This window comes from Phyllobacterium sp. K27 (assembly GCF_054796155.1).
The window spans coordinates 515,798-573,468 of record NZ_JBTWND010000003.1 but is presented as its reverse complement, the minus strand read 5'-3'; the positions used below and the strand labels follow the sequence as shown (position 1 = coordinate 573,468).

General features: G+C 54.8%; 52 protein-coding genes and 4 pseudogenes (1 of these 56 cut by a window edge). 47 read left to right on the top strand and 9 right to left on the bottom strand.

Annotation, left to right across the window (positions count from 1 at the left end; genetic code table 11):
- The 3 genes in view from ACYJL1_RS20530 to ACYJL1_RS20520 are tightly spaced (each overlapping or abutting the next) and all read left to right on the top strand, a layout consistent with a single transcriptional unit that may run on beyond the window.
- A protein-coding gene (locus ACYJL1_RS20530; protein WP_460898909.1) for an ABC transporter ATP-binding protein crosses the window boundary here: on the top strand, positions 1-469 show its 3' portion. It extends 383 nt beyond the left edge of the window; only the last 469 of its 852 coding nucleotides appear in the window; its start codon lies off the left edge, out of view; its stop codon occupies positions 467-469.
- Entirely contained in the window at positions 466-1,374 is a 909-nt protein-coding gene (locus tag ACYJL1_RS20525; RefSeq protein ID WP_460898907.1) for an ABC transporter substrate-binding protein, read from the top strand. Before ACYJL1_RS20530 ends, ACYJL1_RS20525 begins: the two co-directional genes overlap by 4 nt.
- A complete protein-coding gene (locus tag ACYJL1_RS20520; protein WP_460898905.1) occupies positions 1,371-3,389 on the top strand; it encodes an iron ABC transporter permease in 2,019 nt (672 codons plus the stop codon). Before ACYJL1_RS20525 ends, ACYJL1_RS20520 begins: the two co-directional genes overlap by 4 nt.
- Positions 3,390-3,799: 410 nt before the next feature.
- Here the strand turns inward: ACYJL1_RS20520 and ACYJL1_RS20515 are convergent, their stop codons facing one another.
- Together ACYJL1_RS20515 and ACYJL1_RS20510 are read right to left on the bottom strand one after the other, a co-directional pair.
- A complete protein-coding gene (locus ACYJL1_RS20515; protein WP_460898903.1) occupies positions 3,800-4,513 on the bottom strand; it encodes a TetR/AcrR family transcriptional regulator in 714 nt (237 codons plus the stop codon).
- A 156-nt stretch (positions 4,514-4,669) separates the two neighbouring features.
- A complete protein-coding gene (locus ACYJL1_RS20510) occupies positions 4,670-5,719 on the bottom strand; it encodes an amidohydrolase family protein (RefSeq protein WP_460898901.1) in 1,050 nt (349 codons plus the stop codon).
- A 257-nt stretch (positions 5,720-5,976) separates the two neighbouring features.
- Between ACYJL1_RS20510 and ACYJL1_RS20505 the strand changes: the two genes are divergently transcribed.
- The 9 genes from ACYJL1_RS20505 (at position 5,977) to ACYJL1_RS20465 (ending at position 14,549) form a co-directional block, all read left to right on the top strand.
- Entirely contained in the window at positions 5,977-7,131 is a 1,155-nt protein-coding gene (locus ACYJL1_RS20505; RefSeq protein WP_460898899.1) for a Gfo/Idh/MocA family protein, read from the top strand.
- A 2-nt stretch (positions 7,132-7,133) separates the two neighbouring features.
- Positions 7,134-8,291, top strand: coding sequence for a dihydrodipicolinate synthase family protein (locus ACYJL1_RS20500; RefSeq protein ID WP_460898897.1), 1,158 nt, complete (start codon positions 7,134-7,136; stop codon positions 8,289-8,291).
- A 4-nt stretch (positions 8,292-8,295) separates the two neighbouring features.
- Positions 8,296-9,111: a sugar phosphate isomerase/epimerase family protein gene (locus ACYJL1_RS20495; RefSeq protein ID WP_460899184.1), complete on the top strand. Its 816-nt coding sequence runs from the start codon at positions 8,296-8,298 to the stop codon at positions 9,109-9,111.
- Positions 9,112-9,475: 364 nt separating this feature from the next.
- The gene (locus ACYJL1_RS20490; protein WP_460899183.1) at positions 9,476-10,255 is read left to right on the top strand and encodes an ABC transporter permease; all 780 of its coding nucleotides are present in this window, start codon (positions 9,476-9,478) and stop codon (positions 10,253-10,255) included.
- Between the two features lie 28 nt (positions 10,256-10,283).
- Positions 10,284-11,279, top strand: coding sequence for an ABC transporter substrate-binding protein (locus ACYJL1_RS20485; protein WP_460898895.1), 996 nt, complete (start codon positions 10,284-10,286; stop codon positions 11,277-11,279).
- 37 nt (positions 11,280-11,316) lie between these two features.
- Positions 11,317-12,111: an ABC transporter ATP-binding protein gene (locus ACYJL1_RS20480; RefSeq protein ID WP_460899182.1), complete on the top strand. Its 795-nt coding sequence runs from the start codon at positions 11,317-11,319 to the stop codon at positions 12,109-12,111.
- Between the two features lie 91 nt (positions 12,112-12,202).
- Positions 12,203-12,502: a hypothetical protein gene (locus ACYJL1_RS20475; protein WP_460898892.1), complete on the top strand. Its 300-nt coding sequence runs from the start codon at positions 12,203-12,205 to the stop codon at positions 12,500-12,502.
- 461 nt (positions 12,503-12,963) lie between these two features.
- Positions 12,964-13,869: a S1C family serine protease gene (locus ACYJL1_RS20470; RefSeq protein ID WP_460898890.1), complete on the top strand. Its 906-nt coding sequence runs from the start codon at positions 12,964-12,966 to the stop codon at positions 13,867-13,869.
- 5 nt (positions 13,870-13,874) lie between these two features.
- Complete coding sequence (locus ACYJL1_RS20465) at positions 13,875-14,549, top strand: alpha/beta hydrolase family protein (RefSeq protein WP_460898888.1); 675 nt, start codon at positions 13,875-13,877, stop codon at positions 14,547-14,549.
- 337 nt (positions 14,550-14,886) lie between these two features.
- Here the strand turns inward: ACYJL1_RS20465 and ACYJL1_RS20460 are convergent, their stop codons facing one another.
- The gene (locus ACYJL1_RS20460; RefSeq protein ID WP_460898886.1) at positions 14,887-15,780 is read right to left on the bottom strand and encodes a LysR family transcriptional regulator; all 894 of its coding nucleotides are present in this window, start codon (positions 15,778-15,780) and stop codon (positions 14,887-14,889) included.
- Positions 15,781-15,885: 105 nt separating this feature from the next.
- Here ACYJL1_RS20460 and ACYJL1_RS20455 point away from each other — a divergent pair, with 105 nt between their 5' ends.
- The 15 genes from ACYJL1_RS20455 (at position 15,886) to ACYJL1_RS20385 (ending at position 30,891) form a co-directional block, all read left to right on the top strand.
- A complete protein-coding gene (locus tag ACYJL1_RS20455; RefSeq protein ID WP_460898884.1) occupies positions 15,886-16,767 on the top strand; it encodes an NmrA family NAD(P)-binding protein in 882 nt (293 codons plus the stop codon).
- A gap of 18 nt (positions 16,768-16,785) precedes the next feature.
- The gene (locus ACYJL1_RS20450; RefSeq protein WP_460898882.1) at positions 16,786-17,034 is read left to right on the top strand and encodes a DUF2798 domain-containing protein; all 249 of its coding nucleotides are present in this window, start codon (positions 16,786-16,788) and stop codon (positions 17,032-17,034) included.
- A 367-nt stretch (positions 17,035-17,401) separates the two neighbouring features.
- Positions 17,402-18,931, top strand: coding sequence for an ABC transporter substrate-binding protein (locus tag ACYJL1_RS20445; RefSeq protein WP_460898879.1), 1,530 nt, complete (start codon positions 17,402-17,404; stop codon positions 18,929-18,931).
- A gap of 53 nt (positions 18,932-18,984) precedes the next feature.
- The gene (locus tag ACYJL1_RS20440) at positions 18,985-20,607 is read left to right on the top strand and encodes a serine hydrolase domain-containing protein (RefSeq protein WP_460898877.1); all 1,623 of its coding nucleotides are present in this window, start codon (positions 18,985-18,987) and stop codon (positions 20,605-20,607) included.
- Between the two features lie 338 nt (positions 20,608-20,945).
- On the top strand, positions 20,946-21,359 hold the full coding sequence (locus tag ACYJL1_RS20435; RefSeq protein WP_460898875.1) for an MbcA/ParS/Xre antitoxin family protein: 414 nt from the start codon (positions 20,946-20,948) through the stop codon (positions 21,357-21,359).
- Positions 21,353-22,051 carry an RES family NAD+ phosphorylase gene (locus tag ACYJL1_RS20430; protein WP_460898873.1) on the top strand — a complete coding sequence of 233 codons (699 nt, stop codon included), beginning with the start codon at positions 21,353-21,355 and terminating at the stop codon, positions 22,049-22,051. Before ACYJL1_RS20435 ends, ACYJL1_RS20430 begins: the two co-directional genes overlap by 7 nt.
- Before the next feature lie 265 nt (positions 22,052-22,316).
- Positions 22,317-22,526: a hypothetical protein gene (locus ACYJL1_RS20425; protein WP_460898871.1), complete on the top strand. Its 210-nt coding sequence runs from the start codon at positions 22,317-22,319 to the stop codon at positions 22,524-22,526.
- Positions 22,527-22,787: 261 nt separating this feature from the next.
- On the top strand, positions 22,788-23,519 hold the full coding sequence (locus ACYJL1_RS20420) for a FadR/GntR family transcriptional regulator (protein ID WP_460898869.1): 732 nt from the start codon (positions 22,788-22,790) through the stop codon (positions 23,517-23,519).
- Positions 23,516-25,096, top strand: a complete 1,581-nt coding sequence (locus tag ACYJL1_RS20415; RefSeq protein ID WP_460898867.1) for an ABC transporter substrate-binding protein — start codon at positions 23,516-23,518, stop codon at positions 25,094-25,096. Before ACYJL1_RS20420 ends, ACYJL1_RS20415 begins: the two co-directional genes overlap by 4 nt.
- A gap of 54 nt (positions 25,097-25,150) precedes the next feature.
- Positions 25,151-26,110 carry an ABC transporter permease gene (locus ACYJL1_RS20410; RefSeq protein WP_460898865.1) on the top strand — a complete coding sequence of 320 codons (960 nt, stop codon included), beginning with the start codon at positions 25,151-25,153 and terminating at the stop codon, positions 26,108-26,110.
- A 1-nt stretch (position 26,111) separates the two neighbouring features.
- Positions 26,112-26,987: an ABC transporter permease gene (locus tag ACYJL1_RS20405; RefSeq protein WP_460898863.1), complete on the top strand. Its 876-nt coding sequence runs from the start codon at positions 26,112-26,114 to the stop codon at positions 26,985-26,987.
- A gap of 18 nt (positions 26,988-27,005) precedes the next feature.
- Positions 27,006-27,923, top strand: coding sequence for a dihydrodipicolinate synthase family protein (locus tag ACYJL1_RS20400; protein ID WP_460898861.1), 918 nt, complete (start codon positions 27,006-27,008; stop codon positions 27,921-27,923).
- An 8-nt stretch (positions 27,924-27,931) separates the two neighbouring features.
- Complete coding sequence (locus ACYJL1_RS20395) at positions 27,932-28,954, top strand: ABC transporter ATP-binding protein (protein WP_460898859.1); 1,023 nt, start codon at positions 27,932-27,934, stop codon at positions 28,952-28,954.
- Positions 28,951-29,907 (top strand): ABC transporter ATP-binding protein, encoded by a 957-nt coding sequence (locus tag ACYJL1_RS20390; RefSeq protein WP_460898857.1) that lies wholly within the window; start codon positions 28,951-28,953, stop codon positions 29,905-29,907. The genes ACYJL1_RS20395 and ACYJL1_RS20390 overlap by 4 nt, the downstream gene beginning before the upstream one ends.
- Positions 29,908-29,919: 12 nt before the next feature.
- A complete protein-coding gene (locus ACYJL1_RS20385) occupies positions 29,920-30,891 on the top strand; it encodes a dihydrodipicolinate synthase family protein (protein ID WP_460898855.1) in 972 nt (323 codons plus the stop codon).
- 398 nt (positions 30,892-31,289) lie between these two features.
- On the opposite strand, the gene ACYJL1_RS20380 is transcribed toward ACYJL1_RS20385, so the two are convergent.
- Positions 31,290-32,099: a helix-turn-helix transcriptional regulator gene (locus ACYJL1_RS20380; RefSeq protein WP_460898852.1), complete on the bottom strand. Its 810-nt coding sequence runs from the start codon at positions 32,097-32,099 to the stop codon at positions 31,290-31,292.
- A 144-nt stretch (positions 32,100-32,243) separates the two neighbouring features.
- Between ACYJL1_RS20380 and ACYJL1_RS20375 the strand changes: the two genes are divergently transcribed.
- From ACYJL1_RS20375 to ACYJL1_RS20345, 7 genes are all read left to right on the top strand, one after another.
- Entirely contained in the window at positions 32,244-34,307 is a 2,064-nt protein-coding gene (locus tag ACYJL1_RS20375; protein ID WP_460898850.1) for a N,N-dimethylformamidase beta subunit family domain-containing protein, read from the top strand.
- 29 nt (positions 34,308-34,336) lie between these two features.
- On the top strand, positions 34,337-35,302 hold the full coding sequence (locus ACYJL1_RS20370; RefSeq protein ID WP_460898848.1) for an ABC transporter substrate-binding protein: 966 nt from the start codon (positions 34,337-34,339) through the stop codon (positions 35,300-35,302).
- 57 nt (positions 35,303-35,359) lie between these two features.
- Positions 35,360-36,193 (top strand): ABC transporter permease, encoded by an 834-nt coding sequence (locus ACYJL1_RS20365; RefSeq protein WP_460898846.1) that lies wholly within the window; start codon positions 35,360-35,362, stop codon positions 36,191-36,193.
- Complete coding sequence (locus ACYJL1_RS20360) at positions 36,190-37,005, top strand: ABC transporter ATP-binding protein (protein WP_460898843.1); 816 nt, start codon at positions 36,190-36,192, stop codon at positions 37,003-37,005. Before ACYJL1_RS20365 ends, ACYJL1_RS20360 begins: the two co-directional genes overlap by 4 nt.
- A 49-nt stretch (positions 37,006-37,054) precedes the next feature.
- Positions 37,055-38,374, top strand: coding sequence for a histidinol dehydrogenase (hisD, locus tag ACYJL1_RS20355; protein ID WP_460898841.1), 1,320 nt, complete (start codon positions 37,055-37,057; stop codon positions 38,372-38,374).
- Between the two features lie 601 nt (positions 38,375-38,975).
- Positions 38,976-39,890 (top strand): LysR substrate-binding domain-containing protein, encoded by a 915-nt coding sequence (locus ACYJL1_RS20350; RefSeq protein ID WP_460898839.1) that lies wholly within the window; start codon positions 38,976-38,978, stop codon positions 39,888-39,890.
- A gap of 115 nt (positions 39,891-40,005) precedes the next feature.
- Positions 40,006-41,202, top strand: coding sequence for an MFS transporter (locus ACYJL1_RS20345; RefSeq protein WP_460898837.1), 1,197 nt, complete (start codon positions 40,006-40,008; stop codon positions 41,200-41,202).
- A gap of 51 nt (positions 41,203-41,253) precedes the next feature.
- Here the strand turns inward: ACYJL1_RS20345 and ACYJL1_RS20340 are convergent, their stop codons facing one another.
- Together ACYJL1_RS20340 and ACYJL1_RS20335 are read right to left on the bottom strand one after the other, a co-directional pair.
- Complete coding sequence (locus tag ACYJL1_RS20340; protein ID WP_460898835.1) at positions 41,254-41,790, bottom strand: SIS domain-containing protein; 537 nt, start codon at positions 41,788-41,790, stop codon at positions 41,254-41,256.
- Positions 41,791-41,824: 34 nt separating this feature from the next.
- Entirely contained in the window at positions 41,825-42,598 is a 774-nt protein-coding gene (locus ACYJL1_RS20335; RefSeq protein WP_460898833.1) for a GntR family transcriptional regulator, read from the bottom strand.
- Positions 42,599-42,747: 149 nt separating this feature from the next.
- Here ACYJL1_RS20335 and ACYJL1_RS20330 point away from each other — a divergent pair, with 149 nt between their 5' ends.
- From ACYJL1_RS20330 to ACYJL1_RS20305, 6 genes are all read left to right on the top strand, one after another.
- On the top strand, positions 42,748-44,133 hold the full coding sequence (locus tag ACYJL1_RS20330) for a family 4 glycosyl hydrolase (protein ID WP_460898831.1): 1,386 nt from the start codon (positions 42,748-42,750) through the stop codon (positions 44,131-44,133).
- A complete protein-coding gene (locus ACYJL1_RS20325) occupies positions 44,130-45,056 on the top strand; it encodes a carbohydrate kinase family protein (RefSeq protein WP_460898829.1) in 927 nt (308 codons plus the stop codon). Before ACYJL1_RS20330 ends, ACYJL1_RS20325 begins: the two co-directional genes overlap by 4 nt.
- A 35-nt stretch (positions 45,057-45,091) precedes the next feature.
- Positions 45,092-46,354 carry an ABC transporter substrate-binding protein gene (locus tag ACYJL1_RS20320; RefSeq protein WP_460898826.1) on the top strand — a complete coding sequence of 421 codons (1,263 nt, stop codon included), beginning with the start codon at positions 45,092-45,094 and terminating at the stop codon, positions 46,352-46,354.
- 92 nt (positions 46,355-46,446) lie between these two features.
- Entirely contained in the window at positions 46,447-47,544 is a 1,098-nt protein-coding gene (locus ACYJL1_RS20315) for an ABC transporter ATP-binding protein (protein ID WP_460898824.1), read from the top strand.
- Between the two features lie 56 nt (positions 47,545-47,600).
- Positions 47,601-48,416 carry a carbohydrate ABC transporter permease gene (locus ACYJL1_RS20310; RefSeq protein WP_460899181.1) on the top strand — a complete coding sequence of 272 codons (816 nt, stop codon included), beginning with the start codon at positions 47,601-47,603 and terminating at the stop codon, positions 48,414-48,416.
- A gap of 3 nt (positions 48,417-48,419) precedes the next feature.
- The gene (locus ACYJL1_RS20305; protein WP_460898822.1) at positions 48,420-49,286 is read left to right on the top strand and encodes a carbohydrate ABC transporter permease; all 867 of its coding nucleotides are present in this window, start codon (positions 48,420-48,422) and stop codon (positions 49,284-49,286) included.
- A gap of 18 nt (positions 49,287-49,304) precedes the next feature.
- On the opposite strand, the pseudogene ACYJL1_RS20300 reads toward ACYJL1_RS20305, so the two are convergent.
- A pseudogene (locus ACYJL1_RS20300) lies at positions 49,305-49,652 on the bottom strand (hypothetical protein); the annotation flags it as partial.
- Between ACYJL1_RS20300 and ACYJL1_RS20295 the strand changes: the two are divergent.
- The 4 genes and pseudogenes from ACYJL1_RS20295 to ACYJL1_RS20280 form a co-directional block, all read left to right on the top strand.
- A pseudogene (locus tag ACYJL1_RS20295) lies at positions 49,646-50,224 on the top strand (tyrosine-type recombinase/integrase); the annotation flags it as partial. The pseudogenes ACYJL1_RS20300 and ACYJL1_RS20295 overlap by 7 nt on opposite strands.
- Positions 50,155-50,822: pseudogene (locus ACYJL1_RS20290) on the top strand (IS91 family transposase); the annotation flags it as partial. The pseudogenes ACYJL1_RS20295 and ACYJL1_RS20290, both read left to right, overlap by 70 nt.
- A 30-nt stretch (positions 50,823-50,852) precedes the next feature.
- Positions 50,853-51,215 (top strand): LysR substrate-binding domain-containing protein, encoded by a 363-nt coding sequence (locus ACYJL1_RS20285; protein WP_460899180.1) that lies wholly within the window; start codon positions 50,853-50,855, stop codon positions 51,213-51,215.
- A 141-nt stretch (positions 51,216-51,356) separates the two neighbouring features.
- A complete protein-coding gene (locus tag ACYJL1_RS20280; RefSeq protein WP_460898820.1) occupies positions 51,357-51,602 on the top strand; it encodes a hypothetical protein in 246 nt (81 codons plus the stop codon).
- A gap of 87 nt (positions 51,603-51,689) precedes the next feature.
- Here the strand turns inward: ACYJL1_RS20280 and ACYJL1_RS20275 are convergent, their stop codons facing one another.
- Positions 51,690-52,640, bottom strand: coding sequence for a LysR family transcriptional regulator (locus ACYJL1_RS20275; RefSeq protein WP_460898818.1), 951 nt, complete (start codon positions 52,638-52,640; stop codon positions 51,690-51,692).
- Positions 52,641-52,780: 140 nt separating this feature from the next.
- Here ACYJL1_RS20275 and ACYJL1_RS20270 point away from each other — a divergent pair, with 140 nt between their 5' ends.
- The 3 genes from ACYJL1_RS20270 to chrA all read left to right on the top strand — a co-directional run bounded on the left by ACYJL1_RS20270 (position 52,781) and on the right by chrA (position 56,755).
- On the top strand, positions 52,781-53,428 hold the full coding sequence (locus tag ACYJL1_RS20270) for an FMN-dependent NADH-azoreductase (RefSeq protein ID WP_460898816.1): 648 nt from the start codon (positions 52,781-52,783) through the stop codon (positions 53,426-53,428).
- 1,138 nt (positions 53,429-54,566) lie between these two features.
- Complete coding sequence (locus ACYJL1_RS20265; RefSeq protein WP_460898813.1) at positions 54,567-55,388, top strand: chromate resistance protein ChrB domain-containing protein; 822 nt, start codon at positions 54,567-54,569, stop codon at positions 55,386-55,388.
- Positions 55,388-56,755: a chromate efflux transporter gene (chrA, locus tag ACYJL1_RS20260; protein ID WP_460899179.1), complete on the top strand. Its 1,368-nt coding sequence runs from the start codon at positions 55,388-55,390 to the stop codon at positions 56,753-56,755. Before ACYJL1_RS20265 ends, chrA begins: the two co-directional genes overlap by 1 nt.
- Before the next feature lie 66 nt (positions 56,756-56,821).
- Here chrA and ACYJL1_RS20255 read toward each other — a convergent pair.
- Positions 56,822-56,905 (bottom strand): annotated as a pseudogene (locus ACYJL1_RS20255) (hypothetical protein); the annotation flags it as partial.
- Between the last annotated feature and the right edge of the window lie 766 nt (positions 56,906-57,671).

The following is a 57,671-nucleotide window of genomic DNA, read 5'->3' as shown; positions in this document are numbered from 1 at the left end:
GAGCGACAGGGCGGCGATTAACGAAGCTTTGTCTATCGCAGATCTGTCACATCTGGCCAACCGGCCAATGGGAGCGCTTTCAGGAGGAGAGCGGCAGCGGGCGTTGATTGCCATGGCTCTCGCGCAAGAAACTGAAATTCTGATGCTGGATGAGCCAACGACCTACCTTGACCTGCGTTATCAAATCCAGATTCTTGAACTTGTTCTCCGGTTGCATCGGGAACGCAACATGGCAGTCTGTTGGATTTTACATGATTTGAATGAAGCTGCAGCTTACAGCGACGACGTCATGGTTTTATCTCAGGGACGTTGTGTCGCCTATGGTGCTCCTGAAACTGTGCTCACCCCACACGTTGTCCATGATATTTTTGGCGTACAGGTGCTGAGCTTATCCCATCCAGAGGACGGTGGGCCGATCCTTGTTCCTTCTCGCGGCTTCAAACCGTTTCGATATCAGGATAAGCAATGACAATCATCGACCGTCGCCATTTTTTGCGTCTTTGTGCCGCGACGGCAACTTGGTCGGCATCGGGGGGAGCTTGGGCGGGCACCAAGGCGCCCCGCATAGTGGCGCTGGAATGGCGATATGCCGATCATGCCCGTTCGCTTGGCATAACCCCTGTTGGCATTGCCGATCTTGCCGAATACAAACGCCAGTTTTCAACCGATGAGATGGCTCTGGAGGCTCGAGGCACGCTCGATATGGGACGGCGGCAGGAGCCTTCTCTGGAAGCCATTATCGCGGCAAAACCGGACATCATCCTTGGCGTTAATTTTCGTCACGAGAGAATCCGGGCGCAGCTGTCCGAAATTGCCGAAACGGTACTCTATACATACACGCAGACCGGGGCCGGGAACAATGATCAGCTTGCACTGATGCTGGATGAGCTGCGTGAGCTCGCTCACAAGATCGCGCGCGATGCCGTAGCAACACGTGCGCAGTCTGAGCTTGATCAGTTTGTCGCGGAAAAAGCCGGAAAACTTGCAGCCAAAGGCATAACCGGCCCCATTGTATTTGCGCAGTTTCCAGCTGGCGTGAACAATGTCCGGCTGTTTACTCAAAACTCTTTGCCGGTGCGGTTGCTGGATGGGATAGGTCTCGTCAATGCCTGGCATGGCAAATCGGAGGGCTATGGCTTTACGACGATAGGACCTGAGGCACTCCTTGGCCTTGGTGATGTTACTTTTCTTGGAGTAGCCATAGGACCGGACAACAGCTACAGCAGACTTGCAAAAAACCCGTTATGGCAAAGTCTGCCTTTCGTTCGGGCAAATAAGTTCCATCCCCTTACTGACGTTGTATGGCCCTTTGGCGGAATACCGGCTGCCCAGGCATTTATTGGCCAAATCACCGAGACTTTGCTGCAATCATGAATTCTGCCGCTTCAGACAGGCCTACCGTTGGCTTGATGATAACTGCTGCGGGTGTTGCCGGGGTACTTCTGCTTATATACTGCCACATGCGGCTTGGCATTGATGCTTCGTTCTCAATAATCATTGGGAGCATTCTGGAGCCGTCGCACGACGATCCGGCTGGCATGTTGCTTCATTACCTGCGTCTGCCCAGAACATTGGCTGCTATTCTAACCGGCGCGTGCCTTGCAGTTGCAGGTACGCTTTTTCAAGCTGCCACGCGCAATCCTCTGGCTTCGCCGGGGATCCTTGGAGTAACCGCCGGTGCTCAGTTATTCGTTGCACTGGCTGCGGTTATTCCGGGAATTGCTCTCGTTCTACCACACACACTTGCAGCAACCGTGGGCGGCATTGCAGCAGGTTGCATTACGTGGATCGTTTCGCGGGGAAATGAAACGGGGCCGGTCAGGATTGCGTTGTCCGGTATGGCGGTGTCTCTCATGGCAGGTGCAGCTGCCGCCGCATTGGCTTTGCTGAACGAGACCGCTGGTGCCAGCCTTTACCTGTGGAGCGGCGGCAGTCTGGTTCAAACTGATTGGAATGTACCCATCAATGCTTTGATAGGGTTTGCGCCGGCTTTCCTCCTGTCACTGCTTTTTGCAAGACAGTTCGACATTCTTGCCCTGGGTGATGATACAGCCCGAATGCTCGGGCAAAATCTAGTCCTTGTGCGCGGTGCTGCTTTGACTATCGGCGTCTGGTTATCCGCCTTGGCCGTAACGCTTGCGGGTCCGGTGGTCTTTGTTGGATTGGTAGCGCCAAACCTCATGCGCATGGCTGGAATAACCCGGCACATGGTTCTTCTTCCCTCTGCCATGCTTGTTGGCATAGCTCTGACGATCGGAGCTGATCTTATCGTGTTACGGCTGTCTGCGAATGCTGGTGAATTATCAGTCGGTGTTCCCATTGCGATGATTGGAGCACCCGTGCTTGTTTTTCTGGCCTGGCGCCATGCGCGCGAGAACCATTCAGTTGTCGAGTTCGCAACACGGCGACGCTTAAGCTACGGCTTTCCGAAAGTTCCGAAGATTGCCACGCTTTTGGTTCTGTTTGTCGTCATCAGCACTCTTGGCCTCATGAGCGGAGGCCGGTTTTCCAATCCTCAGGAGCTATATGCATTCCTCACCGGTTCAGCCACGCCTGATATACAACAAATTCTGGAACTCCGTGCGCTTCGGATTGCAGGATCATCTCTGGGTGGTGCGCTTCTGGCGCTTTCGGGGCTTGTTCTTCAGGGGGTGATCCGAAACCCTCTGGCGAGTCCTGAGCTTGTCGGCGTGACACAAACCTCGGGTCTTTTCGCGGTCATCATGATCCTTGTTTTTCCGCAGTTTGGTTTTCTCGGAGTGCAGACAGGTGCAATAGTTGGCGGACTGGCCGCAGCTACTCTCATCGGTGTTCTGGGTTTGCGATTGCATCTTGCACCCTCGGCTCTGGCCCTGATCGGTCTTGGACTGGCTGCTTTTGCTGCTTCTGCTGCAACGGCGCTGGTAATCGGGGGTGGTTTTCAGGCCAGTCAAGCTGCTACCTGGCTGGCCGGTTCCACCTATGGCTTCAGCGCAGACGATCTCCTGGTTCTGACTGCCGGGTTACTGGTGATGGGGCCGCTTGCATATTTCCTGCTCGCTGTCACGGACATGCTGGGTTTTGGCCAACGGAAAGCGGCGAGCCTCGGCCTGAACGTGAAGATGACCCAATGGGCCCACCTTTTGATGGGGGCTCTGTGCGCCAGTTTGGTTGCAGCCGTCTTCGGGCCTGTTTCCTTCGTAGGCCTGATGGCACCCCATGTGGCAAGACTTCTTTCTCCTGGTCGCCACAGGAATCTGATGCCCGTGACATTGATCGTCGGGGCAATTTTGATGGTCACGGCTGATTGTCTTGGGCGCACAATATTTGCACCAGTAGAAATTCCCGTCGGCCTGATGACTGCCGTTATCGGTGCGCCCTTCATACTCCTTATCCTGCGCCGGGCCTAACAAGTTCCTGGAGCGGCACCTGGGCCGTGTCGACAATCGGGAATATATGCCGCGTCGACTTGTGCGGAAGGAGCAAGCCTCGCTGGGCACGATCCATAATCGTATCTGGATCAAAATTGATGCCCGCCCGCCAGCTGCCCAAGCGAACCTCTTGGTAGTCGAACTCCATGACGAGCACGAGCGTGAGCCCCAGGCGTAGCGCGGCCGCATGGCGATGATGTCCATCCAGAGCCACAAAGAGCGATCGACGTGATCAAACTGAGATGCGGGGTTTTGCAGAAGCTTCGCACTTTCAAGTATGCGAGGAAATTGGCGATGTAATCAAGACCTGCCACTGTTTTTATAATCGAGAGACGGCTTTTCGGGGAGAGTCGAGCGGTAGTTAAAAACATTCCTCTCCACGGTTAAGCTCACTCCAAGTGTTCAGCAGCTGCCGCGCTGGGCTCCGGGATTGTGACGTAGCTTAAGACAATCTGCTTTATATGCTCCAGTCGCTCCTTCCGCGCGTCTTCGCTAAGAAGGTTCCGTCCGAAGATCTCTGATAGCGTGTAGTTGTTTGAAAGGTAGAAGTACGACAACGCAGCTATCGAGATATAGAGCTGGACCGGATCAATCCCCTTCTTGAACGTACCTGCAGCCTCGCCGCGCTGGAGAATGGTTCCCAGCATGGAGACAAGAGGAGAGTTGAGGTTCTGGATGTTTGGAAGTGTCTGGATGTGTCTTGCTCTGTGCAGGTTCTCGCTGTTCAAGAACGTGATGAACTCCGGATTCTCGACATAATAGTTCCAAGTGAATTCAGCCAAGCGACAAATCGCTTCCGCAGGATCAAGTTCGGTTAGATGAAGGTCGGACTCTGCACTACGAATCTTGGCGTAGGCGTTGGCAATTACCTCTGTGTACAGCCCTTCCTTGTTTTTGAAGTAGTAGAAGATCAGTTTCTTGTCGAGGTTGGCCCGCTCGGCGATGCGGGCCATGCGGGCACCCCCGAGACCGTGCTCGGCGAACTCCTCTCCAGCAACATCCAGTATCAACTTCTTGGAGCGGTCGGCGTCGCGAAATTTCGTCAGGACATCTGTTGAGCTTTCGTCTTCAGACGCAGATGCGTTCAATTTACGTCGCGCCATTGGGCGTTAGCCTTTCGCATGAGATGATATCGGATCGATTTAATCTCCTCAGAGAATGGATCAATCTTAGAACTCGGGTTAACATTTTTGAGTATCTTTCCAAAGTCTAGTATGAATAAGGCCTTTGTCGAGCGCCAGATGCGGGCTCCATGGCACTCAGAACTGTGAATCGAAGGAAGACTTCGACAGAGCCTGGATGTTGTGGTGGCCGATTGTGGAGATTTCATCCTTCGACAGTCCAGCTGCGTTGAACGACCGAAGTGTTTCCCGGACGAGATATGAACCGCCCTCCGCGTCGAACGGGAAGTCAGTGGCGAAGACCACATGATCAAGGCCGAAGAAGTCCAGACCGCATTGAAGCGCCCCGGCGGCCCCGGACAGGGACGTGTCGCCATAGAACGCCTTGAAATATTTTGATACCGGATGTTTCAGACCACTGGGAAGCAGATGCGCATCGACAGGAGGTGTCCTTGATCCCATTTCGAAGCCCAGTCCCTGTTCGATGCGACCGGAGAAGAACGGGATCATCCCGCCCATGTGATGGGTGATGATCCTCAGATGCGGGTGGCGGTCAAACAATCCCGACAGTGCAAGCCGCGCCATAGACACGGTCGTTTCATATGGCCATCCGAAGCACCACCAGATCTCGAATTTAGATTTCTCTTCGGTGGGATAATCTGCCGTCGGTCCCCTGATTGGGTGAAGCCAGACCGGGCGGCCTGTCGCGGCGAGGGCATCCCAGATGCCGGAAAACCTCTTATGATCAAGAGCAACGCCCTGGACGTGAGTTGGCAACTGGAAACCGATGGCGCCAAGCTGGACTGCTCTTTCTATCTCCGAGATGGCCGCGCTTTCGTCTGTCATGGCAATCCCGGCCACGAAATAGGGAAACCGATCCGGAAAGCGTTGTGCAAGATTCGCTAACCCATCGTTCATGAGCCTCGCCAATGTTGCGGCTTCCTGTGTGTCAGCGATCTCGTCGAAGGCTGGCATGGATGGCGTCAGAACTTGCTGATACCCCTCAAATTTGGCCATCAGCCGAAAGCGTTCGCCAAGGTCGAACAGCGGTGTGAGGGTAACCCAGCGCTTTAGCGGTCCGGCAGCGGTTGAGAGGGACTTGATCTTCTCAAAGTACTCCTCGGGAAAGATATGAGTCCATCCATCAATCATGATCGGAACGTCGTTTGCGCCAGGTTCAAGGGCCATCGTCACTCTTCCTTAGGTACGGATTGCACGCTGATCGGCTTTATCATTTGGAGCTGACGACCGCACGGCGGTGGCAGGTGTTGGGGCTTCCGTTGGGACGCGACCTTCTGCACCGATAGTCTTAAATAATTCACCGTTTGATGAATTGTCAACTTGCCAAACGCGCTGATGTTTGTAATAAAGCGATTAATTCTCCAAATGGTGAATTGATCGGAAATATCGCAGGACAGGTAACTGTCAACACGGGAGGCCTAACAATGTCCAAGGACAGGAAGATTGGTATCGTAATGCACGGCGTGACGGGCCGGATGGGAATGAATCAGCATCTCATCCGGTCGGTGCTCGCAATCAGGGATCAGGGTGGCGTGGTTTTATCTGACGGCAGCCGCGTGGTGCCGGATCCAATCATCGTTGGTCGCGACAGCTCGAAGATCGAGCGTCTTGCCAAGACGCATAACGTCGAGCGCTGGACCACTGATTTCGACGCCGCACTGGCCGACTCTTACAACGAAATTTTCTTTGATGCAGCCTCGACGAAGCTTCGTCCAACCCTGCTGCGCAAGGCAATTGATGCCGGCAAGCATGTCTACTGCGAAAAACCGATCTCCGAAGGCCTTGAAGAAGCGGTAGAGATCGCGAAATACGCGAAGTCTAAAGGCGTGAAGAACGGCATTGTCCACGACAAGCTTGATCTCCCTGGCTTGATCAAGCTGAAGCGCCTGCGCGACAGCGGCTTCTTTGGCAAGATTCTCTCTGTGAAGGGGGAGTTCGGTTATTGGGTGTTCGAAGGCGATTATCTTCCCGCACAGCGGCCGAGCTGGAACTATCGCGCCGCAGATGGCGGCGGCATGGTCTCCGACATGCTTTGCCATTGGCGCTACGTACTTGACAACGTCATCGCCCCGGTCAAATCGGTTAGTTGCACGATTGCGACCCACATCGACAAGCGTTGGGATGAAGCGGGTAAGGAATACGCGGCCACCGCCGATGATGCTGCCTACGCGACGTTCATGCTGGAAGGCGGTGTCGTCGCACATATCAACTCGAGCTGGTGCACCCGCGTCCGCCGTGACGACCTGGTGACGTTCCAGATCGACGGAACCCACGGATCGGCTGTTGCCGGTCTTCACAAGTGCTACAGCCAGCATCGGGTCAATACGCCGAAGCCTGTTTGGAACCCGGACGTCGCTCAACCGCTCGATTTCTACGAATCGTGGGAGGAGGTTCCGGACAACGTACCGTTCGATAACGGCTTCAAGGTCCAGTGGGAGCAGTTTCTGCGCCATGTTCTTGAGGATTCTGAGTGGCGCTACACGCTCGCTGAGGGTGCGAAGGGCGTCCAACTCGCCGAAGCGGGATACAAAAGCGCCCGCGAACGCCGCTGGATCGATATTGAAGATCTGGAGTTATGACGATGGCATCGGTTATTCTTCCTACAAGAGATGGTGGACTCGAGAACTTCGAGATCGCGTCTGCGCCGACGGTTATCCAGGGAGCTGAGTGGAACCGGACGGCGTATGCGGCTGCCCATGTGGTCGTTGATCCCTTTGCCGATAATGATCCATGGCTCGACTGCGCCGTCGATTGGGACCGGACGCTTGCGTTCCGTGAACATCTTTGGTCCAAAGGTTTCGGCGTCGCCGAAGCCATGGACACAGCGCAGCGCGGCATGGGCATGGATTGGCCGACATCGCTTGAACTCATCAAGCGGAGCGTCTCTCTGGCAAGGGCTGGCGGACACCTGATCGCCTGCGGTGCCGGAACAGATCATCTCCCCGCCTCGGACACCGTGACAATTGAAGACGTTATCGCCGCGTATGAGCAGCAGTGCGAGGCGGTGGAGGCAGCCGGAGGACGCATCATACTCATGGCCTCGCGCGCGCTTGCGAAAGTCGCCAATTCTCCCGACGATTACCGAAAGGTCTACGGACGCATTCTGGGCTCTCTAAAGAAGCCTGCCATCCTTCATTGGCTCGGAGAGATGTTCGATCCGGCGCTCGAAGGTTACTGGGGCGACAAAGATCACATGGCGGCGATGGAGACGTGCCTCAGCGTGATCACCGAGAACGCCTCCAAGGTCGACGGTATCAAGATCTCGCTGCTGTCGGCGGAGAAAGAAATCGCTATGCGGCGTCGCCTGCCCGAAGGGGTGAGGATGTATACCGGCGACGATTTCAACTATCCGGAACTTATCGCGGGGGACGAGCACGGCTACAGCCATGCTCTGCTCGGCATCTTCGATCCGATCGCCACCGCCGCGGCTCAGGCGCTCGGCGCTTTGAACAAGGGAGACAAGGCGGCCTACCATGTCGCGTTCGATCCCACGGTTCCGCTATCGAGGCACATTTTCAAGGCTCCAACCCGTTTCTATAAGACGGGCGTGGTCTTCATGGCCTATTTGAACGGGCATCAGGATCACTTCACGATGCTCGGCGGACAGCAGAGCACGCGATCTGCCCAGCATCTTGCTGAGATCGTGCGTCTGGCAAGCAAGGCGGGTCTCTTCGACGACGCCGATCGTGTCGCCAAGCGCGCTGCACGGGTTCTGGCCACGTATGGAATCGGAGTGTGACATGCTGAGCGCACAACATCTGTCACTCAACACAGCGACCGTCAGGGCGCAGTGGAACCTTCGTCAAGCTATTGAGGGCTGCGCACGTCACGGTTTCGGCGGGATTTCCCCGTGGCGCGACAAGCTTGAGGAGCTCGGAGCAAATACAGCTGCCAGACTTATCAGTGATGCAGGCCTGTCCGTTTCGGGGTTGTGCCGTGGAGGTTGGTATACGATGGAAAACCCGCTGGACCAGAAGGCAATCGATGACAATAAGAGGGCCATAGACGACGCGGCGACGATCGGTGCGGAGTGCCTCGTCATGGTCGTCGGCGGCATCGTTCCCGGGTCCAGAGACATCGCCGGAGCCAGGCAGATCGTCGAGGAAGGGCTTGCTCAATCGCTGGAGTATGCCCGCACCTGTGGTGTCAATATCGCCATTGAGCCACTCCATCCGATGTACGCGGCAGACCGAGCTTGCATAAACACCATGCGACAAGCTCTCGATATCTGCGACAGGCTTGGTCCAGGCATAGGGGTGGCAGTGGACGTATATCACGTCTGGTGGGACCCGGAGGTCGAGGAGCAGATTGACAGGGCGGGACCGGAACGCCTGATGGCGTTCCATATTTGCGATTGGTTAGTGCCCACCACGGATCTGCTACTCGACCGCGGCATGATGGGCGACGGTATAATAGACATCCAGAAACTTAGATCACGGGTTGAGGTTAACGGCTTTAAAGGCCTCAACGAGGTGGAGATATTCTCCGCGAATAACTGGTGGAAACGAGACGCCGACGAAGTGATGCGCACAATCGTCGATAGAGCTGCCAACTGCTGACATGCCTGCAGGGAGAAATATGAGGATTGTGTCTGTAATCAGCGAGCGATCTGGCATGATCCTCATGCGAATTTCAATCGGATTCAACTGAAATCGAGGGGTGCCCTATTGACTTCCAACACGAAGTTGCACACTAATTCCCTAATTGGTGAATTAATGAATTATACGGGATGGTTGAGCCGTGGGAAGCTTGTAGAGGCGCGATCTGAGCGGGAGGAAAATCGCTACCCGGAGCGTTTCGAGGCCAGGATTCACCGGCCGCAGGTCCATAGATCTGCCTGGTTGGCCGACACCACAGAACTCTTAGAGGAGGAGATTACGTGATGAGTCATATCCAAAAAACGGAAGCGTGGAGGAAGTCCTGATGCGGATACTCAACTCCCCGCTCGTGAGGCCGGTGCTACTGGTCCTTTTCCTGATTGTCGTTTGGGACGTTTCCATTCGTCTGTTCGATATCCCTCCCTACCTCGTCCCAGCTCCTTTCGACGTCGCGGTACAGATGTATGCTCAATGGCCCATGCTGCTGTCGGAAACTGTTCCAACTTTGCAAGCAACAGTTGGCGGCTTTCTGCTTTCCGTACTGATCGGTGTGCCGTTGGCCATGCTCATTGCATATTCCAAGACGATAGAGAGTTATATCTATCCGCTGCTCGTGTTCTCGCAGAGCATTCCGAAAGTTGCCATCGCGCCTCTATTCGTTGTGTGGTTCGGTTTCGGTCTCTTCCCCAAGATCATCGTAGCGTTCCTGCTCGGCTTTTTCCCGATCGTGGTTTCCACCGTTCTCGGTTTTAAATCGCTTGAGTCGGACATGATCGACCTGGCGAAGTCCATGGGCAGTACCAGACTGAAGATGTTCTATAAGATCAGCCTGCCGAATGCCCTTCCGGCGATCTTCGCAAGCATGAAGGTCTCCATCACGCTGGCCGTTGTCGGTGCTGTCGTCGGCGAGTTCGTGGGCTCGAATTCGGGCATCGGCTACGTGCTCCAGCGGGCGAATGGCAATTTCGATCTGCCGCTGATGTTCTCCGCGCTGATCATACTGTCACTCATGGGTGTGCTGCTGTTCGTGATAATCGACATCATCGAGAAACTGATGCTGCCATGGCACATCTCCAACCGTCTGGCCATCGTTGACGCGCATTGAAATATTCAACAAAGAGGAGGAGAGTCTAATGAAAATTTCCACTATGGTTTTCGGCGCAGCCGTAGCCTTCGCAAGTGCCTTTTCCCAACCAAATCCGGCCGCTGCGCAGGGGCCTGAGAAGGCCACCCTGATGCTGAACTGGTATGTCACGGGGCTGCACTCGCCAATCATTCTTGGTGTGGAGAAAGGCTTCTTTAAGGAGGAGGGTGTCGATCTCGAAATCCAGGAAGGGCGCGGCTCCGGACCCACCGTTCAGGCAGTTGCTGCCGGCAACGTCATGATCGGCTTCGCCGACCTGACAACTATGATGGCTCTTGCCGTCAAGGGCGCTCCTGTCGTGTCCATCGGCTCGGCGCTTCAGCGCAGCCCCTTCGCCGTCATCAGCCTGAAAGAGAAGGGAATTGACACTCCGGAGAAGGTCAAGGGACTCACGATCGCCATGACGGCGGGCGATTCTCCTTCCCAGTCATGGCCCCTTTTCCTGGAGAAGAACAATCTCAAGGCCGATGACTTCAAGACGGTTAACGGTGACGCCAAGACCAAGGTCAACTCCGTGATAACAGGTCAGGCTGATGCACTGCTTGGCTTCGCGACCGACCAGGGGAGTCAGATCGAAGCGGCCACGGACAAACCAGTCACGAACATGCTGTTCGCTGACTTCGGCGTCAACAGCATCGGCTCTTCGTTCATTGTTAATACCAAGACCGTTCAAGAAAACCCCGAGCTACTCAGGAATTTCATGCGCGCAGCTACCAAGTCCTTCGAATACGCGTCCGAACATCCTCAGGAAGCGGTGGACGCCGTCCGCAAGGCTCATCCTAATTCCGGGACTTCGGAAAGCTTGATGACGGGTCTAAAGACAGCTATCTCGCTCTTCAAGGCCAAGGAAACAGAGAACCTGCGGCCTCTGCGCGTGACGCGTGAGCAAGTCGAAGAAACCATCGCAACGATGATCGCAGTTGGCACGCTCAAGGCATCGGACAATGATGTCGGCAAGTACTACACTGACACCTTCCTTCCGTGAGGGGCCGGTTATGAGAACGCTACGCGCATCCGAGGAAATGATGACAGACAAGTTCCCCAAGCCGGTGGAGAGACGGACACTGATCCAGTTGAACAGTGTCACGAAGAAATTCGGTTCTTTCGAGGCTCTTAAACCGATCGACCTCTCGATCAAGGAAGGCGAGTTCGTGTCCGTCGTGGGTCCATCGGGCTGCGGCAAGAGTACGCTTCTCAAGCTGGTAGCGGGGCTGGCACCGGTTACTGAGGGCGAGCTTCTACTCGCCGGGAAGAAGATCTCTGGGCCTCAGACCGATGTCGGCATTGTTTTCCAGAGCTCGGTGCTGCTTGCCTGGCGGAACATCATCGATAATATTCTCCTTCAGGCGGAGATGCGCAACATGAACAAGGGCGAGGCGCGCAAGCGCGCTGAAGCCCTGATCTCAATGGCTGGCCTGCAGGGATTCGAGAAGAAGTACCCGTGGCAGCTTTCCGGTGGCATGCAGCAGCGCGCTTCGATTTGCCGTGCACTGCTGCATGACCCACAGGTACTCCTGATGGATGAGCCTTTCGGCGCGCTTGACGCGATGACACGCGAAAAGATGAATGTCGAACTGCAGCGGATATGGCTTGAGTCGAGGAAGACCGTTCTGTTGATCACGCACAGCATACCCGAAGCGGTCTACCTGTCGGACAGGGTAGTCGTCATGAGCGAACGTCCAGGGTCGATCGCGGCGATCTACGATATCGATCTGCCGAGGCCCCGCGATCTCAGTGTAATGGGTTCAGCGCAGTTCGGTTCGTATACGAAGATGATCCGGCAGCACTTCTACGCTCAGGGCTCGCTCGACCACTGATGGGGCAGGGAGGCTGCTGGCCCCCGTGCGAGCCGCTTCCGTGACCGTCAGATAGCGTAGGGGCGCCGACAACTGCTTGGAGGATGCAACTATGATCGGTATGGAAATCCCATGGACCAGGGAAGCCTCTGACCTCACCTACAGCGAAGCGCTCGTCCGTGCGCAGTCCGCGCGTTGGTCGAAAGGTTCCTTTATCATTTTTTTTATTGACGGCTCGGAACACCAATTCTTCTTTAGCCCCAACCAATCCGAAGAGATGGTATTGACGGCGCTCAGAGCGCGGGGCATACCCTACACCTCTGCGGACGTTGCTCCTATCGTAGCTGGTTTGGCAACGCTTGTTGGCTTGATGGTCGTGTCACTTGTATTCGTGACCGAAGTTTCGATGTGAGGTCGCCCATAAGATTCACGGGCCTTAAGCGCAGCGAATAAGCCAAAACATCCGCTCCACTCACGAGAATTCTGCATGAAAAATTCGCGCATTGGTTGGGCGGTAAGAATCTCTCGCATTTTTTATCGGCGCTGCGATCGCGGCTTTGGCCTGCGTCATTCTCCTTGTGTGCAAGCCAAAGGCAACATCACCCGTCCCGGAGGAAATAGGCAATCCGTTCCTATATCTCACGTTGGAACCTGTAGCAGTTGGCGCATTTCGAGAGGTCGAACGTCCTTTCAGTCAATTCACCGATGTGCATATATTAATATCCAGGCCCACGTCAGAACTCGCCTGCGTTCAAGAATGTCGTGGATGCACTTTGCGTCTAGGCATGCGGTGCGGTTTGACAACTGGAACAGAAGTCATCAATTCGCTGTTTCATATAAAATACGTTACCCTCCACGCTTGAGATGGATGCCATGACGACCAACACGCTTTCACAATCAATTGTAGCTTTGCGCTCTGTGATTCCGGACGACGCCTTTACTGCATCTGCACTTGGGACAGTCAGAGAAGGTAGTGGTGTGGTCATTCGCGCAGACGGATTACTGCTGACGATAGGCTATTTGATTACTGAAGCCGAGGAAATTTGGCTGACCCGGCACGATGGACGTGTGGTTCCTGGACACGTACTCGCTTATGATCAGGAAACCGGGTTTGGCCTCATTCTCCCCATGACCCCTCTTGATCTTCCTCCGGTGAAATTTGGAGATGCTGATGCAGCGTCACTGGGCAATCAGGTAACCCTGATTGACGGGTTGGGGAGGGTGGTCAGGTCAAGAATTGTCGCAAAACAGGAGTTTGCTGGATACTGGGAGTATCTACTGGATGAAGCAATATTCATCGCACCCGCACACCCATCATGGGGCGGTGCCGCGCTCTTTGATGCGGACGGAAAGCTCCTTGGTATCGGCTCTTTGCATCTGCAGACGATGATGAATGGAGATCGCGCCGACATAAATATGGTCGTGCCAATCAATCTGTTGCTGCCTATCCTCGACGATCTGCTCGTTCAGGGGAGGGTCAATAAGCCACCGCGACCTTGGCTCGGAGCGTTTTCTGCTGAGAGCAACGGCAAGGTTATTGTCATGGGCATCTCATTGGATGGTCCGGCCGCTCAGGCCGGCCTGCGTGAAGGTGATATCATCTCTGAAATTGAGGGCGGTGAAATCGATGGTTTAGCCGATTTCTACCGAAAAGTCTGGAAGAGTGGCCCGGTCGGAACCGAGATGCCAATAAGGGTCATTCGAAATGGACGGGAGATATGGCTACGCATAAAGACGGCTGATCGCAACAGCTTTTTGAAAAAGCCTCAGTTGCAGTAGCTTTGATGATGTCAAATTTTCTTTTTGATGGCGACGACTCTGCCGATAAGACAATCTTACTCGCTCATGGGGCTGGTGCGCCCATGGACTCCGATTCAATGACAGCTATTGCAAATTCCCTGGCGCAGTCTGGGTTTCGGGTTGCACGTTTTGAATTCAATTACATGGCAGGCCGGCGGACATCCGCCGGGCGAAAACCGCCACCCCGCGCCGAAAGTCTTATTCCGGAATATCTGGCTGCGTTAGAAGTACTTCATGCGCGAGGACCTCTATTTATAGGTGGCAAGTCCATGGGCGGTCGCGTTGCCAGCATGATTGCAGATGAACTTCATGCGTCCGGCAAAATCGCGGGGCTCCTGTGTCTTGGATATCCATTTCATCCAATCGGAAAACCTGCGCAACAACGTACTGCTCATCTTGTTGAGATGAAAACACCAACACTGATCGTTCAGGGCACACGCGATCCGTTTGGGAACCATGAGGAGGTCGCCGAATACAGGCTCTCCGATGAAATCGAGATGCTCTGGCTGGAGGATGGCGATCATGATTTCAGACCGCGCAAAAGCGTCTCGGGCTTTGTTGTCGCGGATCACCTAAGAACGTTGGCTGCGCGGGCCGCGACCTGGGCAGACGAATTGAAAGACCGGCAGGGCGGTCTCATCGAACGTAAATCGCGCTAAAGGCAAGTTGGTTCGGTGAAACTATCCTGCATCCTATAAATTCATTGCGACCCGCGGCAATACAGGAAGCCGGTATCGATCTTGATCTTGCCGAAAGCGCAATCCTGGCAATTTCATATCAGGGTCGGCTTGCTGCCGATGAGCAGCAGCATGGCTTCAACGCCAGGCTTGGGGTCAGTTTTTGATATTCCAGTCGCGACGATGGCACCGAGCGATCGGGAGCCATCGTCGGGATTGGACGCTGGGGTGATAGATATATTGTGACACCGGGTGGGTGAAATCCAAACTCTCTGTAAAAAGAGTCGATGTTGATCGTACCCATTGCCGGCTGCGCCAATCAGAGATGACTAATCTGAAGCAACTGCGCTAAATAATCGACAAACGCCCGTACTTTCGCGGGCGGGAACTGATTTTCCTGCCAAAGCGCATGAATTGGAACTGGTTTGGGTTCAAATTTATCCAATACGATTTGAACCTCTCCGTTATCGACAAGCTGTTTGATTTGCCAAAGGGGCGAATAGCCAATTCCGATACCGCTCTTCACAGCAGAATAAACTGCTGTCATCGAGTTGGTGCGAAACGGGCCTCGTACGGGCACCGTAAACGGCTTGCCTGCAACTTGAAACTTCCACTGCCCAGTTTGTTGATCGATGGTCCTGACAATGCAAGAATGACGTTTGAGCTCGGACGGATGGGTCGGCTGCCCATGTTGCGCAAAGTAAGCAGGAGCTCCAAACACTACTCGCCGCAACTCACCCAGCCGTTTCCCCTGCAGTCCCGAGTCTGGCAAATCGGCTATGCGCAAGACGAGGTCGAGATTCTCTGCGGCCAGATCCGAAAACGCATCCGTTAATTGCAGCTCTACTTCAATTCGCGGATAGTCCTGCATGAATGCTGCGATCACCGGAACCAGGTAGTCTGGACCAAAAAGTACGGGCGCGCCGATGCGCAGCGTCCCCGATGGTTCAGCGCGTTGTTCGACAGCTTCGAGCTTCGCACTTTCGATCTCCGAAAGCGCTGGCTTCACCCGCAAGAAAAATGTTTGCCCCGCCTCGCTGAGTGTAGATCGACGCGTCGTTCGGTGAACAAGCTCAATGCCAATCTCTGCTTCCAACGCAGCTAACGATCTACTGACAGCTTGCAGCGATCGCTTCAATGTTCGTGCTGCTCCTGTCAAACTGCCATTTTCCGCTACTGCGATGAACGCTTCCAGATCCTCAATTCGGCCCATGATTATCTCGATAAACAGGATACTGCTTTGCATCTACCAGTAATTGTTACGCCAGTCGAGATATTCTAGCTTGTTGCCATCATGTCAGGTGAGGGAAGTTGGAATATGGAACGTGCAGACCTAAAAGTTCTCACTATCGGTGCCACTGGTAAATTTGCCAGTCTGGTGGTGCCTGAGCTGGTTAAACGAAACGTAACCGTGCGGGCCCTGGTGAGAGATGACGAAAAGGCATTCGCCGTCCGGTCCGCCGGTGCCTCCGAGATTTGTCTGGGCGATCTTCGCAACCGTGAGAGCCTTGCTCGAGCCGTCGACGGAGTCGACGGGATATTTCACATCGGACCCGCCTTTGCTCTGGATGAGGCGGCTTTGGGCGTTGCTCTGGTTGAAGCTGCAGATCAGGCAGGGGTTCGAAAATTTGTGTTCTCCTCGGTTATTCAGCCGACCAACACTCGCCTCAAAAATCATGCAAGCAAGATAGCGGTGGAGGATGCTCTCTACTCGTCCAGATTGGAATATACCATCCTGCATCCGGCAAACTTCATGCAGAACATTGGTTTGGCGTGGTCATCAGTTCTCGAAGATCGTGCCTTTGGTGAACCGTTTCCTTCAGACGTCAGGATCGCCCGTGTGGACTATCGGGACGTTGCGGAAATCGCCGCAATAGCTTTGACCGAGGATAGACTGACGTTTGCCACCCTGGAACTTTGCGCCGGCATGTATAATCGTGAAGAGATCGTGGCGGCCCTCACCGATGAGCTCGGATATCCAATAGCAGCGCTTGAACCAAGCTTTCCTGATTGGGCAGAGCATTCACGCCTTCCCTACAGCGACCATCAGCTGCATCTGCTTTCGAAAGTGCATGACCACTACAGGCAGTTCGGTTTGGGAGGGAACAGTCTGTCGCTCAAAGCTGCACTCGGACGCAAACCGCGCTCGCTTCGAGACTACATTCGGGATTTGGCACAGCGCCAAGCTTCGGCAACTTGAACAGAGAGGGAAAAAGAAATGCACAAAAATTCGCACTTGAAGCTTCCACACAGCTTCGCTCGGTTTATAGCGCCCTTACTTCTTTCGATATTCATGTCGGCCATAGTTTCCGCGGTAGCAACGATCACGGGTGTCGGCTTCGGTCCTGATTTCGGAGCAAGGTGGCTGAATGCGTGGGGGGCTTCCTGGATTGTTGCCTTCCCCAGTCTTCTTGTCATGATGCCAATCGTACGCCGCATCGTCTCATTGACAGTGAGACAGCCGTGATCGGTGGCTGGTAGCAGCTCCGCTCATCGCAAGGAGAATAAACCCCGCCTGATTGTCGGGGGCAAGCTCGCATTGTCGACACTGGGATACTTCTTCTGACAATGGTCGATACGGGCGAGTGGATACGGACAACATGTGGCGGTCGCCGCTCCTGACCTCACCACGCCCGGGAAGTGACAAATATAATCCTTCCTCAAACCTTGAAATGTTATCTCAAGTCGTCCGGCCCGGACCATTTATCTGCTTCTGGTCTTGTCATTGCATAAGCACAGCAGCTTTAGAAAACGCTTTGACAATAACGGGCAAGTTGATAGTGTATTATCATGGAATGTATTCCATAATAATAGCATAATGAGGAGGGATCTGGATGAGGTTGAAACTGGGATTGTTATCGGCGCTGACCGTTATGTCAGCTGTGTCCATGGCTTACGCGGAGCCCAGGAAAGGCGGAGTTATTAACGTCGCGACAATCGGCGAGCCTCCGACGCTCGATGCTATGGTGACCTCAACTGATCTCGTTGGTATGATCAGTCAGCATATCTTTGAAACGCTCTATACATTTGACAAGAGCTGGAACGTTGCTCCGCTTTTGGCCGAGAGCCTGCCCGAGGTCAGTCCGGACGGCAAGGTCTATAGGATCAAGTTGCGGGAAGGTATTACCTTTCATGATAACACTGCGTTCGATTCAGCCGATGTTGTTACTTCGCTAAACCGCTGGCTCAAGCTTGCCGGCCGCGGCAAACAGATTGCTCCTGATGTCAAACAGGTTGAGGCGGTCGATCCGCTGACGGTGCGCATCACGCTGACGAAGCCCTATGCCCCGCTTCCGGCATTGCTTGCTTTTAACAACTCCGCCGCGATCATGCTTCCCAGCGAGAAGCAGGCAGAGCCGATGGTTGACGTGGTTGGCACAGGCCCCTACCAACTCAAGGAACGCAGACCGGACCAGTATATTCAACTCATCCGCTTCGAAAGCTACAAGCCCCGTTCGGAAGAGGAGTCCGGTTATGCCGGTGTGCGGCATGCTTATCTTGATGAAATCCGTTTCGTACCCGCACCGGATGCATCCACCCGCCTGGAAGGCGCGGTCGCGGGGCAGTTCGACTACGTCGACTCGCTTTCGGTCGAACAGATGGGGCGTCTAAGTACCGCCAAGTCGGAGCCTGTCCTTTTGCAGAATTTCGGTTGGCTGATGATGCGTATGAACAGCAAACAGGGGGTGCTGGCTAACGTAGACGTACGCAAGGCGGTGCAGAAGGCACTAAGCGAGACCGATATGCTTGCGGCCGCATTTGGCGACCAGCAATTCTACTCTGTCGATGGCAACATGTACCCGGAGGGATACACATGGCACACGGACGTCAACGTCAAGGGCAATTATGACGTCGCAGATCCTGACGCTTCCAAGAAAGTGCTCGCCGATGCCGGTTTGGAATCTCCGGTGCCGCTACGTATTCTCACCAGCCGCCAGTATGAGTATCATTACAAGATTGCCCTCGTTGCTGCAGAATACCTGAAGCTCGCCGGATTCGACGTGAAGATGGAAGTCGTGGATTGGGCGACACTCACCCAGCGTATCCAGAACCCGGAACTCTGGGACATCTTCATCACCCATAGTCCGTTCCTGCCGGAGCCGGCATTGATCAACATCCTCTCACCAAACACAGTTGGCTGGTGGAACTCTCCTGAAATTGCCACCGCGATGACGGAGTTGACCGGCACCACCGACCAGGAGAAGCGTCTTGCCGCGTTCGGCACGGTCCAGTCACTGATCATGGATCAGGCTCCAATGATCAAGGTCGGCAATTTCAGCGCCCTTTCGGCCAAGTCACCGGCGTTGAAGGGCCTGTGGCCGTCTCCTTGGCCATCCTTCTGGAACGTATCGCTCGACAAGTAGGAAATCTGTCCCGGTCCGCGCCTTGGCGGGGACCGGGTGTTCCGGGATAATCGATGACCTCTTATTTCTCTGGAAATTTTGGACGTGCCGCGACCGACAGGCTTGATGCGCTTGTCGCCACCGCGGCCTCGCCAATGGCCCCTGGCCTGGCTGTCGCCGTACTTCACAAGGGTGAAGTGCTCTATAAACGCGTATCCGGACTCGCGAACCTCACGCATGATACGCCGCTCACAGATCGCTCGGTCATGCGCATCGCCTCGCAGAGCAAGCAGATTACCGTGATGATGATCCTGCTACTTGAGGCGGAAGGCAAGTTGTCGCTAGCGGATGACATTCGCAGTCATTTTCAATGGCTGCCCGACTGGGGCCACCGGGTGACCATTGGCCATCTTGCGTCGAATACCAGCGGTATCCGCGATATTCTGGACTCGATGATCATGGCCGGAATGCCGATTACTGCTCCGTCATCGCGAACAGCAGCGAAAGCGATTGTCGCCCGGCAGAGGGAGCTTAATTTTGCTCCCTCAAGCGATATTCTCTACAGCAATTCGAACTTCCTGCTTCTCTCTGAGCTCATCGAGCAGACCACCGGCCAGAGCTTCAATGAGGCACTGGCCCGATACATCACCAATCCGCTCGGTATGGAAGATACGCGCCTCATGGTGCGTGACGATGAGATTTACCCTCGACTGGCGGATCATCACCGCCGTGGCCCAAAGGGCGAATGGCTGAAGTCTGCCTGGGGAATCGCTATCGGGGGGGAGGGTGGGATCGTGTCCACCCTGTCCGATATGATACTATGGCAGCAGAACCTCCTCAGTCCCAAAGTCGGAACTGCCGCGATGGTTGAGCGTATGAGCCGGTCCTATGTAACGATCAACGGCGTTGCCTCACCGTATGGACTTGGTCTCGTGAACACGCAGCACAGGGGGGTGCCTCTTGTCGGCCATGGCGGTTGGATTGCCGGATCGCGCTCGGAATCCTTTCGGGTTCTCTCTGATGACCTGGCCATCATCGTCCTGTCCAATCATGACGATTTTTCGTCCTTCGGGCTCGCACGAGACATGCTGGACATCGTGACTGGACGAGAACCAGACGCGTTGATTTCCAGCGAAGGAATTGCGGCGCTCAGGACCGTCTACGGTTCCTGGCGCTCAGACGAAGGGGGTTTCTTGTTTCGTCTGGAGGAAGCAGATGGCCAGCCGGTGATGGTAGGCAGCATGGGTGTTTCGGCACTTGAAGAAATCAACCCTGGCATCTTCCGGGCCCGAGGTGCGCTTCCCCCATTCAGTTTCTCGATCACGCCGAACGACACGATCATGACGGAGAAACTGGGCCGTACCAGTCGCTATCATAAAATCGGGGCGGCACTTGCTATCGTCGGCGATCCGTCGGGTATCTATGAAAGCGACGAGACCGGAATCGTGGCCAAGATCAGTAAGAGTGACCAAAGGTGGTTGATGCAGATTTCTTCGCCGTTCGGTGCCGCGTGCCTGCAACTGGAGATCTGCGACAAGGATATGTTTCTTGCACATCCCGCTGAGAGCGATCTACACGATGCTTTGCGGACGGCACCCTGGATCCTACCCTGGCTTTATACCGTTCGCACTACTGTTGACGGATTAGTCTTCAACAGTGATCGCGGACGGGATGTATCCCTGCGAAGGCGAAGTTAATCCTGTCGCTTTGCCGGCACTGCGGCCGAACTTTGATCCGATGTGAGCGACAAATCGCTTCATGCGCCCAAGTTCATGGCGGGCTCACATGCGGCCTTGATCCGTCGCCGGGGGAAGCACCGAGGCTGATTTTAAATCCGATAGAACCTGAATCACTTGGATACGATTATGAAAGCTTGGCATGCCGATGAAAGGCCATTCTGATTATAGAGCAAGTGCCACACGGTTTCTGGAACCTCTGCTGTAGCTGGCCAATTTCCCCGCTCAACAATAAGAGTAGGACGCGCCTTGCCATTTGGCAATAATATGCTACTTTTATGCCAGAAAGAGAGGGTGCTATGCAGCTTCAGCCAATTGCCTCGACGCCATTCAACAGATCATCCACTGAAATCACTGATGTGGAAGCAGGCGCGCTTGCCCGCACAACGGTGAACCTCTTCAACGCCTGGAAACTCACAGACGCACAAGCTTGCACCTTGCTCGGTGGTTTGTCAGCCCGCACTTGGGCACGATGGAAAGAAGGCAATGTGGGGCGCATGGATCGAGACCTGAAAATGCGGATGGCTCACCTGATGGGTATCCATAAAGGGGTGCGGCACCTGTTTAAGAACCCAACACGAGGATATGAGTGGATTCAAACCCCTAATACGGCTTTTGGCGGTAAGTCGGCGCTGGATGTGATGCTTCAGGGCGAGCTTGCTGATCTTGCGGTGATGCGTGAATGGCTCGATGCGGAGCGCAGTGCATGGTAAGTGGCCTTGCTGCCCGAGCCCAGGTCCATTGGACCAGAACCTACCGCATCATTAGATCAATCTATCCGCCTATCGATTTGTTCGAGGACATAGCCGATCCCCGTGACTGGGAAGCACTTGTTGCAGTCGAGGCGAAAACCAATCCGCGTCTTCGATTTGAGGTGGGCGATCTTGGCAAGGTACCCGCGAACCGTCGTGTTTCGGGCGTTGGCGCTAGTTATGTAATGGCCCCATTTGTCCATTGCTCAACAGGGAGACCAGGTCGCTTCACGGACGGAAGCTATGGTATTTACTATGCAGGCGACAGTGAAGAAGTCGCTGTGGCCGAAACAATCCATCACCATCAGAAGTTCATGAGTTCAACACCTCAGCCTCCGGGGTGGACATCGGACTTCCGCGTCTTGGTGGGCAGCGTGGACCGCGCACTGGATGACGTGAACGCCGTGCCTGACGTTCTTCATCCGGACGATTACACCGCTTCCCAAGTCGAGGGGCGCGAACTTAGGGCGGACGGAAGCGAGGGCCTACTATGGAACAGCGTTCGCATGCCTGGTCAACGTTGTATCGGCATCTTCTGGCCGGACGCCATAACCATCCCGGTCCAAGGAAGGCACTACTGCTATCACTGGAACGGCACGCGGGTAGATTTTGTGCGTCAGTACGACACTGGAGCAGTCCTGGCGGTAACTTAGCCGGTGGCTTGTGGCACTCGCTCCATAGGGCCGCAGATTGAGTCATTGAACCAATAAAATGCAGGGTATCCAAGAGTTTGGTGGGTACGGCATAATTATACGCATGAAGATGACGACAAAACCCGCTGGGCCTTTGCGATGAAGCGCAAACGTCTCATCGCTGTGCGCAAGGCTTTCAAGGAAAACAATATCGAGCTGCCGGCACAAGCGAAGGGTGAGGAATCCGCGCTCGCGGCTGCTCAAGCGCTCACCGCACGGCGTAAGCATGGGACTTGGCAAAGGCCGCCGAGGACGCGGCCTAAGGTCAGGGTATGATCTTGCGCGTCTTCAGAACATCGAAGGCGCGCGTGAACATTTCTTCCGTGTCGATATACTCATGAAAACCGGCACAAACTGGCTTAAATTCAACGCGCCACGTCGTGACGTTCACCTGTCACCTCATGTGGATACCATGGCAGCTGGCCCTCAAGAATGAGATGGTACCAGGAGTGGAAACGCTAATTCCACCGCGCAAATCTGCACATGTCCTCCTATATATATCCCTTTGGGTTAGCGTTGGTTAGCCTTGCCCATAATCCATCGCGAATAACACCATACGGTCAGAGATCTACTAATCGGGCACGCCAGTCTCTGAGGACCAATCAGCAGCAGCCATCGGCAAAGCTCTCAGATCTCAAGTTGACAGATATCCTACAAGTGGTTATCTAGCTGTTGTTTCTTTATCTGGAGATGCTTCGTGGCACTGAAATCGCTCAAACCGCTTTACCGCGCGCCTCTGCTGCATGTTTCGGTGCAAGAAAGTTTGCGGTCCTACATTGACGACAATGGGTTGGAAGCTGGCGCTCCGTTGCCGACGGAAGGTGAACTAGCCAGTCAGCTTGGTGTTAGTCGCAATTCACTTCGCGAAGGCATCAAGGCATTGGAGTCAGTCGGTGTCCTCGAGACGAGACGAGGGGTCGGTGTGTTCGTCAAGGCTTTTTCGTTTGAACCACTGCTGGACAACCTCGCTTATGGCCTCGGAGGAGCGCTACGGCAAATCGAGGAGGTGCTGGAAATTCGCCGTACGCTTGAAGTTGGGCTCATCGGAAAGTCGTTGGAAAAGATCTCGGATCAAGACATCCAGGAGTTGAGACAGGTCGTCGCGCGGATGCGGGTTCATGCGGAACGCGATGAGGCTTTTGTTGAGGAGGACAGGCTGTTTCATAGGCTCCTGTTCCGCTGCCAGGAGAACGAGACGCTGGTTCGACTGATCGAAGTGTTCTGGCTTGCCTTCTACAAAGCTTCTGACTTCGTGAATCTCGAAAACACAGATCCGATGGCTACGTGGCGGCATCATGAAGCGATCGTGGATGCGGTCGAAGCAAGGAACCTCGAAGACGCACGCAGACGTCTGGACAGTCACTACGAGGGCATCGCCCGGGTGATCGAGCATAACAAGTCCAATACATCCAATGGGAGGATTTCATGAAACTAAGTAAGATGGCTTCGGCGCTGGCGTTATCTGTTGCGCTGATGGGAGGATTGTCGACGGGGCCGCTTCCGGCACAGGCAGCGACACTTTCAGGTGGATTTGACGTGGGACCGGGAGGGTTCCAGGGGAATTTCAATCCGCTATCGGCAACGGCGGGCTTCACTTGGCTCAACGTTTATTTCGAGCCGCTCATCGCCTATGACGAGAAACTGCAAAAGATCGTGGGCATTCTGGCAGATTCTTATGACGTCAGCGCGGATCAGCTGACCTATACGTTCAAACTGGCAGAGGCCAAGTGGCATGACGGCAAGCCCTTCACCTCCAAGGATGCAAAATTCACCATGGAGCTGGCCATGAATGCCAAGTCCGGCTCGGTTCTTGCCGCCCGGTTGAAAGCCATCTCATCGGTCGAAGCACCTGACGACCATACATTGATCATCAAATTGAGCGCGCCAAGTGCCAGCTTGGCAGATGCAATAACCAAAGTGATGATGCTTCCCGAACATGCCTTGGCGTCAATCTCTTTGGATCAGCTCGCCAAGAGCAAATGGTGGTCGACCACACCCATCGGCACAGGACCATTCAAGTTTACCAAGTATGTCGCCGATCAATATGTCGAACTCGCTGCCAATACCGACTATCGCGGCGGCAAGCCTGCATTAGAGCGGGTGATCAATCGCTATTTCGCCGATCCGGCGGCAGCTATCGCGGCACTTCGTGCTGGTGAAATCCAGTTCACCTATGTCGATTCCAACGATGTGCCGACATTCAAGGATGACGATGCATTCAAGGTGATTGAGGGAAACAGCTTCGTCGTCAACTATCTTGGCTTCAACCACGACTCGCCGATCTGGAAGGATCCGCGTATTCGCAAAGCAGTGATGTATGCGATCAATCGTGACGCGATCATCAAGAGCCTGTATGGCGGTGCCGCCACGCCAGCCAATTGCGCCTACATCGCCGAACAACTTGTCCCGAAGGATATAGATCCTTATGCATACGATCCGGAGAAAGCCAGGCAACTCTTGGACGAAGCCGGATGGGCTACGGTCAATGGCGACAAGCCGATCACATTGCTGACCTATTACACCACGCCACTGGCGACCAATGTGCTTGCTGCCGTTCAGGCCATGCTGGCGCAGGTGGGAATCAATGTGGTGCCACGTGCGGTCGATACGCCGACCTACAACAGTATTGTGTTGAATCCCGAACCTGACGTTGCGCAGTTTCAGTTGGTCTATGCCGGACTTCAAAACGGACCTGATGCCGGCAGTATCAATGTCGGTCTCAACGAAAACCAAATCCCGCCAGCGGGTCCAAATGTCGTGCGGGCACGCATGCCAGACCTAAACAAGGCGCTGGACACAGCCCTTGGAGAAACCGATGCATCGCAGCGTGACAGCCGCTATCAGGATGTCTGCAAGGTCATGAACGTCGATTTGCCATGGGCGACGCTATGGGTGGCAAACCGCTATGGCGTGGTTTCATCCAAGGTCAAGGATTTCATCTGGACACCGGCGCCGGGCGGCGGGCCCTATCGAGCCAATCCAGAAAAATGGTCGATCTCCGAATGATCCGTTCGATTTTGGCTCAGGCTGATTGGGTCTCCCCGATAAGACGGAAATAAAATGCTTCAATACAGTTTTCGCCGACTGATGATCGGAGTTGGCATGCTCGTAGCGTTGAGCATGCTGATCTTCCTGTTGCTCCGTCTCACCCCGGGGGATCCGATCGATGCCTATATCGACCCGAGTATTCCAATGTCGCCTGCGCAGCTCTCCGAGTTACGCAGCCAGCTCGGTCTCGACAAGACGCTGCCGGTGCAATATCTCGCATGGCTGCAAGAGGCCGCTGGCGGCAATCTCGGCTTTTCAATCAAGCGCCAGGATCAGCCGGTTCTGGACCTGGTGCTGTCTCGCATAGGTCCCACTGTGCTCTTGATGGGATCGGCACTGGTCATCGCCATTGTCGTTGGAATCGCTACCGGCGTTGTCAGTGCCGTACGTCGCAATTCGACTATCGACCTGTCATTGTCTGTCTTCGCGCTGGTCGGAATTTCCAGTCCGGCGTTTCTCAGTGCTCTCATTGGTCTTTATATTTTCGCCGTACGCCTCGGATGGGCACCCTCTGGCGGCATGCTGACGCCTGGAACGGAGTTTTCGATCGGTGATTTGCTTCGGCACCTAGTTCTTCCGGCCATTTTGCTTTCCATTGCCCAGGCGGCTTTGATCATGCGCTACATGCGCTCATCGCTCCTGGAGGTTCTCAATCAGGATTATGTCCGTACCGCACGCGCCAAAGGCATCAAGGAGTTCTGGGTAATTGCCAAGCATGCCCTGCGCAATGCCTTGCTGCCAGTGGTGACAGTTATTGGCTCGACGATCGGTCTGGCTATAGGCGGCGCGATTTTCATAGAGAGCGTTTTCAACTGGCCGGGTATGGGGCTGCTGCTGGTCGATGCAGTGCAGACCCGCGATTATCCCGTCATCATGGGAGCGACCCTGATCATCGGTGCCTGCGTGATCGTCGTCAACCTGCTGACAGACATCACCTATGCGATCATAGATCCGCGCATCAAGGTGAGCTGACATGAGCGTGCAAGCAGTTCCATACAGTTCAGGACCCATGGCGCGTGCATTGCATCGCTTCGGTCATAACAGGGCGGCGCTCTTCGGTCTCTGCATCCTCATCCCGATGTTGCTGGCAATCCTCTCCTATCCAGTGTGGTGGACATTCAAACCCAACGATATCGATCTGCTCGCCATGAATAGCGGACCGACTTCCATCCATTGGTTCGGGACGGACGGGGTCGGCCGCGATGTGTTTTCCCGCGTCATGGAGGGCGGGCGTATATCTTTGCTGGTGGCAGTAGCTTCGACCCTCATCTCTGCGATCATTGGATTTCTCGTCGGCGCAATTTCAGCTCTTGCGGGACGATGGGTGGATGCAGTGACCATGCGGTTTGTCGATCTGGTCATGACCCTGCCGCCGGTTATCTTCCTTTTGGTGCTTGCATCCATCGCCGGGACTGGTATCTGGCCGACGGTGCTGGTCATCTCGCTGCTGTCATGGCCGCTTTTGTCGCGCATGATTCGCTCGCGTCTGCTCGAATTGCGCGAACGAGATTTCGTCATGGCTTCGCGCGGCATGGGCGCAGGGCTCGGGCACCTTCTGTTCCGGCATGGCTTGCCGAACTCCATCGATATTCTCGTCGTCTATGCGACGCTACAGATTGCCAATGCCATTCTTCTGGAAGCCGGGTTGTCATTTCTGGGGTTGGGTATCGCTCCGCCAGCTGCCAGTTGGGGCAATATGCTCAATGCCGCGCGCTCGACGGCGGTTCTCGAACAATTTCCCTGGCAATGGCTGTTCCCCGGCGGGGCACTGGTCCTTGCAGTCCTTGCAATCAACTTCGTAGGCGACGGTTTGAGAGATGCCTTCGATCCTCGCGCCGAGTTAAACTGAACAAGAAAGAAAGTGAAAATGACTAAATTTCATGGTGTCGTTCCTCCTGTCGTGACGCCGCTCAATCCAGATTTCACAGTTGATTACCCGTCTTATACTCGGGTGTTGGAACATCTAGTCGGCGCGGGGTGTCACGGGGTGTTTGTATTGGGTTCCACCAGTGAAGTGGTGTTCCACAATGAGAAAACACGACAGGAAATTCTTGAGCATTCGGTAAAAGTGGTCAATGGCCGCGTGCCGGTCATCGCTGGTGTGATCGATGCCACTACCGATAGTGTCATTGATCATGCCAAGGTGGCAAAGGCCGCAGGCGCGGCTGCCGTCGTCGTGACCGCCCCATACTATACTGTCACCAGTCAGGCCGAGATCATCGATCATTTCCGCTTTATCAAGCACGCTGTCGATATTCCGCTGGTCGCCTACGACATTCCAGTCTGCGTTCACGCCAAGCTGGCCCGCTCAACAGTGACCACGCTGGCCAGGGAAGGCGCTATCATCGGCCTTAAGGATTCCAGCGGAGATGATGGCAATTTCCGCTACGCCTTGCTCGACTTGGCTGAACACAAAGACGTCTTCCTGATGACGGGTTCGGAGATCGTCGTGGATAACGCACTGCTGATGGGCGCGCATGGCGTCGTTCCAGGATTGGCAAATGTCGATCCGCACGGCTATGTCCGATTGTGGGATGCAGCGCAGCGCGGCGACTGGCTTGCAGCACGTCAGGAACAGGAACGGCTCTGCCGCCTGTTCGAAATCGTATGGGTTGCGCAAGGCCGCGTCAGTGGTGGCGCTACAGGCGTTGGCGGGTTCAAGACAGCCATGCGCAGCCTCGGCATCATCGACACCAATATCATGCCGCGGCCGCGTCAAGCGCTCAACGATGCAGAAACCGCAGAAATTGAGACGATCCTTCGCGCAACCGGCCTGCTGGGCTGAATCCGGCTATGGACAAGCCCATTGACCCTATTCTCGACATTCGCGGGCTGCGGACAATCTTTCGCACCCGCGGCGGCGAGATAACCGCTGTCAACGACATCGATCTGACCGTTGCTGCCGGCGAGACAGTGGCGCTTGTCGGCGAATCCGGTTCGGGTAAATCCGTGACCAGTCTGTCCGTGATGCGGTTGCTCACCCGCAACGTTGGGGTGATCGCCGCAGGCAGCATCCGCTTCAAGAGCAAGAATGGTGCTATTCGTGATTTGGTCACGTTGGATGATGAAGCGATGCGCAATATCCGGGGCGATGATATAGGCATGGTGTTTCAAGAGCCGATGTCCAGTCTAAACCCTGTGTTTACTGTAGGCGACCAGATCGCGGAACCCATCCGCATTCATCGTCATGCAGATCGCAAGAGCGCCAGGGAGGCCGCAATTGCGCTTTTGGATCAAGTCGGAATCCCCGATGCGAGAAGCCGGGCGGGACAATATCCGCACGAACTTTCGGGCGGTATGCGTCAGCGGGCGACGATCGCCATGGCACTCGCCTGTGATCCGGTGCTGCTGATTGCCGATGAGCCGACGACTGCGCTCGATGTAACGATCCAGGCACAAATCCTCGACCTTTTGCTCAAGCTCCAACACGAGCGTGGCATGGGTATGCTTTTTGTCACGCACAATCTTGGCGTGGTTGCCGAAATCGCCCATCGGGTCGCGGTCATGTATGCCGGGCGCATTGTGGAAGAAGGTCCCGTCAATGAGGTTTTCCGCAATCCGCGCCATCCCTATACACTCGGTCTCCTTGCATCCATGCCTCGGCTTGGCGAAGCAACGCGTATGAAGCGGGCCGGACAGAAACTGGCGGCTATTCCCGGCGTCGTGCCGAGCCTCGCGAATATGCCTGATGGCTGTGCCTTTTCGCCACGATGCAGCTATGCCATCGATGCCTGTCGGATGGCAGTCCCGGCGCTTGCCGAAGTGAACGCGGTGCATCGCAGCCGCTGTATTCGATGGCAGGAGGTGAGCCGATGAACAGTCCGCCTTTCCTTTCAGTCCGCGATCTTGCCAAATACTATATTTCGCGCGGCACAAGGCTCAATATTCTTGAAGGCGTCTCCTTCGATATCGCCAAGGGCGAAGTGGTTGGGCTTGTCGGCGAATCCGGCAGCGGCAAAACCACGATAGGCCGTTCAGTGTTGCGTCTGATAGAACCTTCTTCGGGCAGCGTGAGATTCGATGGGACGGAGTTGACCAAGCTCTCGGCCTCCGAGCTGCGGCGTGCGCGACCACGCATGCAGTATATTTTCCAGGACCCCTTCGCCAGCCTGTCGCCCCGTATGACCATCGGTGAAATCTTGACGGAAGGTCTGAAGATTCAGCGCATCGGTACCCGCAAGGAACGTCTCGACCGGGCAGCAACAGCGCTTGCGCAGGTGGACCTGCCGGCGGAAGCGATCAACCGCTACGCACACGAATTTTCCGGGGGGCAGCGCCAGCGCATCGGCATTGCTCGCGCCCTCACGCTCGCGCCCGAATTTATTGTTGCTGACGAGCCGGTATCTGCACTGGATGTATCGATCCAGGCGCAGGTGATCAATCTCCTGCGCGATCTACAGCAGCGTCTTGAACTGACCATGTTATTCATTTCCCATGACCTCGCCGTGGTCGAATATATCTGCGACCGGGTGATCGTGCTTTACCTTGGCCGTGTCATGGAGATTGCGTCGAGTGCTGACCTCTACGCCAGGCCGCAGCACCCCTATACGCGCGCTCTTCTATCGGCGATTCCATCGCCTGACCCCGATGCTGCGCGCAATCGACAAATACTGAAGGGCGATATTCCAAGCCCAGCCAATCCGCCGAGCGGCTGTGTCTTTCGCACCCGTTGTCCTGTAGCGCTGGCGGCCTGCGCCCAAGTGGTTCCGGAACTGCGCGAGATTGCACCGGACCAGTTCAAAGCATGCATACGCGACGATTTGAATTGAGCGGAGACTGAATTGAAATCACATGCGATCAAGGGCAATTGGGCCAGTCTGCTCCTGCCGATTGAGGCAGATGAAAGCATCGAATTCTACAAGCTCGGTGAGGAGATCGATATCCTAGTTGCTGCGGGTGTTGACGGTATTTATTCCAACGGTACCGCCGGCGAATTTTACAATCAAACCGAGGAGGAGTTCGACCGGATTCAGATGATGCTGGCCGAACGTTGCCAAAAAGCGGGTATGCCCTTCATTGTTGGAGCTTGTCAGCCTGACCCGGCAATCATGCTCAATCGCGTGCGGCGCGCAGCCTCGCTGCATCCGGCAGCAATTCAGGTCATATTGCCGGACTGGTGGCCACTGACCGATGGGGAAGCGATCGATTACCTCAACAGGGCATCGAAGACAGCAGAAGGAATTCCACTGATCCTCTACAACCCACCACATGCAAAACGCGTTCTTTCACCAAAGGAACTTGGTGCGATATTGGCTGAAGTGCCGGGTGTAACCGGTGTAAAACTCGCAGATGGTGACGCAAACTGGTACGCCGAGGCACGCGACCATCTGGGCGGCGTCTCGCTTTTCGTTCCGGGGCATCATCTGGCGACTGGAGTGAAGGCGGGTGTGGCGGCAGGGTCATTCTCCAACGTTGCCTGCCTCAGCCCACGCGGCGCGCAGCGATGGACGGAATTGATGAGCACCGACATTGGTGCGGCGTTGGAAATCGAGCGCCGAATTTGCAAATTCATGAACGAATACATTGTGCCTTACAGACACAGGTTCAGCTATTCGAATGCAGCTCTGGATAAATTGCTTTGCGCAATCGGTAACTGGGGTCCCGTTGGGACGCGTTTGCGTTTTCCGTATCGTTGGATTGATGAGATGGAAGCGGATAAACTCCGGATCATCGTGCGCAATGACATTCCTGAGCTATTTAACGAGCCACGAGCAGGAAAGATCATACCAACAGATCGACATCGCGGCCAGTAGTGGGCAAATGCAGCTAGTCTGACCAAAGGGGGAGCGGGATACTAATCCGTCGCTATGCGTGGTTGAGCGCGAAATCTCGGCTTTGCAAGCTACGACGGTATCGCAATCCGGGTTGAAGACTGAAGCCAATCGGGCCGTTCTTGTTTGATTGAGCTGGTTCGGAGGCCCGGTGGCAAGCCCGGATTCTTTGTAGCCGATGTTTTCGTCGATTTCATATTGGCCGAATATCACATCGAATATTTTGTTCGAAAGATCACCATGTCTCGATCGAAGTGTCCTACCCGTAGCGTCATGCCGATGCTGGTCGCTGATGGTTTTACCAGGCCCGCACTGACAAAGGCGCACGCTGTCGATGTATGCCTCGCGAACCAACCTGGACAACTTGGATCACAGTCCGATCATACACTCTCAATGGTTGTTAGTTGTTCAAAAATTGGCATCATCAGAGCGAAGAGTTCAGCTTGGGATGACAGATTGCACTTACGATAGAGTTGCTTGCGGAAAACTTTCACGGTTTGCGCACTGATACCCAAGTTCAGCCCAATGGACGGTGATGAGTGTCCGCGCAGTATCAAAAGTGCGACCTCTGCCTGCCGGTTGCTCAAGGTGACGTTGAACCGCGTTCGCATGGCGCTGATCAGACTTTCGGCGAGTGACAATTCTACCCGGTTGCGGGCGGGAAGCTCGCCCGACGGAGCAAGATGTGCCCGAAGAAGAGCCATGACAATTGACTGGTGCTTGCGCAGATTTGCGTCGGCTTTACTCGAGAACATGTCTCCTGATGAACTGTCTTTGCCCATGGAAATGGTCGCCGTCATATTTTTGCCGATCGTCAGGACAACCGAGATTTCATCACTGATGCCGATCCGGCCATAATACCATTCATAGTAGCGGCTTCGTTTGAACTGATCGGGAGCGACATCGAGCAGTCGATAGATTCCTGATTCCCCCCGTTCCAGATGGAAGTGGTAAATTGGGTCAAGAACATAGGCTCCCGTGAGATAATCGCTTTCGATGTATTTGAATACATTCGGACCGTAGATACGTTTGAACCGGATCGACGGGATCTCCGTTCCTTCAAAAATGATCACCACGATGTTGTCGAAGTCCATGCAGGCCCGCAAATAGGCTTCCATCTTTTCGTAGAAGTTGGTCTTGCCTACGGCGTCTATCGTTTTGGCCAGGCTTTCGAACTCGTCTAAGGCCATTCTGAATACCCCCTTGGGGGTATATACCCCTGCATAGACATTTTGTGAGTATATACACGAGAATTAAGGGGTATCCGATCCTAAATCAACAGATTGGGATCAAAGCCATACAATAGCGGAACCACCGCTAGGGGCAAAGGTGAAATGAAGAAGCGCGTCAACCATACCGCAATGCCGTTCATTGGCTACACGACACCGTGGAGTGCGGTTGCGGGTGGAACCGTGGATTTGCACCTTTCCTGCCTGTCTTCACCCGAGTCGGTTAGTATCCGCCGCTTGGACGATGCATCCGTTGGACCGATGGAGTGGCACATTGAGTCCCTGGGAAATCTCCCCATCCATCGTGATTTCGATCAAGGTTCGTACCTTGCGATCAGAAGTTACGAGTTGAAAAAGCTGGACCGCCTTACGGCCTTGCGCTTTGAACTATTCCTGACACGTAACGGCGACCTCCGTACTGTCCTTGATATGGGAGAAACTGTCCTGCAATTTGCTGATGGGCGGTTGTTCCTTGTCAAAGGCGACCAGCGACATTTTCTTGATGCCGACATTCCCCAGAAATGCTGGATCAAAATATGCCTGAGTGATCATGGCGGGCTGACGCGCATATCAATACAAAGTACGGATCCATTGTCACCATTCCATATTCAGGAAACACTTGCAGGATTAAGCTGGGAAGGCATCTCCGCCGATCTGTTGTTCGGGACTGAGAGAAGCTTTGTAAGTCCTACCTTGAATGCGCGTTTTTCTTCCATCGAACTGGAAACGGCGTCATCCCTTTACGCCTGGCAGCTCCCGACGCTCCTGCCTGACAGACCAATACGCTCCACAGGTGGTACGACGGCCTTGCTATTGGAGTTGGTCAATCTGCCGACATCCTGTGTAACTTCGTCAAGATGGGATGGCTCGGCGTTGGACCCGCGCCTCGTCCCAACCCACTATGATGCCGTGCATTGTCATGATGACGATATGGCGTCGCTCGACTGGCCCGCATCATACCGTGTCAAGGTGCCGGAAACAGCAGCTTGTGGTATCTATGCCTTTGAAATTCAAGGCGATGGCCACACAGAGCAGATTGTGTTCTTTGTTGCTTCGAAAGTTCGCCAAAAGCAGGTGGTATTTGTCGTTCCAACTGCGACCTATCTGGCCTATGCAGATGAAATCTTGCCCGAACATCTTTACGAGTGGAAATGCGATGATCGGGGTCACCGACTGGCTGTCGACAATAATTTCAAGTCACTCTACGACTATCACAGTGATCTGAGTGGGGTGTCGATCTGCTCTTATCAGAGACCGAAGGCGACGCTTCGCGCAGACTACCGCTATCCGCTTGGCGACTGTCCCCATAACCTGCCGGTTGATCTTCACTTTCTGCAATTCTGCCATAGGCATGGCATCGAATTCGATCTGCTGACCGACCATGATCTGCATCATCGGGGGGCCGAAGGCCTGCATGGATATGGCGTCGTCGTGACCGGAAGCCATCCTGAATATCTTTCCATTGAGATGGAAAATGCCTACAGGCAATTTGCGGCCAATGGCGGCAGCATCGCGTATATGGGTGGCAATGGCTTTGCGGGCACTGTCGCATTCAAGGATGACTTGCTGGAATTGCGCCGTTCGCCTCTTGAAGCTGGCCGAACCTGGGACGGCCCGATTGCCGAGCAAAATCTTGCAATAACCAATGAACCTGGCGGTCATTTGCGCTCGCGGGGTCGGGGAGAGTTTTCTCTGGTGGGCGGAGCAATATCGTTAATGGGGTTTGACGGAACGCGACCCTTTACCAGGACGAGCGATAGTTTTGATCCTGCTCATCAATGGCTGTTTGACGGTGTCGCGGCGGATACATTCGGCGACAGCGGTATCGTCCTCGGCGGTGCAGCGGGTTACGAGGTTGATGCAACCGATATCAGATTGGGCACATCACCAGACACGATTGTAGTTGCTCGGGCTAGCGGCTTTCCTGACAGTTTTTACCACGATTCATCGCGCTGGTATGAAGGTGGAGATAGCGAAAGGGATAGTCGGCGATGTGGCGAAATGACCGTCAGATACTTGTCTGCCGGAGGCATAATCTTTTCAGCAAGTTCTGTTGCCTGGCTTGGTGCATTGCCATGTGGGGATGAAATGAATGATGTCGGGCGGATAACGCTGAATGTTTTGCGTCATCTGTTATCCGGACCTGGGGAAGAAAAAGCAAAACGATAAATCAAAACAATCGAAAGAGGAGAGTTTACATGATCAAGAAACTGGCAGTGGCATTGGCCTTGATGACCGCTTCATTGAGTACAGCATATGCGGAAACCGTAAAGCTAGGGCTGCAGCCTTGGCTCGGATATGGACCATTGTGGGTCGCCGAAGAAAAGGGCTTCTTCAAGAAACATGATGTCGACGTGGTGTTGACGACGTTCAACTGGGATCAGGATATGACAGCTGCACTCGCCAGCGGTAATCTGAATGTAATCGCGAGTGCCACCAACGGCATGATCACCAACTACAACCAGAACGTGGATCAAAAAGGGTTTTTGATCATGGATCTGTCGTTTGAAGCAGACGCCATCATTGCCGGCAAGGATATTTCCTCCGTTAAAGACCTAAAGGGTAAGAAGGTGGCTTTTGAAGCCGGCGCAACCAGTGATCTTCTGATCAATTACGCGTTGAAAGAAAATGGCATGACCATAGCCGATCTGGAGCACATACCTATGGGCGCTTCGGAAGCCGGTCTCGCGCTGATTGCCGACAGGGTCGATGCTGCAGTCACCTATGAACCTTATATTTCCACGGCTCTGGCTCAGGGCGGCGGCAAAAAGGTGATTTATACGGCTGCGGAAAAGCCTGGCTTGATCGGCGACATGCTGACGGCATCATCCGAGTGGATCGACGCGAATCCAAAAGATGTGCAGGGTCTGATCATGGCGTGGGACGATGCGATCAACTTTATTCGCTCCAATCCCGAAGAAGGCAAGGCAATGATTGCCAAAGCTGTGGGAAGCCCCATGGCTGAGTTCGAACCCGCCTTCAAAGGCGTTCGTTTGTACAATGTGAAAGAGAATATGGAAGCGCTCAAGGGAGAGTTCCAGGCATCGCTACAAACTGTTGGCGAGATCCTGCATGCCACCAATCCCGACAACATCAAGACCGTTCCAGTCCCAGCGGACCTTCTGTCGCTTGAGGCTCTGAATGCCGTGGCGGCAAAACAATAACCAATTGGCCGGCCAACCTGTGGCCGGCCAAATTTTCAGGTGGGGATAGTGAGCGCTATGATGGACCAGACAACGGACAGAGGCAGGATAGCTAAAAAGAAGAAGGGACTGCTCAGGTTGCGGCAGGATATACCTGACAGTGTCTTTTCTGCTGCCGGTATCGTTATCCCAGCCGTCTTGTTTCTTCTGTGGTGGGCCGTTACGGCGATGGAACTCGTGCGTCCGCTGTTCTTGCCCAGTCCATGGAGCGTTCTCGAAGAGGGGTGGCGACAACTCAGCGAGGGCATCCTCTTTGCTGATGCTTCCGTCAGCATTTATCGCATCCTTATCGGCTGGCTGGCGGCAACTGTCGTGGCCGTCCCGATCGGAATATTGATGGGGAACTACAAGCTCATCGAGGGCTTGCTTGAGCCGTTGATTTCCACAGTACGATATATGCCCGTTGTCGCCTTGATCCCGCTGTCAATCCTGTGGGCTGGCATCGGTGACGGGCAGAAAATCCTCATTCTGTTTCTCGGGACGTTTTTCCAGCAGGCCCTGATGATCATGGACAACGTGAAGAACATTGATCTCAATCTCATCCGTGCCGGACAGACCCTCGGTTTCACAAATAATGAGATCTTGCGCCGGATTATCTTACCTGCTGCGCTTCCGGGAATTTGGGACACGTTTCGCATAACCATAGGTTGGACATGGACGTATCTTGTTGTGGCAGAATTGGTCGCGGCCAATGCCGGACTTGGCCGCCGTATCATGGATGCGCAGCGCTATCTTTCAACGGATACTATTCTTTTCGGCACGCTTTTCATCGGCCTGCTTGGCCTCCTGACCGACTACCTCTTCAAACGGGGCGGCAGGTCACTTTTTAAATGGAGCAGTCAGACCCGATGAGCAATCCCTCCACACAGGTCGCCCACAATGCGAAGGTATCAATCGTTGGTGTCGGCAAGAACTTCAGTGTCTCCGGCCGTGATCTCGTCGCGATCGAGAAGATCGATCTGGATATAGGCAGGAATGAATTTGTCTCGATTGTCGGCACGTCCGGTTGTGGCAAGTCGACATTGCTGAACATGGTAGGCGGTCTCGATGAGCCGACCTTCGGTGATATTCTCATAGATGGACGCCCGGTCAACGGGCCGGGTAGGGACAGAGGCTTTGTCTTCCAGACCTACAGTCTGTTCGAGTGGATGACGGTGGAGGGAAACATCCGCTTTGCACTGGAGAAGAGCAGCTTTTCCAAAGCGGAAAAAACAGAATTGGTTGCGCATTTCGTGCATGCTGTAGGTCTGTCGGGCTTCGAAAAGGCATTTCCAAAACAACTGTCGGGCGGTATGCGCCAGCGCGTGGCGATTGCCCGCGCCCTTGTTTACAAGCCGTCAATCCTTTTGATGGATGAGCCTTTTGGTGCGCTCGATGCGCAAACTCGCGGGATGATGCAGGAACTACTTCTGCAAATCTGGGATGACCATAAAGTCACGGTCCTCTTCGTCACGCATGATGTCGATGAAGCTGTCTTTCTTGCCGACAGGGTTGTTGTCCTTGCCAGTCGTCCCGGGCGGATCAAGAAAGTAATGCCGATAGAACTCGAAAGACCGCGATCTTTCGAAGTCCTGACAGACGCGAAATTTGCCGCCTACAAACGGGAAATCCTTGCCGATATTCGCGAAGAAACCCTGAAACTCATGGCTATGGATCATTCTTGACAGAAATAGCGGCCAACCAATGCGACAGACTTGTAGAAAAGACATCCAAATGACCGATGCAATAGCGCTTCACGATCTTGCTACCCTTACTGCCGATGAGCGTAACATCCTTCTGTTACGAACAGAGGATGATCTCACTTACTTTATCGAGAGGGTGCCGCCCATCATAGAAGCCGTGAAACGCGACGGCGATGTTGCGTTGGCGAAATTCGCTAAGGATTTCGATGATGTAATGCTTGATCCTGACAAATTGGCTGTGGAAGAGCACGAATTTGAAGAGGCTTTCCATGCTCTCGATCCGAACATGATCAAGACGCTCGAATATTCGGCTGACAACATACGCCGCTTCCATCAGGCCCAATTGCCTGGCGACATGTGGATGAAGGAAATCCGCCCTGGGGTGCTTGTCGGTGAACGCTTTACACCTATCGATAGCGTCGCCTTGTATTCTCCAAGGGGAAAAGGCTCATTTCCCTCAGTAACGTTAATGACCGCGATACCCGCTGTTGTTGCCGGAGTGAAGCTTCCTATCATTCTGACACCGCCAGGACCCGATGGTAAAGTGGATGCGGCGACGCTGGTGGCAGCGCGATTAGCGGGTGTTGAAAGGGTATTCAGGGCAGGTGGAGCGCAAGCGGTCGCTGCCGTCGCGTTTGGCACGGCAACCATTCCAAAATGCCACAAGATCGAAGGACCCGGCAGCCCGTGGTTTCTCGCTGCCAAACGCCTTTTACAAGGACACATCGCATCGCGGCTACCTGCGGGGCCCAGTGAAATTATTATACTGGCTGACGAGACGACCGATCCGCAGATGGCGGCGTTGGATCTTTTGATCGAGTCGGAACATGGCTCGGACAGTTCAGCTTTTCTGGTGACATGGTCTCGTGAATTTGCCGAAAAGGTGCGAGCTGCAGTGCCCGGCTATTGGAAAAGGATGAACAGCAAGCGGTCAGAATTCTCGGCTGCTGTGCTTGGAGGATCGAGTGGCGGAATCGTCCTCACTCCATCGCGGGAGGACGCCTACGAGTTCATCAATGATTATGCACCGGAGCACCTCCAAATTCTGTCGAAGCATCCATTCGAACATCTTTCCGAAATCCGTAATGCATCAGAAATCTTGCTTGGCGAATATGCGCCGGGATCCATTGCAAACTACATGATGGGTCCAAATTGCGTGCTGCCGACATCTGGGGCGGCGCACGTGCACTCTCCGTTGGGTGTCCATGATTTTATGAAGAGCGCATCCATCGGCCATATGACAGCTAAGGGCTATGCTGAAATGGCTCCGCATACTCACAGGTTTGCGACTTATGAAGGTTTCGATGCCCATGCGAACTCAGTATCTGAGCTACGAGAGTTTGCACGATAAGGCATTTGGGCGCTGTGCGCGAATTGCGGCAGTCGTTGGAACAAGTTCGAGCGTGAGGGTGATGTGCCATCTCGTTGCGAATAAACTTGCTGACCTGTCGTTCGAACCGGCCAGTGTTGGCGATCGAGATGCAGCGTTTCCCCTGCCGCACGGGCGCGGCGAGGATTTCCACCATCACAACCCGGGCCGGATGCGAGATCGGTATCCAGGGATGAAGCGCGCGATTTCTGTGATCGGGCACACAATCAAGGTGAAAACGGAGATTTAAGTAGTCTGGATGCACGGAGTGTCGGTCTGATGTTCATCCGTTAAAACAATACGGCGCTCAACTCGTTTCCGAGGAGCGCCGTATTACCCGGAGAAAAGCGAGCGTCATTTCTGGCTGCTCGATAATCTCGATTACGGGTGGAGGGCAAAGATGGGTACGGTGGGATGCATTTGCAAGCTCCGGGCTGACCTTCGATTATCAATAGGTGCGCAACTGGACCAACTACGGACTTGCGGAACACCTGCGCGACAGCGCCAAAAGCAATGGCACATCAACCTTCAAATGAGACGAAAATGATATTACATCCGTATCTTTGGAACGCAGGAGGTTTTGATGATCGAAACGCGCTTGCTGCGGCAATTTATTGCCGTCGCTGAGGAACTGCATTTTAATCGGGCAGCGGTGCGTCTCCATATGGCCCAGCCGCCGCTGAGCCAGGCAATTCGCCGACTTGAGGTTGAGATCGGGTTCCCCTTGTTCGAACGCACGAACCGAAGCGTTGCCTTGACGCCGGCTGGCGCATCCTTCCTGCAAACAGCGAGGGAAATCTTACTCTCGCTTGAAGACGGGGTAGCGCGCACCCGCCGCGTCGCCAAAGGTGTCGATGGCCACATAACAATGTCCTTCATCAATATTGCGCCCTATTCGTCGCTGTTGCAGGTGCTACGGACCTTCCGCAGCGCCCACCCTACGGTTGAGTTCACCATGCGTGAGGCTACGACGCATGAGCAGGTTAAGGCTTTGGAAGCCGGTGTGGTCGACATCGGAATCCTACGTTCACCGGGCACCACGACTCCCGAATTGTGCTATGAGATTATATTCCGTGAAGCTTTCGTTGCTGCATTGCCTGCAGGGCATCCATTACAGTCGTATGACTCCATCCCGCTGGATGCCCTCAGCGGTGAATCTTTTGTGGCATCGTCCAGACCTCTGGGGCAAGGTTTTCACGACCAAATCATCCGTCTTTGCCAAGCTACCGGTTTCTCACCTCAAATTGCTCAGGAGGCGCGACGGTTGCAGACGCTGGTAGCGTTGGTCGCGAGCGGTTTTGGTGTTGCACTGCTGCCAGAGTCGCTGGCATCGGATGCGCGCGACGACGTCGTATTTCGTCCCATCGTCGTCGATGCACCCGATAATATCCGTCACCTCGAATTGCTGATGGCGTGGAATGGCAACAGGGCCTCTGCCGTTCGTGACCGACTACTTAACGAGATCAGGTCCTGCATGATTCCCAGTCATGCAAAGTAAGACATAGAGCGTCTTGTTTAGAGACATATAAGATATTTTACGAACCGATCCTGAGCCGCTACTTCAACAATAATGGGTGTGCGCCCACGAAGTCGTTTTCTCAGAGGATGTGCTTATGCCTGCCGCCGTCTACATGTTTTCCCTATGCACGTTCGCGTTTGGCCTTTCTGAATTTGTCGTAGCGGGCCTGGTGTCAGCGGTTGCCGTTGACCTTCATGCCGACATCGGGATCGTTGGCACAGGAATTGCTTTCTATGCCTTTGGTGCCACGATCGGAGCACCTTTCATAACGGCGCTTGTCTCGCAATGGCAGGAAAAGCACGTTCTCGTACTGGCCATGATCACACTCGCCGCAGGAAGCCTGGCCATGTCTGTAGCGCCTGACATTTTTACGCTGCTTGCGATCAGGTTCGTCGTTGGTCTTGGCCACGGCGTTTTCATGGCGGTTGCTTCAGACGCAGCAACAAAACTTACCGATCCGGCAAAGGCCGGGCGAGCCGTTTCGGTCGTTTGGGTCGGATTGACTTTTGCGCTTGCCCTTGGTGTTCCGCTCGGGACTTACCTCGGGAACATTTGGTCGTGGCGCATCATTTTCCTATTCATTGGCGTTCTTGGTGTCTTGGGAAGTCTAGGGCTATTATTCTTCATGCCAAACAGGGCAGGTGATGGCGATGCTACAAGTCGCCTAGGCGCATGGGCTGCCATTAAAGCAATTGCCCATCCGCAATTGATGATTACGGCGGGCATCGGTATTCTGGTAAGCGTTGCGACCTTTTCATTCTTTACTTTCGTTGCCCCATATCTCCTGCAGATCACTGAGTCCGACATTAAATGGCTAAGTGCAGCAATGCTGTTATTTGGTTTATGTACAGTTGTCGGAAATCTTATCGGGGGCTATGTCGTTGATACGATAGACGTCAACCGGAGCGTGATCGTCGGGGTTGCAGGGTTGGGAGTGAATCTGACGTGCCTGTTTGTGTTCAGAGACTCGCCAGGTGCGATGGTGCTACTTATAGGTCTATTGGGGATCTCTTTCTTTTCCACCGTCACGATGCTCACACTTCGTCTTCTAAAAATGGCGCAACATTATATTCCTCAATCAACGGCAGTGGCCGCCGGCTTGAATATTGCGTCCTTTAATTTAGGAACGGCACTTGGCGGTGTGCTCGGCAGCGTGACAATTGCCAGCGGAAACTTGCCATTCATTCCCTTGGTGGGCGCACTCGCGGCGGTGATCGCAGTGATAATCCTTGCACTGCAAATACGGCATGCGCGGAGCGAAGGGAGCGTAATGTTACGCAGGAGGTTATAGGGAAGTTCGATTAGGACGCTACGCGAATAACTGCACCTTCGAACGGGCGCTCTATTGCAGATTTGTATGACGGTGCTGCATGGCTTTGTGCGCGTCCGGTATTCCAGCCGTTAGCTTCAGTATAAGGCTGTCGAGAATGATCAGGCTGCCTTGTTCGAAAAGGCTTCCACCAAACTGGGCAGTCGCGTCTACAGGTACGTGCAATATGACATCAGCAATCTCAGTTAGTGGACTGCCAAGTTGCCCGGTGAGTGCAACAACCATCGCTCCCTCGGATTTGGCTATCTGGGCAAAACTCAAACTGATGGGGGTTTTGCCTGAAGCCGACAGAATCAGCAGTCCGTCGTTTTTTCGGATCGATGGGGCAGATGCTTCACCCACAAAGTGAACTTTGCGCCCGATATGCATGAAGCGCATTGCAGCCATTTGCGCAGACAAACCGGAGCGACCTTGCCCGGCAAAGAACCAGCGGCGTTCTGAACTCTCAAAAATCTGTGCCAGACGGTCAAAGGAGTTTGCGTCTATTCGCGATAAGGCTTCTGTCAATTCTTGACCAACAATCAGCCAGGGAGCTTGAGAAACAGTCATCGGCAATACCTTAGTGGAAGCGCTCAGTTGGGGATCAGCTGCGCCTGCGAGATTGCGTTAATGACAACGGGTAACGGACAGGGTGATATGCCATTGAACTGACATTCACCGGGCGATATTCGCTATCGTAGGCAATCTGATCGAGAGTAAGCACAGCCGCAGGAAGATCAAGTTGCAGAAACCCGGCCTCAGGTTCTGTCGCAAGCCGGGCACTCAGCGTTGATTGACCACGCGCGGGAATGACACCATAGCGCTCTTTGAACTCGGCATAGAGCGACCTGTTTCCGGCGCTCCAGTCAATATCCAGAATGCCTGGTGTCAGGGCCGCATCAAACCAGTCACGCTGAACGACGACCGGCAAATCATCCAGGAAGCGTAGCCGCTCGATGAAAACAACATTTGAACCTGAAGGAAGTCCAAGAGGACGTGTAATATCTGCGTCGCCTCGAATAATGTCTGCGGCGAGCAATTTCATTCCCGGCTTGCGATTATTGGCCTCGGCAGTTTCGGTGAAGCTTCGTACGATCTCAATTTCATAGGTCGGTTGAGGCTCGGTAACGTAAATACCCTTGCCTGCGCGCGTTTGCAGAAAGCCGAGGTTCTCGAGATCCTTGACTGCTTGCCGAACGGTAATCCGGCTTACTCCGTACAATGCCACGAGTTCGCGCTCGGATGGCAGTTTGTCGTTAACCGAAAGCTTTCCGCTGTCGATCATATTTTTGAGGACAGTTCGCAATTGGACGTAGAGTGGATCAGGGTGGTTTCGATCGACCGGATTTATTCGGCCACTCCGGTGTGTTTCACTCATCTCGAATCTTCACCCGTTTTTGGCGTCTAAGCTATCTGGCAGATTGCTACGTCTGTTGTCGAGGCCATTGCATATAAGATGTTTCGATCATGTTGACATAACTGGTTATGACCAGTAGCAATAGCATAACATGAGCATTGGAGCAATTCATGAAGTTGACTTTGGTTGGCGGCGGCGGAGTTAGAGCGCCGTTGTTTGTGGGGTCGGCACTTCGCCGGGCAGAACAGAGCGGGCTGAAGGAAATTTGCCTGCAGGATATCAATGAGAAGAAGCTCGAACTATTCGGGCGTATCAGTCAGGAATTGGGTCGGCGTACACAATCGCCCGTTAAAATCTCCATGACAACCAGTCCGGAAAAAGCGCTGGAGGGTGCTGATTATGTTGTCACGACTGTCCGTCCTGGCGATGAGGAAGGCCGGGTCAAGGATGAGCGGATTGCCCTCTCTCACGGCGTGCTGGGACAGGAAACAACCGGGCCAGGCGGATTTGCAATGGCGCTGCGCAGCATCCCGGCAATTCTGGAATATGCAAGGCTTTTGAAGAAGGTCAGTCCGGATGCATGGCTCTTTAACTTCACAAATCCCGCTGGTCTCGTTGCACAAGCACTTCAGGATGAGGGATATCATCGCACAATCGGCATATGTGATGGGGCTAATGGAGCACAGGAGGCCCTCGCCAAGTGGTTCAAGGTTCCTCAAAATGATGTTCACGCAGAAGTGGCGGGCCTCAATCATCTTTCGTTTACGCGAAGCGCAACGATAAACGGGCGAGAGGTTCTGCAGTCCTTGTTGGATGACGATAAGTTTTTGAAGGCAACGTCTCAACGGATGTTTGATCCAAAGATCATCCGCAGGCAGCGGAATTGGATCAATGAATATCTCTATTACTATTATTACGCCGAAAGAGCTGTGGCGGCATTGAAATCCGATGTCCGTACCCGCGGCGAGGAAGTCAAAGACCTTAATCGAACGTTGATAGATACGCTTGGATCAATCGATCCTGAAAAGAATGCGGAAGAGGCCTTGAGCCGCTATTATGCCTATGAGCGCCGCCGTAGCTCGACCTATATGCATTATGCGCTTGAAGACGCTCCAACCATGGAAGAGGCTGACAGTCTGGTCGACACGGGCAGCCATGAGATCAATTCGGAAGAAGGTGAGGGTTACGCCGGAGTTGCGCTAAATCTTGTCGATGCGCTGCAAACAGGAAAGCCTTGCTACAGCGGCCTCAACGTCCGTAATGAGGGCTCAATCGACGGTTTGCGTTCGGACGATGTTGTCGAAGTAAGCTGTATCGTTGACAAGGAGGGCATTCGCCCTTTGCATATTGGCAAGATGCCGGAGCCGCAATTTCAGCTTGTTCAAAGCGTGAAGCAGTATGAAAGATTGGCGGTAAGAGCGATCCGCGAGCGCAGCCGTGACATTGCGGTTGAAGCCTTGATGGCCCATCCGCTCGTTCTTTCTTATTCCCGCGCAGTTCCATTGGTCGATGAATATCTTGCCGCTCATGCGCAATATGCCGGAGTATGGAAATGACGGAAACCACACGATCAGGTTACGAGGTGATGGTCGTCGGCGAGTATTATTTCGATCTCGTTTTTCGTGGTTTGCCGGATACTCCGCGAATGGGCGCGGATCTTTGGGCTCAGGAATTTGATTGGGTGCCGGGTGCTGCATTTTCGACGGCCTTGGTACTGACACGCCTTGGCGCAAATGCGGGATGGTGGTGTGCTTTCGGTAACGACATCTTCAGTCGTATGATCATGGAAGAGGCTCGAAAAGAGAATATTGACGATGGGTTATTTATCCACCTGGACAAGCCTTGGCGGCGGTTGAGCTCAGCTTTTTCGTTTACCGATGATCGCGGATTCATCAGTTACAGCGAAGACCGTGATCCGAGCCCGACACCGGCTGATCTTGAAAGAATCCGGCCAACCGTACTTCTGCTGCAGGGCTTCTCGCTTGACGACGAGCGCAAAGCGCTTATCAGCGCGGCTCGTGACCTCGGCATCAGGATCTGTTCGGACTGCCAGCACATAGAAATGGATTTGTCGGAGCCTGGCCTGATTGATGCTTTGCGTCAGATCGATGTGTTCCTGCCCAACGAAACAGAAGCCAAGGCGCTGACCGGCGAAACCGATGTCGAAGTCGCGCTTGGCGTGCTTGCTCAATACTGCAGAACCGTTGTGATCAAGCGTGGCGCGGAAGGTGTTATCGCCAGCGATAACGGCTGTGTCTACCGGCTGCCAGCTTTGGCGGTCGATGTCTTCGACACTACCGGAGCCGGGGACTCTTTCAACGCAGGGTTTGTTCACGGTCTGCTGCATGAGCCGGACTTTATCTCGGCCTTGGAAGTAGCGGTGATTTGCGGCTCGCTTGCAGTGACGGGATATGGTGGCAGGAACCTGCCATATCTTTCCGATCTTGCCCAATACCGGCGGCGAAGTGCCGCCGGCTGATGACTCCAGTCAATCAAGAAAAACAGGGAACGGACATGGGATACAAACTTAAACTGCTTACAGGCCTCGCTCTTTTAACAATTACTGTGGCGCTACCAGCCAAGGCAGAAACCATATCGATGTTCTGCTCGGCCACGGATTATGAGTTGTGCGAAGAAGGAGCTCAAAAATGGGCAAAATCCTCCGGCAACGAGGTCAAGATCAATCGCACGCCACAAAATCTTGATGACGCCATTCCGATCTATCAGCAATTGTTCGCTTCCAAATCGTCGGATGTCGATCTGCTCTACGTGGATGTAATTTGGCTGGGCATGATGAAGGACCACTTTTCGGACCTTGCCTCGCTTGTTCCTGAGGCAGAGGTAAAGGCCCATTTTGCATCGGCGACAGATGCCGCCCGTATCGACAACAAGCTGGTTGCCATGCCCTTCTACATTGATACCGGCCTGATGTTCTATCGTAAGGACCTGCTGGAGAAATATGGCAAGCAGGCACCGAAGACCTGGGATGAGCTAACAGCAACCGCCAAGGAAATTCAGGACGGTGAGCGCAAGACTGGTAATGCCGATATGTGGGGTTACGCCTGGCAGGGCCGCAGCTATGAGGGGCTTACCTGTGACGCCGTGGAATGGATCGCCTCAGGCGGTGGCGGTACAATTCTCTCCGATAAAGGAGAGGTGACAATTAACAACCCGGCAACGGTTGCCGCACTCACGCGGGCGCGGGGCTGGATAGATACGATTTCTCCAAAGGGTGTCTTGAACTACGATGAAGAGAGCTCCCGCGCGCTCTTCGAAAGTGGCAATGCCGTATTCCACCGCAATTGGCCTTACGTGTGGGGAACCTCTCAAGCGCAGGGTGGCAGGCTGGTTGATAATGTCGGCGTGTCTGCATTGCCGATCGGCGCAGATGGGCAAAAATCAAGTGGTGCTCTTGGTACAGCCTATCTGGCTGTGTCGAAATACTCGGCAAAGCAAGAGAAAGCTGCCGAACTATTGAGGTATATGGTGGGTCTTGAGGACCAGAAGATGCGAGCAATCAAGGGTGGATATAACCCTACGGTTGAAGCGCTCTATTCTGACGCTGACGTTCTCGCCAAAATACCGTTCCTGCCCATGGCAAAAGCGGCTTTCGAAGAATCCGTTGCTCGTCCATCTGCGGCGACCGGAAAGAACTATAATCGCGTTTCGCGCACCTTCTATCGCGCGGTCCATGACATAATCTCCGGGACCAGCGATGTTGCAGAAGAAGTTGCGCAGCTGGAAAAAAGGCTGAAGCGCGACGTAAAAGCCAACTGAAGCACAACCGTCTGCGGATCATGTTCGCAGGCGGTTTCTCGTTCACTAAAGTTCACGCATTGCGAATTACCGGTTAAGGCAAGAGCAACATAATGGCCTCCGTCACACTGAAAGAAGTCAGCAAAAGCTTTGGAGCTTTTGATGTGCTCCGGTCGATTGACCTCGACATTGCAGATGGAGAATTCGTGGTTTTCGTGGGACCATCAGGCTGCGGAAAATCAACCCTGCTGCGTGTCATTGCAGGATTGGTTCCTGTCTCGCAAGGGATTGTCTCAATCGATGAAGAAGAAGTTACAGACGTACCGGCATCCAAACGCGGCGTTGCGTTCGTTTTTCAATCCTATGCCCTTTATCCTCACATGGATGTGGCTCGTAACATCAGTTTCGCGCTGGAAACAGCGCGAATGACCAAGGCAGAAATCGGTCGACGCTTGGCGAAAGTCGCCGATATGCTAAAAATCGGCCATCTGCTTGATCGCAAGCCAAAGCAACTTTCTGGCGGGCAGCGTCAGCGCATTGCGATCGGGCGGGCTCTGGTCAGTCAGCCAAAACTATTCCTCTTTGATGAGCCCCTTTCCAATCTTGATGCTGATTTGCGTATGGAGATGCGTTTCGAAATTGCCAAATTGCATGCCGAAGTCAGTGCCACGATGATTTATGTTACACATGATCAGACCGAGGCCATGACGCTCGCCGATCGGATCGTCATCCTCAATCAGGGGCGCATTGAACAGGTCGGAACGCCTCGTCAACTCTATGATCATCCGGCAAACAAGTTCGTTGCAGGTTTCCTTGGTAGCCCCCGCATGAACTTCGCGTCTGTCAAAAATGAATCGCAAGGCGTGATAACCGGCCCCGGCTGCTTCAAGCTGAATCTGGATCAGTCAGGTGCAAAAAAACCAGTGACACTTGGACTTCGTCCGGAATCATTGGAAATAATCTCCGCAGACGCAGACCGTTGCATAAAGGGTGTCTTTGAACGTGTCGAGGATCTTGGTTACGAGCAGATCGCTTATATCCGCCTGGACGATGAAACGATCTGGACCGTACGCTCCGGAGGGGCCATTCCGGCATATGCTTCAGGGTCCAAGGTCGGATTGAGATGGAATCCCGAGGATATCTATCTTTTTGATGATGAAGACCAGCGCATCGAAACCTCAGGACCAGCAATTATTGGGATAAGCCGGTGAAGAACAAGGAAACAACCATAGCGTGGTTTTTTCTCCTGCCACTCCTGCTGGCACTTATGGCTGTTGCCGCATGGCCGCTGGCACGGAACATGTATTTCTCTTTCACTGATGCCTTTCTCGACAACCCTGCAGATTATAGTTTTATCGGCTTTCAGAACTTTGTTACCGTTTGGGAAGATTCCATTTTCTGGAGTGCCGTACGCAATACGCTTGTTTTCACTTTTTTCTCTGTGGCGTTGGAGACCCTGCTTGGTTTTGCGATCGCCTTGCTGTTGCATCGCGCTTTCGTCGGGCGCGGGCTGGTGCGGGCCGCTATATTGGTTCCATGGGCCATGCCGATGGTGGTATCCGCGAAGATTTGGGAGTGGATGTTCAATGACCAATTCGGCCTTATCAACAAGGCCCTGATCTGGCTGGGCTTCCTTGAAAAGGGCATCGCATGGACAGCTGATCCCTCGCTTATCCTCGGCACGGTCATTTTCATCGACGTGTGGGTCACGACCCCCTTCATGGTTTTGCTTATTCTTGCTGGTTTACAGTTGATACCGGAAGAAATCTACGAGGCGGCTGAGGTTTCCGGAGTGCCTGCATGGAAGCGTCTTTGGTCGATCACCTTGCCGCTGGCCACACCCGCCATTGGGGTAGCTGTTCTTTTCCGGACGCTCGATGCGCTACGAATGTTTGATCTGAGCTATGTCCTTGCCGCGAACAATGAGAAGGCGATGACGATGTCAATCTATGCACGGGATCAACTGATCAGCTTTCAAGACCTGGGTGTAGGTTCCGCCGCTTCAACTTGGGTATTCCTGATAATAGGGCTGATTGCAATCGCTATGGTGAGCATTCTCAGGCTCGACCGGAATACGGGTTGACCGATGAGGGAAGGTTCAAAACACTATTCCAACAGCACTTATCGAAAATTACGCTTGGCCAAACGTGTGGGGCTTTATGCAGGTGTAGTGCTGGTGCTCGTTTATATGTTGTTTCCTTATTATTGGGCCATTATTTCCTCCACAAAGTCGCGCGAAGATCTTTATTCTTTCAGTCTGCTGCCGTCGCTGGATTTGAGTAACTACATTGCCCTTTATCACAACCCGATCTTTATTGGTGCAATCGTCAACTCAGCGTTTGTCGCCTTTACCACCAGTGTGATCTCTCTCGTAATTAGCATCCTGGCTGCATACGCACTGGGGCGAATGCATTTTCAGTTTTCCCGCATCATTCTGATCTGCGTGTTGATGATTTCAGTTTTCCCCCAGGTTGTTGTCTTGTCCGGCATGTTCGAGGTTATCGGCTGGCTTGGTCTTTATAATCGGCCGACGGCACTTGTCTTCTCCTATCTCTTGCTGGTGCTGCCATTTACGACGTGGGTTTTGACAAGTTTCATTCGCGATCTGCCGCAAGAACTGGAGGAGGCTGCGCTGATTGACGGATGCTCCCGTCTGAGGATACTCACCCATGTACTCCTGCCACTTATGGGCCCGGCCATTGCAAGCACCGGCTTGCTTGCCTTTATTCTTTCATGGAATGAGTTTCTGTTCGCTTTGACGTTCATTCTCACCGATGAGAACCGCACGGTCCCTGTCGCTATGGGTCTGCTTACGGGTAGCAGCCGTTACGAATATCCATTCGGTCAGATAATGGCAGCTTCTGTCACGGTGACGCTTCCGCTTCTTATTCTGGTTCTGATCTTCCAACGCAAAATTGTTTCGGGTCTGACTGCCGGCGCAGTGAAGGGTTAAGATGAAATTCTGGAGACGTTAATGCTCGGTGGGGTTGAGAGATCTTCTCTCAAGTGGCCGTGTTGCACGGATCAAACCACGGGCGAGATACCCGGTACCCATGGGACGGCTGAGCCCAGTCATCCGATTGAGAACGCGGACGCCGATATACGCTTCGGTTTTCTGGTTGTCGAAGTTTCTCGCTCTGAGCTTCGGACCGAACACAACCTTCCACCGCCCCATTTGTGTCTCCACGCGGCTGCGCTTGTTGTAGCCGCTGAATTTTTGCCAAGCCAACCGGCCACGGGTCTCTATTTCGGCGATATGGCTGTCTCGAACCGATGGGTCCAGGGCGGATTGGGGACTGGCAACGGCGTTCTTCGGTGGCGCATCCGCGTAACCTGCCTGTGGTGCTGAGCCGCGATGAAGTTGCCCGGTTACTCAATGCCACCACCTGCCTCAAGCACCAGGCAGCATTGTCGGTCGCCTATGGCACCGGCCCACGTGTCGCCGAGGTCTCTATGCTGAAGGTCGCCGACGTCGACAGCAAGCGGATGCTGCTGCGCCAGTGGTGGAAGGTGGGGCGGCAGCAGGGTGTTATGCATCGCGACGGCTGGTTATTCCCTGGCCAACACGCAATGAAGCCAATCAGCACGCGGCAGCTCTATAGGATCGTCGTTGAGGCGGCCCAGGCCGCCGGCATTGCCAAGTGGGTCGGGCCGCATACGCTGCGCCACAGCTTCGCTACCCACCTGCTGGAGAACGGCACCGACATTCGGATCATCCAGGTCCTGCTCGGGCACGCAAAACTCAACAACACCGCCCTCTACGCCAAGGTGGCGACCAGGACGGTCCGCACGGTTACGAGTCCGCTCGACAAGCTCGGTCTATTCAAATCGTCGCCGACATCTTCCGTGCTGCCGGGGTGGCGTACCGGCGCGCGCATGCAGGACATCTGAGCCTGCCGCAACTGAAGGTAATGTCGGCGGTCGAGAACTGCCGCACTGCGGCGCTCGGCGGTCACGTCGAGGCCTGCGGGGATTGTGGTCAGTGGCGGATAGCCTACAACTCCTGCCCAATCGGCACTGCCCAAAGTGCCAGGGCGCGGCGGCACGGACATGGCTTGCCGAACGAGAGGCTGATCTGCTTCCAGTCGGCTACTTCCACGTCGTGTTCACACTGCCGGGCCGAGGTCGCCGACATAGCGTTCCAGAACAAGGCGCTCGTCTATGACCTGCTGTTCAAGGCGGCCTCGGAGACAATGCTGACCATCGCGGCCGATCGCAAGCATCTCGGCGCGCGCATCGGCATCACCGCCGTGCTCCACACCTGGGGATCGGCAATGACGCACCATCCGCACGTCCACATGATCGTACCGGGCGGCGGCATCACGCCAGGCGGCAGCCGATGGATATCATCGCGCCCGGCCTTCCTGCTTTCGGTACGCGTACTCGGCAAGCTGTTTCGACGGCTGTTCCTCGCCCGCCTGGTCGCTCTGCACGACGCTGGCGGCTCGGCTTCTTCGGCGTCCTTGCTCATCTCGCCGACCGGTGGGCAATCTACCATAGCCACGGTGATGTCGCGGGCATGAAACAGGATTTGTTGCTGACCGGACATCTGATGGTTGTTTGTGCACCGTCATTTCTGCAGCAACTGCCGCCGCAGCCTACCCCGGCCGACCTGTTGCATCAGCCACTGATAAAAATCGACTTTTCAGAACCGGGCTGGCACGATGATGGCTGGGAAACCTGGTTCATTGCAGCTGGCTTCGGCCATTTGGATTTGCATTTCAGCATTTCGTTCAATCTTATATTTCTGGCGATCGAGGCCTGTATCGCTGGGGCGGGTTTCGCTTTGATCCCTAATTTTCTGATTGAAAAGGAGCTTCGAGCGGCGCTCTCGTTGATCCGTTCGGAATTCATCTTTCTGTTCGGCAACCTTATGTTCTGATGATACCCGAACCCAGCTTGCATCGATCTGAAGTCGCCATTGTACGGCACCGGCTGCTTTCGTAGATATAAATTCAAAGCGGTAGGTTGACAGTTCTACGGTCGGGCATCGGTCAGGGACTGAGGCGCTCGCGCCAGGGTTATGGGCAATGCCCGCGCGCGTGATGTGCACGATAATTGCAAGTCTGGCCAATGCCAGCGTGACTGCCGGAAGAAGAATGTGCGACTGGCCACCCGCCGTGAAAATCCCTATGCGCAGCCCGAGAATCTCGATAGTCTCGCCCGCCCCGATGGCGGCAGGAACCGGTGGCGCACCGAGAAGGAGTATATCGGCATCATGCCGATCCGGAACCCCGGCAGCGAGTTACTGAAGGTCAAAGGATGGTAGGCTGTCGCGTCGTTCGACTCGATCGGATCTAAGACTTCCCGCGCAATGGTAAATGCAAAAGGAGCTGGGATGAGTCTGGTCCCAGACTCAGCGATGGATGGAAATTGCTCTGTCCGCTTCTGAGCCAGAGTGTGCAGAAATCGGACTGAACCGAGCTTGGAGATCATCGAGCAGCCATGCGCCTGCGCGGCCCGGGAAATGATCTCGCATATGCGCGGCATAGATGGTCAGAGGGCTCTGGGCACTGGCGGGATCATCCTCAATTTGCAGCGGGACGAGACGTTCTTCGGCTAGAAGCGGCATCACCAGATGTTCGGGCATCCGGCACCAGCCAAGTCCTGCGAGGAGGAAATCCAGTCGGCGCCCCAGCTCAACGAAGCGCCACACCTTCGTTCCAAGAATGCCATAGCCCGGACTGTCCGGTGTGGACGGATCAGACAGCACAAGCTGGACATGCTCATCCAGGTCCGCGCGCGTAACCGGTCGGCCGAGCCGGGCGAGCAGATGGTCTGGCGACACGACCGGAATCAGGCGCACGCCAAGCAATGGCAAAGCCACAACATCCTCAGGCACATCAGGCAGAAGCACGCAGAACGCGAGCGCAGCATCTCCCCGGCGCAATCGTCGCTCGGCGCCGCCCAGGCCCTCTGTCGAGAAGCTCACCGGCAGGTGAGGAAACGCATCGCGAAGTGCATGCAGGCTGTCGATAAACGAAGCTGTGGGTACCAGCGGATCAATTGCGACTGCAAGCTCGGGCTCCAGTCCATTCCGAGTGGCAGCGGCCATCGCCTCGAAACGTGCCGTGCCCGAGAGGACGACACGAGCCTGGGCGACCAGCGCGCGGCCTGCATCCGTCAGGTGCGGGCGATAGCTGCTCCGATCGAACAGGATCACCCCCTGCACGTCTTCCAGCGTTGCAACGGCTTGGCTGATCGCGGACTGCGCACGGTGGAGCTTGCGACCGGCAGCCGAGAAGCTGCCGGTTTCGGCGATCGCCACCAGCACGCGCAGCTGGTCCAAGGTCAAACTGCCCAACATTCCATCATCCAAACCGATAGAGATGATCGGATCATTATCTCTTTCAATTAATACCGTCCAGTGCGCAAGCTGTCCTCATGCTCTCGGCGCGCCGAACTTCGGCTTCCGCTTCGGCCAACTCAAATCCAAGGATACCATTCATGCCCCACCTTCTCGTTGTCGAAACCAGTCCGCGCGGTGATTCTTCGATTTCGCGCAATCTCACCCATCGCTTCGTCGCCGAATGGCAGGCAGCCCATCCCGGTGGGCAGGTGGTTACCCGTGATCTGATGGAAACGGACCTGTCGTTTGTGAACGCGCCGTGGCTCCAGGCTTATTTCACGCCGCCCGGGCAGCATTCAACCGAAATGAAAGAAGTGCTCCGGCTATCGGACGAACTCGTCGCGGAGCTGCTGGCGACCGACCATCTCGTCATTGCCACGCCCGTGTACAACTACAACATTCCGGCGGCGCTCAAGGCTTGGGTTGACCACATTGTCCGCAAGGGGTTGACGCTCGGGATGGATGGCAAGGGCCTTGTCAGCGGCAAGAGTGCGACTGTACTAATGGCTTCCGGGGGCGTTTACACCGAAGGTTCCCCAATCCGCGATCGAGACATCGCGACCCAGTATCTGTGCCTGATCCTGAACGTCATCGGTATCACTGACGTGACGTTCATTGCAGCAGGAGGGGCAAAGGCGGTTGATTTGGGCGAGATCGGGCGAGAGGACTTCCTGGACAAGTTCCAGGATGAAATCCAGGCTGGGGCTGCCAACGCAGCTTTAGGTGCGGGCTCTGCGGCCGCCTGATAACTGACCTGGGATCGAACACAGCGGATTGAGCTTCGCGCCAAGTGGAATCCAGTCCGCGTCTCTTCCATTGCAGAAGGGAGTAGGGAGATAAGCCGCCTCTTCTGTTTGGACTAGATTTATCCGGTGGGAAATTCGTCACGCTCTTCAAACTTATAAATCCTGATAAGAGCGAGGCGGCACCATCTCATGCAATCAGTACCTTCTGATCGTCTGTCATTCTCTTTTGTTGCTTGGGCAATTGAGAACGACAAGATATTGAAATCCTTCCGCAGAGTGCACTTCGGCGGGTTCCACCGCCGACACAAACGCCCGAGAAACTGTCGAGCGCGTGCACCAAGACGAAACGCAACGCTATATCCTGCTGCGGCTGAGCCGGCCTGCCCCAGGCATCGTGCTGATCGGGACGTATGGCGTCGGCGACACTACAAACGCCAGTATAACCTGCTATTGGTACGGCAACGATGCCGAACATCGGGCCACGACGAGTGGGCCCAAATGGCGCGACTGGCTGGGCGCGGCATTCAAGCGGCTTTAGGCACCGGCGGCAATGACGTCCTGAGAACGGCGACGACCACACAGCCCTGTCTGAATAGCAGGTTGACGGCATTCGCCTTCTTTGCTGTCCTTGTCATTGTTCCAATTCTTTCGAGAAGCTGCGAGACTCACTCGGAATCCTACCCCCAAAATGAACTGGTCAAACACCAACACGGTTTGGGAATTGGAAATCGCTAAACTGTCCATGCTTTCAAGGTTGTAGCAAAAAATGCATGGAACTTTCGGTACCTATGTTGGGTCGAACCCTATCCGGCTTGTATTTTCTGGATGCAAGGCTTTCTTCGAATGAAGCGAGATACTGATCAAGGCATGTATGATCGGATTTTTCCATTTCCGTGCTCCGTGTTGGTGGAGCAATATACTTCGCGCGGAATCCCCGCTTTGTGACCAGTCGATTTTCATCTGGGCACGTGCGGCCAAGGCCGTATTTCGACTTCACGACTTATATGCTGACGCGCATATAGAGTTCTTGACGTGCTGCCCGGTCTTTCGTATCTAAAATTATGGGGATTGCGAGCTCCCCACGAGGCGCCAGCCGAAGATCGCGTTCCACATTAACCCCGGAGACGGAGGAACGCATATGCCTGCGCCCAATGCCATTTCGTTCGATAAACTTACCCGCATCATCGGAACCCCTAGAGCTCCGCTCTTGCTCGACGTGCGGTCCGAGGAGGATGTCGCCGCCGATCCACGGTTGCTCCCTGGCGCCACCCGGATCGATGACCAGGCGCTCGCCGCCCTCGCGCCGCAGCTCGGAGGACAGCCGTCGATCGCCGTCTGTCAGGCCGGCCACCGGCGCAGTCAGGGCACGGCCGCCTGGCTGCGCGCCGAGGGTTGCTCCTCGGAATATCTCGAGGGCGGATTCGACGCCTGGCGCGCGGCCGGCCTCCCCTTGATCGACCCTGCCAAGCTGCCCGCGCGAGACGCGCAAGGCCGCACCATTTGGGTCACCCGGTCGCGTCCGAAGATCGACCGCATCGCTTGTCCCTGGCTGATCCGGCGCTTTCTCGACCCCCGTGCGATCATCCTGTTCGTGGCGCCCGCAGAGGTGGTGGGCGTCGCCGAACGTTACAACGCTGCGCCCTTCGACATCGAGGATGTGTTCTGGAGCCACCGGGGCGAGGACTGCACCTTCGACGTGATGCTGGCCGAGTTCGGCCTGAACACTCCCGCTCTCGACCGGCTCGCGACCGTCGTCCGCGGCGCCGATACAGCCCGGCTCGATCTCGCACCCGAGGCGGCCGGTCTCCTCGCGGCTTCGCTCGGCCTGTCGCGGATGTATTCCGACGATCTGGAGCAACTGGAAGCTGGATTGCTGCTCTATGACGCCTTTTATCGCTGGGCGCGGGATGCAACCGACGAGACCCACAACTGGCCCACGAACAAGCCGAAGGCAGAATGATGCAGGAGCACGCATATCCAACTCTGGCCACGGCCACTCGCATCTGGGCCCGCATCGGCTTGCTGAGCTTTGGCGGTCCGGCCGGCCAGATTGCACTCATGCACCGGATTCTCGTCGAAGAGCAGCGCTGGTTGGGCGAGAAGCGTTTTCTTCATGCGCTCAATTACTGCATGCTGCTGCCTGGCCCGGAGGCAATGCAGCTCGCCGTTTATATCGGCTGGCTCATGCACCGCACGCTGGGCGGCATCATCGCGGGGATACTGTTCGTGCTGCCGGGCGTCGTGTCGATCATGGCGCTCAGCTGGATCTATGCGCTCTACGGCAATGTCGGGCCGGTCGAGGCGCTGTTTTTCGGGCTCAAGGCCGCGGTGCTTGCGATTGTCGTGCAGGCGGTCATCCGCATCGGCTCGCGCGCCCTGAAGAACAGCGCGATGGTCGCCATCGCCGCGGCCTCGTTTGTGGCGATCTTCGGCTTCGCCGTGCCTTTCCCGTTCATCATCCTGATTGCTGGGTTGCTCGGATTTTTCGGTGCGCGTGCGGGCCTGGCCGCGTTCCATGGCGGCGGCGGACACGGCAAGGTGAGCAAGGTCCAAATCGATGACGCCGGCACCCTGCTGGGCGAGGAATCGCCGGATCACACGCAGGTTAACCGAGGCTGGGCGTTTCGCGTCTCGGTGGTGTTCCTCGTGCTCTGGTTGGTTCCAGTCGCCCTGCTGTTCGCCGTCTTCGGTCCGGCCAACGTTTTTGCCCAGATCGCAGGATTCTTCAGCGTTATGGCTGTAGTGACCTTTGGCGGCGCCTATGCAGTCTTGGCATATGTCGCGCAAGAGGCGGTGCAGAACTTCGGCTGGCTCGCCCCCGGCGAGATGTTGGACGGGCTCGGCATGGCCGAGACCACGCCCGGGCCACTTATCATGGTGACGCAGTTCGTGGGCTTCATGGGAGCCTTTCGCGAGGCGGGCAGCATATCACCGTTGATGGCGGGAACGCTGGGTGGCCTTCTGACGACCTGGGTGACGTTCACGCCGTGCTTCCTCTGGATATTCCTAGGCGCCCCTTTTATCGAGCGCTTGCGCGACAACAAAGTGCTGACAGCAGCCCTGACGGCGATCACAGCCGCCGTCGTGGGTGTGATCATGAATCTTGCAGTCTGGTTTGGTCTGCATGTTGTTTTCGGTGAGGTACGGACGATCACGTCCTTCGGCCTCAATATCGATGCGCCCGCCTGGTCCACACTGAACCTGCCTGCTGCGGCGCTGGTGCTGGCTGCTCTTATCGCGGTGTTCCGGTTCAAGCTCGGCCCGGTGACAGTTCTCGCTGGGTGCGCAGCGGTTGGCCTGGTTCTTGGGATGGCAAACCTTGCATAACGGTGTTCCGCTCTCGCGAGTCAATGAGAGAAGCCATGCCCGCAGATTACGCTCGGTTTGGAAGCTTGCGCGCTTTTCATAGGTACGAACAAGTGCATCATGCACGAGATCCTCGGCATCGACGTCGCCTATGGGTAAGCGAGCGGGCATAACGGCGCAGTGTCGTCAGATGGCCCATTACATCGAAATGGCGGTTTCTTGGCATCATGATCTGTATGCGGAGCCAATGCGGAAAATAGTCCATGGATCGAAACGCGAACGCGAGCACATCCGTAAAGCCAAACTTGGCTCAAGGCGACGTCAGCGGAAGCGATGGCAAAGCCGATGCCGATGCCGCCAGCACCTCCGATGAGCTCCCCTCAAGATTCTCAGTCGATCTCATTTGCTGTGGCCGATGTCGTTGAAACTGCTTGCAATTCAGTGGATTGTGCCGTGGCGGGGTCCTTCGTGACTGCAAAGTGATGTCTCGGAAAACACCGCAAGCTCGAACGGTTCGAGACGCCGACATCCATTGGCAGCCTTTGTGGTCGTCAGTTAAGTGCGATTGTCCAGGACTTTCACACCTCCACTGATCCTAGTCCCACCTGTTACCAGGTAACAGAAATCGCTTGCGAAAGGACCATTCAATTCACGTGGCTGTCACCGATCCGTTATACCTTTCGGAAACGAAATAACAGTGATGGAGCATGAAATGTTCAAGGCTCAGCTTGGCAACCACTTTTGCAGCCTTGATGGTGATCGTTGCCTTGTGGTGCAGATGATGTCTCGCTAACCCAAACGATTTCTTCACAGTCCACTAATAACGATTAGAGCGTGCTCTGTTCTCCCAGCGGGCAAGCTTTTTTATAGGCTAGCGATGGTAGCGTTCGATGACAAACTTAAGGGAACCCGACTTGACAGCCTTAACTGACGCCAA

Bases quoted from the DNA above. Each gene is read 5' to 3' on its own strand.
- ACYJL1_RS20525 (WP_460898907.1), top strand. From the start codon at position 466: ATGACAATCATCGACCGTCGCCATTTTTTGCGTCTTTGTGCCGCGACG.
- ACYJL1_RS20520 (WP_460898905.1), top strand. From the start codon at position 1,371: ATGAATTCTGCCGCTTCAGACAGGCCTACCGTTGGCTTGATGATAACT.
- ACYJL1_RS20515 (WP_460898903.1), bottom strand. From the start codon at position 4,513: ATGGCGCGACGTAAATTGAACGCATCTGCGTCTGAAGACGAAAGCTCA.
- ACYJL1_RS20510 (WP_460898901.1), bottom strand. From the start codon at position 5,719: ATGGCCCTTGAACCTGGCGCAAACGACGTTCCGATCATGATTGATGGA.
- ACYJL1_RS20505 (WP_460898899.1), top strand. From the start codon at position 5,977: ATGTCCAAGGACAGGAAGATTGGTATCGTAATGCACGGCGTGACGGGC.
- ACYJL1_RS20500 (WP_460898897.1), top strand. From the start codon at position 7,134: ATGGCATCGGTTATTCTTCCTACAAGAGATGGTGGACTCGAGAACTTC.
- ACYJL1_RS20490 (WP_460899183.1), top strand. From the start codon at position 9,476: ATGCGGATACTCAACTCCCCGCTCGTGAGGCCGGTGCTACTGGTCCTT.
- ACYJL1_RS20485 (WP_460898895.1), top strand. From the start codon at position 10,284: ATGAAAATTTCCACTATGGTTTTCGGCGCAGCCGTAGCCTTCGCAAGT.
- ACYJL1_RS20480 (WP_460899182.1), top strand. From the start codon at position 11,317: ATGATGACAGACAAGTTCCCCAAGCCGGTGGAGAGACGGACACTGATC.
- ACYJL1_RS20475 (WP_460898892.1), top strand. From the start codon at position 12,203: ATGATCGGTATGGAAATCCCATGGACCAGGGAAGCCTCTGACCTCACC.
- ACYJL1_RS20470 (WP_460898890.1), top strand. From the start codon at position 12,964: ATGACGACCAACACGCTTTCACAATCAATTGTAGCTTTGCGCTCTGTG.
- ACYJL1_RS20465 (WP_460898888.1), top strand. From the start codon at position 13,875: ATGATGTCAAATTTTCTTTTTGATGGCGACGACTCTGCCGATAAGACA.
- ACYJL1_RS20460 (WP_460898886.1), bottom strand. From the start codon at position 15,780: ATGGGCCGAATTGAGGATCTGGAAGCGTTCATCGCAGTAGCGGAAAAT.
- ACYJL1_RS20455 (WP_460898884.1), top strand. From the start codon at position 15,886: ATGGAACGTGCAGACCTAAAAGTTCTCACTATCGGTGCCACTGGTAAA.
- ACYJL1_RS20450 (WP_460898882.1), top strand. From the start codon at position 16,786: ATGCACAAAAATTCGCACTTGAAGCTTCCACACAGCTTCGCTCGGTTT.
- ACYJL1_RS20445 (WP_460898879.1), top strand. From the start codon at position 17,402: ATGAGGTTGAAACTGGGATTGTTATCGGCGCTGACCGTTATGTCAGCT.
- ACYJL1_RS20440 (WP_460898877.1), top strand. From the start codon at position 18,985: ATGACCTCTTATTTCTCTGGAAATTTTGGACGTGCCGCGACCGACAGG.
- ACYJL1_RS20435 (WP_460898875.1), top strand. From the start codon at position 20,946: ATGCAGCTTCAGCCAATTGCCTCGACGCCATTCAACAGATCATCCACT.
- ACYJL1_RS20430 (WP_460898873.1), top strand. From the start codon at position 21,353: ATGGTAAGTGGCCTTGCTGCCCGAGCCCAGGTCCATTGGACCAGAACC.
- ACYJL1_RS20425 (WP_460898871.1), top strand. From the start codon at position 22,317: ATGGGACTTGGCAAAGGCCGCCGAGGACGCGGCCTAAGGTCAGGGTAT.
- ACYJL1_RS20415 (WP_460898867.1), top strand. From the start codon at position 23,516: ATGAAACTAAGTAAGATGGCTTCGGCGCTGGCGTTATCTGTTGCGCTG.
- ACYJL1_RS20410 (WP_460898865.1), top strand. From the start codon at position 25,151: ATGCTTCAATACAGTTTTCGCCGACTGATGATCGGAGTTGGCATGCTC.
- ACYJL1_RS20405 (WP_460898863.1), top strand. From the start codon at position 26,112: ATGAGCGTGCAAGCAGTTCCATACAGTTCAGGACCCATGGCGCGTGCA.
- ACYJL1_RS20400 (WP_460898861.1), top strand. From the start codon at position 27,006: ATGACTAAATTTCATGGTGTCGTTCCTCCTGTCGTGACGCCGCTCAAT.
- ACYJL1_RS20395 (WP_460898859.1), top strand. From the start codon at position 27,932: ATGGACAAGCCCATTGACCCTATTCTCGACATTCGCGGGCTGCGGACA.
- ACYJL1_RS20390 (WP_460898857.1), top strand. From the start codon at position 28,951: ATGAACAGTCCGCCTTTCCTTTCAGTCCGCGATCTTGCCAAATACTAT.
- ACYJL1_RS20380 (WP_460898852.1), bottom strand. From the start codon at position 32,099: ATGGCCTTAGACGAGTTCGAAAGCCTGGCCAAAACGATAGACGCCGTA.
- ACYJL1_RS20375 (WP_460898850.1), top strand. From the start codon at position 32,244: ATGAAGAAGCGCGTCAACCATACCGCAATGCCGTTCATTGGCTACACG.
- ACYJL1_RS20370 (WP_460898848.1), top strand. From the start codon at position 34,337: ATGATCAAGAAACTGGCAGTGGCATTGGCCTTGATGACCGCTTCATTG.
- ACYJL1_RS20365 (WP_460898846.1), top strand. From the start codon at position 35,360: ATGATGGACCAGACAACGGACAGAGGCAGGATAGCTAAAAAGAAGAAG.
- ACYJL1_RS20360 (WP_460898843.1), top strand. From the start codon at position 36,190: ATGAGCAATCCCTCCACACAGGTCGCCCACAATGCGAAGGTATCAATC.
- hisD (WP_460898841.1), top strand. From the start codon at position 37,055: ATGACCGATGCAATAGCGCTTCACGATCTTGCTACCCTTACTGCCGAT.
- ACYJL1_RS20350 (WP_460898839.1), top strand. From the start codon at position 38,976: ATGATCGAAACGCGCTTGCTGCGGCAATTTATTGCCGTCGCTGAGGAA.
- ACYJL1_RS20345 (WP_460898837.1), top strand. From the start codon at position 40,006: ATGCCTGCCGCCGTCTACATGTTTTCCCTATGCACGTTCGCGTTTGGC.
- ACYJL1_RS20340 (WP_460898835.1), bottom strand. From the start codon at position 41,790: ATGACTGTTTCTCAAGCTCCCTGGCTGATTGTTGGTCAAGAATTGACA.
- ACYJL1_RS20335 (WP_460898833.1), bottom strand. From the start codon at position 42,598: ATGAGTGAAACACACCGGAGTGGCCGAATAAATCCGGTCGATCGAAAC.
- ACYJL1_RS20330 (WP_460898831.1), top strand. From the start codon at position 42,748: ATGAAGTTGACTTTGGTTGGCGGCGGCGGAGTTAGAGCGCCGTTGTTT.
- ACYJL1_RS20325 (WP_460898829.1), top strand. From the start codon at position 44,130: ATGACGGAAACCACACGATCAGGTTACGAGGTGATGGTCGTCGGCGAG.
- ACYJL1_RS20320 (WP_460898826.1), top strand. From the start codon at position 45,092: ATGGGATACAAACTTAAACTGCTTACAGGCCTCGCTCTTTTAACAATT.
- ACYJL1_RS20315 (WP_460898824.1), top strand. From the start codon at position 46,447: ATGGCCTCCGTCACACTGAAAGAAGTCAGCAAAAGCTTTGGAGCTTTT.
- ACYJL1_RS20310 (WP_460899181.1), top strand. From the start codon at position 47,601: ATGGCTGTTGCCGCATGGCCGCTGGCACGGAACATGTATTTCTCTTTC.
- ACYJL1_RS20305 (WP_460898822.1), top strand. From the start codon at position 48,420: ATGAGGGAAGGTTCAAAACACTATTCCAACAGCACTTATCGAAAATTA.
- ACYJL1_RS20285 (WP_460899180.1), top strand. From the start codon at position 50,853: ATGAAACAGGATTTGTTGCTGACCGGACATCTGATGGTTGTTTGTGCA.
- ACYJL1_RS20280 (WP_460898820.1), top strand. From the start codon at position 51,357: ATGGGCAATGCCCGCGCGCGTGATGTGCACGATAATTGCAAGTCTGGC.
- ACYJL1_RS20275 (WP_460898818.1), bottom strand. From the start codon at position 52,640: ATGTTGGGCAGTTTGACCTTGGACCAGCTGCGCGTGCTGGTGGCGATC.
- ACYJL1_RS20270 (WP_460898816.1), top strand. From the start codon at position 52,781: ATGCCCCACCTTCTCGTTGTCGAAACCAGTCCGCGCGGTGATTCTTCG.
- ACYJL1_RS20265 (WP_460898813.1), top strand. From the start codon at position 54,567: ATGCCTGCGCCCAATGCCATTTCGTTCGATAAACTTACCCGCATCATC.
- chrA (WP_460899179.1), top strand. From the start codon at position 55,388: ATGCAGGAGCACGCATATCCAACTCTGGCCACGGCCACTCGCATCTGG.